The organism is Ectopseudomonas oleovorans (genome assembly GCF_029845265.1).
GTDB classification, from domain to species: Bacteria; Pseudomonadota; Gammaproteobacteria; order Pseudomonadales; family Pseudomonadaceae; genus Aquipseudomonas; species Aquipseudomonas oleovorans.
The window spans coordinates 57,672-107,594 of record NZ_JAOCLK010000012.1; the positions used below are offsets into that span (position 1 = coordinate 57,672).

At 62.6% G+C, this 49,923-nt stretch carries 48 protein-coding genes, 3 tRNA genes, 5 pseudogenes and 1 riboswitch (1 of these 57 cut by a window edge); of the genes and pseudogenes, 23 read left to right on the plus strand and 33 right to left on the minus strand.

Annotation, left to right across the window (positions count from 1 at the left end):
* The 15 genes from N5J71_RS08630 to moaB form a co-directional block, all read right to left on the minus strand.
* Positions 1-407, minus strand: the 5' portion of a protein-coding gene (locus N5J71_RS08630) for an adenosylcobinamide-GDP ribazoletransferase (RefSeq protein WP_279916685.1). It extends 325 nt beyond the left edge of the window; 407 of the gene's 732 nt are visible here — the first part of the coding sequence; it begins with the start codon at positions 405-407; the stop codon falls past the left edge of the window.
* Positions 404-976 (minus strand): alpha-ribazole phosphatase family protein, encoded by a 573-nt coding sequence (cobC, locus tag N5J71_RS08635; protein WP_074858916.1) that lies wholly within the window; start codon positions 974-976, stop codon positions 404-406. The genes N5J71_RS08630 and cobC overlap by 4 nt, the downstream gene beginning before the upstream one ends.
* The gene (gene cobT / locus N5J71_RS08640; RefSeq protein WP_074858913.1) at positions 976-2,031 is read right to left on the minus strand and encodes a nicotinate-nucleotide--dimethylbenzimidazole phosphoribosyltransferase; all 1,056 of its coding nucleotides are present in this window, start codon (positions 2,029-2,031) and stop codon (positions 976-978) included. The genes cobC and cobT overlap by 1 nt, the downstream gene beginning before the upstream one ends.
* On the minus strand, positions 2,028-2,549 hold the full coding sequence (gene cobU / locus N5J71_RS08645; protein WP_108234050.1) for a bifunctional adenosylcobinamide kinase/adenosylcobinamide-phosphate guanylyltransferase: 522 nt from the start codon (positions 2,547-2,549) through the stop codon (positions 2,028-2,030). Before cobU ends, cobT begins: the two co-directional genes overlap by 4 nt.
* 89 nt (positions 2,550-2,638) lie before the next feature.
* On the minus strand, positions 2,639-4,087 hold the full coding sequence (locus N5J71_RS08650; RefSeq protein WP_279916686.1) for a cobyric acid synthase: 1,449 nt from the start codon (positions 4,085-4,087) through the stop codon (positions 2,639-2,641).
* On the minus strand, positions 4,087-5,097 hold the full coding sequence (gene cobD / locus N5J71_RS08655; protein WP_279916688.1) for a threonine-phosphate decarboxylase CobD: 1,011 nt from the start codon (positions 5,095-5,097) through the stop codon (positions 4,087-4,089). Before cobD ends, N5J71_RS08650 begins: the two co-directional genes overlap by 1 nt.
* Positions 5,090-5,998, minus strand: a complete 909-nt coding sequence (gene cbiB, locus N5J71_RS08660; protein WP_116618310.1) for an adenosylcobinamide-phosphate synthase CbiB — start codon at positions 5,996-5,998, stop codon at positions 5,090-5,092. Before cbiB ends, cobD begins: the two co-directional genes overlap by 8 nt.
* Before the next feature lie 3 nt (positions 5,999-6,001).
* Complete coding sequence (bluB, locus tag N5J71_RS08665) at positions 6,002-6,655, minus strand: 5,6-dimethylbenzimidazole synthase (protein ID WP_143509024.1); 654 nt, start codon at positions 6,653-6,655, stop codon at positions 6,002-6,004.
* Positions 6,652-7,944, minus strand: coding sequence for a cobyrinic acid a,c-diamide synthase CobB (locus N5J71_RS08670; RefSeq protein ID WP_279916691.1), 1,293 nt, complete (start codon positions 7,942-7,944; stop codon positions 6,652-6,654). Before N5J71_RS08670 ends, bluB begins: the two co-directional genes overlap by 4 nt.
* A complete protein-coding gene (gene cobO / locus N5J71_RS08675; RefSeq protein WP_279916693.1) occupies positions 7,944-8,555 on the minus strand; it encodes a cob(I)yrinic acid a,c-diamide adenosyltransferase in 612 nt (203 codons plus the stop codon). The genes N5J71_RS08670 and cobO overlap by 1 nt, the downstream gene beginning before the upstream one ends.
* 435 nt (positions 8,556-8,990) lie before the next feature.
* Positions 8,991-9,126: riboswitch (cobalamin riboswitch) on the minus strand.
* A gap of 39 nt (positions 9,127-9,165) precedes the next feature.
* Entirely contained in the window at positions 9,166-9,486 is a 321-nt protein-coding gene (locus N5J71_RS08680; protein WP_279916694.1) for a hypothetical protein, read from the minus strand.
* A gap of 10 nt (positions 9,487-9,496) precedes the next feature.
* Entirely contained in the window at positions 9,497-10,021 is a 525-nt protein-coding gene (locus N5J71_RS08685) for an NlpC/P60 family protein (RefSeq protein ID WP_084340683.1), read from the minus strand.
* Between the two features lie 85 nt (positions 10,022-10,106).
* Positions 10,107-10,739 carry a C40 family peptidase gene (locus N5J71_RS08690; protein ID WP_074858902.1) on the minus strand — a complete coding sequence of 211 codons (633 nt, stop codon included), beginning with the start codon at positions 10,737-10,739 and terminating at the stop codon, positions 10,107-10,109.
* 151 nt (positions 10,740-10,890) lie between these two features.
* Positions 10,891-12,105 (minus strand): molybdopterin molybdotransferase MoeA, encoded by a 1,215-nt coding sequence (locus N5J71_RS08695; protein WP_279916695.1) that lies wholly within the window; start codon positions 12,103-12,105, stop codon positions 10,891-10,893.
* The gene (moaB, locus tag N5J71_RS08700) at positions 12,102-12,641 is read right to left on the minus strand and encodes a molybdenum cofactor biosynthesis protein B (RefSeq protein WP_279916697.1); all 540 of its coding nucleotides are present in this window, start codon (positions 12,639-12,641) and stop codon (positions 12,102-12,104) included. Before moaB ends, N5J71_RS08695 begins: the two co-directional genes overlap by 4 nt.
* 68 nt (positions 12,642-12,709) lie before the next feature.
* Here moaB and mobA point away from each other — a divergent pair, with 68 nt between their 5' ends.
* The 4 genes and pseudogenes from mobA (at position 12,710) to N5J71_RS08720 (ending at position 14,890) form a co-directional block, all read left to right on the plus strand.
* Positions 12,710-13,300, plus strand: coding sequence for a molybdenum cofactor guanylyltransferase MobA (gene mobA / locus N5J71_RS08705; RefSeq protein ID WP_278618239.1), 591 nt, complete (start codon positions 12,710-12,712; stop codon positions 13,298-13,300).
* 86 nt (positions 13,301-13,386) lie between these two features.
* The gene (locus N5J71_RS08710) at positions 13,387-13,608 is read left to right on the plus strand and encodes a YgdI/YgdR family lipoprotein (protein WP_003461730.1); all 222 of its coding nucleotides are present in this window, start codon (positions 13,387-13,389) and stop codon (positions 13,606-13,608) included.
* 129 nt (positions 13,609-13,737) lie between these two features.
* Positions 13,738-13,814, plus strand: a tRNA-Pro gene (locus tag N5J71_RS08715).
* A gap of 505 nt (positions 13,815-14,319) precedes the next feature.
* Positions 14,320-14,890: pseudogene (locus tag N5J71_RS08720) on the plus strand (IS5 family transposase).
* A 352-nt stretch (positions 14,891-15,242) separates the two neighbouring features.
* Here the strand turns inward: N5J71_RS08720 and N5J71_RS08725 are convergent.
* Positions 15,243-15,545, minus strand: coding sequence for a putative quinol monooxygenase (locus tag N5J71_RS08725; RefSeq protein ID WP_007182542.1), 303 nt, complete (start codon positions 15,543-15,545; stop codon positions 15,243-15,245).
* 771 nt (positions 15,546-16,316) lie between these two features.
* Between N5J71_RS08725 and N5J71_RS22510 the strand changes: the two genes are divergently transcribed.
* Positions 16,317-16,625: a helix-turn-helix domain-containing protein gene (locus tag N5J71_RS22510; protein WP_424960563.1), complete on the plus strand. Its 309-nt coding sequence runs from the start codon at positions 16,317-16,319 to the stop codon at positions 16,623-16,625.
* A 193-nt stretch (positions 16,626-16,818) separates the two neighbouring features.
* Here N5J71_RS22510 and N5J71_RS08735 read toward each other — a convergent pair.
* A pseudogene (locus tag N5J71_RS08735) lies at positions 16,819-17,055 on the minus strand (IS66 family transposase); the annotation flags it as partial.
* A gap of 332 nt (positions 17,056-17,387) precedes the next feature.
* Here N5J71_RS08735 and N5J71_RS08740 point away from each other — a divergent pair.
* From N5J71_RS08740 to N5J71_RS08750, 3 genes are all read left to right on the plus strand, one after another.
* Complete coding sequence (locus N5J71_RS08740) at positions 17,388-17,846, plus strand: aldehyde dehydrogenase family protein (protein WP_003461735.1); 459 nt, start codon at positions 17,388-17,390, stop codon at positions 17,844-17,846.
* 62 nt (positions 17,847-17,908) lie between these two features.
* Complete coding sequence (locus N5J71_RS08745) at positions 17,909-19,033, plus strand: alkene reductase (RefSeq protein WP_074860610.1); 1,125 nt, start codon at positions 17,909-17,911, stop codon at positions 19,031-19,033.
* A 66-nt stretch (positions 19,034-19,099) separates the two neighbouring features.
* Positions 19,100-20,086, plus strand: coding sequence for an LLM class oxidoreductase (locus tag N5J71_RS08750; RefSeq protein WP_074860584.1), 987 nt, complete (start codon positions 19,100-19,102; stop codon positions 20,084-20,086).
* Between the two features lie 181 nt (positions 20,087-20,267).
* Here N5J71_RS08750 and N5J71_RS08755 read toward each other — a convergent pair whose 3' ends face one another.
* Entirely contained in the window at positions 20,268-20,504 is a 237-nt protein-coding gene (locus N5J71_RS08755; protein ID WP_003461739.1) for a glutaredoxin family protein, read from the minus strand.
* A 49-nt stretch (positions 20,505-20,553) separates the two neighbouring features.
* Positions 20,554-21,693: a DUF5610 domain-containing protein gene (locus N5J71_RS08760; RefSeq protein ID WP_279916700.1), complete on the minus strand. Its 1,140-nt coding sequence runs from the start codon at positions 21,691-21,693 to the stop codon at positions 20,554-20,556.
* A 319-nt stretch (positions 21,694-22,012) separates the two neighbouring features.
* Between N5J71_RS08760 and N5J71_RS08765 the strand changes: the two genes are divergently transcribed.
* On the plus strand, positions 22,013-23,260 hold the full coding sequence (locus N5J71_RS08765; RefSeq protein ID WP_279916701.1) for an OprD family porin: 1,248 nt from the start codon (positions 22,013-22,015) through the stop codon (positions 23,258-23,260).
* Between the two features lie 245 nt (positions 23,261-23,505).
* Positions 23,506-23,778 (plus strand): Rho-binding antiterminator, encoded by a 273-nt coding sequence (locus tag N5J71_RS08770; RefSeq protein ID WP_003461742.1) that lies wholly within the window; start codon positions 23,506-23,508, stop codon positions 23,776-23,778.
* 54 nt (positions 23,779-23,832) lie between these two features.
* Here the strand turns inward: N5J71_RS08770 and N5J71_RS08775 are convergent, their stop codons facing one another.
* From N5J71_RS08775 to N5J71_RS08805, 7 genes are all read right to left on the minus strand, one after another.
* Positions 23,833-24,372: a DUF2058 domain-containing protein gene (locus tag N5J71_RS08775; RefSeq protein WP_206408385.1), complete on the minus strand. Its 540-nt coding sequence runs from the start codon at positions 24,370-24,372 to the stop codon at positions 23,833-23,835.
* A 302-nt stretch (positions 24,373-24,674) separates the two neighbouring features.
* Entirely contained in the window at positions 24,675-25,502 is an 828-nt protein-coding gene (mazG, locus tag N5J71_RS08780) for a nucleoside triphosphate pyrophosphohydrolase (RefSeq protein WP_279916704.1), read from the minus strand.
* Between the two features lie 93 nt (positions 25,503-25,595).
* Positions 25,596-27,839, minus strand: a complete 2,244-nt coding sequence (gene relA / locus N5J71_RS08785; protein WP_003461747.1) for a GTP diphosphokinase — start codon at positions 27,837-27,839, stop codon at positions 25,596-25,598.
* 277 nt (positions 27,840-28,116) lie between these two features.
* Complete coding sequence (gene rlmD / locus N5J71_RS08790; protein ID WP_279916706.1) at positions 28,117-29,475, minus strand: 23S rRNA (uracil(1939)-C(5))-methyltransferase RlmD; 1,359 nt, start codon at positions 29,473-29,475, stop codon at positions 28,117-28,119.
* A complete protein-coding gene (gene cysM, locus N5J71_RS08795) occupies positions 29,475-30,380 on the minus strand; it encodes a cysteine synthase CysM (RefSeq protein WP_279916707.1) in 906 nt (301 codons plus the stop codon). The genes rlmD and cysM overlap by 1 nt, the downstream gene beginning before the upstream one ends.
* 138 nt (positions 30,381-30,518) lie before the next feature.
* Positions 30,519-31,856 (minus strand): sensor histidine kinase, encoded by a 1,338-nt coding sequence (locus N5J71_RS08800; RefSeq protein WP_279916709.1) that lies wholly within the window; start codon positions 31,854-31,856, stop codon positions 30,519-30,521.
* Positions 31,853-32,563: a response regulator transcription factor gene (locus N5J71_RS08805; RefSeq protein WP_279916711.1), complete on the minus strand. Its 711-nt coding sequence runs from the start codon at positions 32,561-32,563 to the stop codon at positions 31,853-31,855. The genes N5J71_RS08800 and N5J71_RS08805 overlap by 4 nt, the downstream gene beginning before the upstream one ends.
* A gap of 118 nt (positions 32,564-32,681) precedes the next feature.
* Here N5J71_RS08805 and N5J71_RS08810 point away from each other — a divergent pair, with 118 nt between their 5' ends.
* The 4 genes and pseudogenes from N5J71_RS08810 to N5J71_RS08825 all read left to right on the plus strand — a co-directional run bounded on the left by N5J71_RS08810 (position 32,682) and on the right by N5J71_RS08825 (position 36,677).
* Complete coding sequence (locus N5J71_RS08810) at positions 32,682-35,432, plus strand: response regulator (protein WP_108233461.1); 2,751 nt, start codon at positions 32,682-32,684, stop codon at positions 35,430-35,432.
* A 74-nt stretch (positions 35,433-35,506) separates the two neighbouring features.
* Positions 35,507-35,815 (plus strand): annotated as a pseudogene (locus tag N5J71_RS08815) (NAD(P)-dependent oxidoreductase); the annotation flags it as partial.
* Between the two features lie 27 nt (positions 35,816-35,842).
* Positions 35,843-36,274 (plus strand): hypothetical protein, encoded by a 432-nt coding sequence (locus N5J71_RS08820; RefSeq protein ID WP_003461765.1) that lies wholly within the window; start codon positions 35,843-35,845, stop codon positions 36,272-36,274.
* Between the two features lie 4 nt (positions 36,275-36,278).
* Complete coding sequence (locus N5J71_RS08825; RefSeq protein ID WP_003461768.1) at positions 36,279-36,677, plus strand: META domain-containing protein; 399 nt, start codon at positions 36,279-36,281, stop codon at positions 36,675-36,677.
* Positions 36,678-36,874: 197 nt separating this feature from the next.
* On the opposite strand, the gene dinB is transcribed toward N5J71_RS08825, so the two are convergent.
* A complete protein-coding gene (gene dinB / locus N5J71_RS08830) occupies positions 36,875-37,960 on the minus strand; it encodes a DNA polymerase IV (RefSeq protein ID WP_074860608.1) in 1,086 nt (361 codons plus the stop codon).
* Positions 37,961-38,061: 101 nt separating this feature from the next.
* On the opposite strand from dinB, the gene N5J71_RS08835 reads away from it, so the two are divergent.
* A complete protein-coding gene (locus N5J71_RS08835; protein ID WP_241197971.1) occupies positions 38,062-38,610 on the plus strand; it encodes an ABC transporter ATP-binding protein in 549 nt (182 codons plus the stop codon).
* A gap of 34 nt (positions 38,611-38,644) precedes the next feature.
* On the opposite strand, the pseudogene N5J71_RS08840 reads toward N5J71_RS08835, so the two are convergent.
* Positions 38,645-39,127 (minus strand): annotated as a pseudogene (locus tag N5J71_RS08840) (helicase-related protein); the annotation flags it as partial.
* Between the two features lie 166 nt (positions 39,128-39,293).
* Between N5J71_RS08840 and N5J71_RS08845 the strand changes: the two are divergent.
* The 7 genes from N5J71_RS08845 to tsaA all read left to right on the plus strand — a co-directional run bounded on the left by N5J71_RS08845 (position 39,294) and on the right by tsaA (position 43,447).
* A tRNA-Met gene (locus N5J71_RS08845) sits at positions 39,294-39,370 on the plus strand.
* Between the two features lie 116 nt (positions 39,371-39,486).
* A tRNA-Met gene (locus N5J71_RS08850) sits at positions 39,487-39,563 on the plus strand.
* Positions 39,564-39,700: 137 nt separating this feature from the next.
* Positions 39,701-40,249, plus strand: coding sequence for a cytochrome b (locus N5J71_RS08855; protein ID WP_279916714.1), 549 nt, complete (start codon positions 39,701-39,703; stop codon positions 40,247-40,249).
* 97 nt (positions 40,250-40,346) lie between these two features.
* Positions 40,347-41,669 (plus strand): 30S ribosomal protein S12 methylthiotransferase RimO, encoded by a 1,323-nt coding sequence (gene rimO / locus N5J71_RS08860; RefSeq protein ID WP_279916715.1) that lies wholly within the window; start codon positions 40,347-40,349, stop codon positions 41,667-41,669.
* Positions 41,670-41,771: 102 nt separating this feature from the next.
* The gene (locus N5J71_RS08865; RefSeq protein ID WP_279916716.1) at positions 41,772-42,482 is read left to right on the plus strand and encodes an rRNA pseudouridine synthase; all 711 of its coding nucleotides are present in this window, start codon (positions 41,772-41,774) and stop codon (positions 42,480-42,482) included.
* 43 nt (positions 42,483-42,525) lie between these two features.
* Entirely contained in the window at positions 42,526-42,732 is a 207-nt protein-coding gene (locus N5J71_RS08870) for a hypothetical protein (RefSeq protein ID WP_021490093.1), read from the plus strand.
* A gap of 10 nt (positions 42,733-42,742) precedes the next feature.
* Positions 42,743-43,447, plus strand: coding sequence for a tRNA (N6-threonylcarbamoyladenosine(37)-N6)-methyltransferase TrmO (gene tsaA, locus N5J71_RS08875; protein ID WP_039964795.1), 705 nt, complete (start codon positions 42,743-42,745; stop codon positions 43,445-43,447).
* A gap of 48 nt (positions 43,448-43,495) precedes the next feature.
* On the opposite strand, the pseudogene N5J71_RS08880 reads toward tsaA, so the two are convergent.
* Positions 43,496-43,800: pseudogene (locus N5J71_RS08880) on the minus strand (putative quinol monooxygenase).
* 1 nt (position 43,801) lies between these two features.
* Here N5J71_RS08880 and N5J71_RS08885 point away from each other — a divergent pair.
* Positions 43,802-44,263: a VOC family protein gene (locus N5J71_RS08885; RefSeq protein ID WP_279916722.1), complete on the plus strand. Its 462-nt coding sequence runs from the start codon at positions 43,802-43,804 to the stop codon at positions 44,261-44,263.
* Positions 44,264-44,407: 144 nt separating this feature from the next.
* Here the strand turns inward: N5J71_RS08885 and N5J71_RS08890 are convergent, their stop codons facing one another.
* From N5J71_RS08890 to N5J71_RS08905, 4 genes are all read right to left on the minus strand, one after another.
* Entirely contained in the window at positions 44,408-46,360 is a 1,953-nt protein-coding gene (locus N5J71_RS08890; protein WP_206408961.1) for a methyl-accepting chemotaxis protein, read from the minus strand.
* Positions 46,361-46,649: 289 nt separating this feature from the next.
* Complete coding sequence (locus N5J71_RS08895) at positions 46,650-48,110, minus strand: sodium-dependent transporter (RefSeq protein ID WP_003461797.1); 1,461 nt, start codon at positions 48,108-48,110, stop codon at positions 46,650-46,652.
* An 89-nt stretch (positions 48,111-48,199) separates the two neighbouring features.
* Positions 48,200-48,850, minus strand: a complete 651-nt coding sequence (gene maiA / locus N5J71_RS08900; RefSeq protein ID WP_279916718.1) for a maleylacetoacetate isomerase — start codon at positions 48,848-48,850, stop codon at positions 48,200-48,202.
* Between the two features lie 90 nt (positions 48,851-48,940).
* Positions 48,941-49,923 (minus strand): fumarylacetoacetate hydrolase family protein (locus tag N5J71_RS08905; RefSeq protein ID WP_279916719.1); only part of this gene is annotated, 983 nt, incomplete at its 5' end.

Sequence of the window (49,923 nt, forward strand, 5' to 3'; positions counted from 1 at the left end):
TAGATGCCGTGCCCGGCCTGCAGGAGCGTGAACAATGTGGCGAACTTGAGCAGTAACAGCAGCACCAGCACCACCACGGCGATAGGGCCGCTGCGCGGGTCCTTCATGATCGTCAGAGTGCGCTCGCGATCACCGAAACCGCCGACCCAGGCATCAGCCGTATCGGCCAGGCCGTCCAGATGCAGACCGCCGCTCAACCCCACCCACAGCGCCAGAATGATCGCCGCCTGCAATAACGCCGGTGTCTGCCCCAACAGCAGATGGGCGCCCCACAGCAGCAGACCGAGCAGCAGCCCCACTAACGGGTACCAAAGCAGCGAGCGCCCCACCTGCTCGGGGGTCGGCATGCCCGGCAGGCTGACCGGCAGACGAGTGAGGAACTGCAAGGCGATCAGCAACGCGATCATGGCAACTCCGCCAGTTGCCCATCGGCATCCAGGCGCAGACGAAAACGCTGGGCATAGCCGACGTTGACCTGCAGCAGATCCTGACGTGGCAGGCCGCGCGCACGCGCCAATAGCAGGCGCATCACACCGCCGTGAGTGATCAGCAGCAGCCGCTCTCCCGTGTGGCGCTGCTGCAAGCGCCGCAAGGCAGCCAGCACACGCGCCTCGAACTGCAGCAACGGCTCGCCATTAGGCGGCGTGAACGCATAGGGATCGGCCCAGAAGCGACCCAGCGCCTCAGCATCGCTGTCCATCAGCTGGGCAGCAGTGCGCCCTTCCCAATCACCGAAATGCAGCTCTTGCAGATCCGCCTCGAAGTGCAGCGGCAAGGCATTGGCCAGCGCGACTTCCTCGGCAAAACGCGCGCAGCGCTGCAGTGGCGAGCTGATCAGGCGATCCCAGGGGCCGGCGCCCTGCACCGCTGCGCGCAGTTGCGCCCAGCCCTGCTCGGTCAGCGCATCATCCAGGCTGCCACGCAGCCCACCGCCCAGCTCGGTTTCACCGTGACGCAGCAATTCCAGATGCAGCATCAGCTCGGCCTTTCGGCGACGGCCGCTTCGGCGAAGGTCGCCATCTGTCCGTGCAGGGCGCAGGCCAGGCGCAGCAACGGCACGGCCAATGCAGCACCACTGCCTTCACCCAGACGCAAGCCCAGCTCCAGTAGCGGCTCCGCTTCCAGCGCCTGCAGCACACGCACATGACCGGGCTCGGCACCGTGATGGGCAAACAGCAGCCAGTCGCGGCAGCCAGGGTTCAGGCGCACGGCGAGCAAGGCCGCAACGCTGCAGATAAAGCCATCGACCAATACCGCCATGCCTTGCTGCGCGGCGGCCAGGTAGGCGCCGGTGAGTGCAGCGATCTCAAATCCGCCCAGGTGGATCAGCGCCTGCAATGGCCCGTCGATCTGCGCCCGGTGCAGGGCCAACGCGGCATCGATCACCCGCGCCTTGTGCGCCACACCCGCGCCATCCAATCCAGTACCGGGCCCTGCCAGTTCGCTCGCCGGGCAATCCAACAGCCAGCAGGCCAGCGCTGCCGCCGCAGTGGTATTGCCGATGCCCATCTCGCCACCGACGAACAGATCACAACCAACGGCACGCGCGCGTTGGATGCTGTCGCGGCCAGCTTCCAGGCAAATCATCGCCTGGGCCAGGGTCATGGCCGGATCACGGGCGAAGTTCTGCGTACCGGCACCGACCTGCAGATGACGCACGCCTGGCAGCGGCGGCAAGGGTGCGGCAGTACCCAGGTCGATCACCTCGAGCGCCGCATCCAACTGACGCGCGAGCACACTGATCGCCGCACCGCCAGTGACGAAGTTGGCCAGCATCTGCCCCGTCACCGCTTGCGGATAGGCGGAAATGCCCTCGGCCACCACGCCATGGTCACCGGCAAAGATGGCGATCCACAGCTTGTCCAGGCTCGGCCGCTCGCGCCCCTGCAGCGCTGCCAAGTGAATAGCCAGTGCTTCCAAGCGGCCGAGCGAACCCGTGGGTTTGGTCAACTGCTGTTGCCGCGTTTCGGCCTTGGCCCTTGCAACATGATCGAGCGGCTGACACGGCCCTTGCCACCATTGCAGACTCATAACGCATCCCCCTTGAGCACCATGGGCAGCCCGGCCACGGTGAACAGCACACGCTGGCTGCGCTCGGCCAGCGCCTGGTGCAGCCAGCCGGCCTCATCGACATAACGGCGAGTCAGCTCGCCCAGCGGCACCACGCCCAGCCCGGTTTCGTTGCTGACCAACAGGATGCGTCCTGGCAACCCATCCACACAACCGAGCAACAGCTCGCGCTCAGCCTCAAGCCGCGCCGAATCCTCCAGCATCAGTAGATTGGTCAGCCACAGGGTCAGGCAGTCCACCAACAGGCAACGGCCGGGCGCAGCCTGTTCGCGCAGCACACGGGCCAGCGCCAGCGGCTCCTCGACCAACGCCCAGTGCGCCGGGCGACGCGCGCGATGCTGAGCGACGCGCGCATTCATCTCGCCATCGAGCGGCTGGCTGGTGGCAATGTAGGCGACCTCCAACCCGGACTCGTCGGCCAGCTTCTCGGCCAGCCGGCTCTTGCCGGAACGAGCACCGCCGAGGATCAATTCAAGCATGCTTCCATCCACATTCATTCAGCCCTGCGGAAGCGAGCTCTGCTCGCGAACCGTACGGGACATAAAAGCCTCGCGAGCAGAGCTCGCTCCTACAGGCCGCAAAGCGCCTTGAGTTTTTCGGTATCCAGGTGCAATTCCACCTGATCGGCCAGACGGTCGATATCGCGCTCGCGCAGCGCCTGGTAATCCACCGCCTGCACCTCACGCAGCCCGGCCCAGCGCAACAACGCAGCGAACGCCGAGGGTTGCTCGAACAGACCATGCAGATAGGTAGCAAGCACCTGCCCATCGGCGCTGAGGCCACCGTCACTGCGGCCGTCATCGAGTTGCACGGCGCCATTGAGGCCGCCCCCACGACTGACGCCGGCATGAATCTCGTAGCCGCTGACATCAGCCTGCTCCAGGCACAGCCGACCGCGGACGTTACGCAGCTGTTTTTCCGGCTCAAGCAGCGTCTCGAAATCCAGCAGGCCGAGGCCCTCGCTGCTGCCGGCAGCGCCTTCCAGGCCATGCGGGTCGTGAATCTGCCGGCCGAGCATCTGCAGGCCGCCACAAATACCCAGCAGCTTGCCGCCGTATCGCAGGTGGCGGGCAATGGCGGCGTCCCAGCCCTGCTCGCGCAGCCGTGCGAGATCGGCGCGCACACTCTTGGAGCCGGGCAGGATGATCAGATCCGCCGGGGGAATGGCTTGCCCCGGCCCGACGAAGGTCAGCTGCACCTGTGGGTGCAGGCGCAACGGATCGAAATCGGTGTGGTTGCTGATGCGCGGTAATACTGGCACCACCACGCGCAAGGCCTGTTCGTCCTTGGCCTGCTGGCGGGTATCGACGGCGTCTTCGGCTTCCAGGTGGAAATCCATCAGATACGGCAGCACGCCGAGCACCGGCTTGCCGGTACGCTGCTCGAGCCAGTCCAACCCCGGTTTGAGCAACGCAATGTCACCCCGAAAGCGATTGATCACGAAGCCCTGGACACGCGCCTGCTCGCTCGGGCTGAGTAGTTCCAGGGTGCCGACCAGATGGGCGAACACGCCGCCCTTGTCGATATCGGCAATCAGAATCACCGGGCAATCCACCGCTTCGGCGAAGCCCATGTTGGCGATGTCGCCGGCGCGCAGGTTGATCTCGGCGGGCGAGCCGGCGCCTTCGACCAGCACCAGTTCATGGCGCTCCAGCAACCGTGCATGGGATTCCAGTACCGCTGCCATGGCCACCGGCTTGTAGCCGTGATAGGTCAGCGCCTGCATGTTGCCGATGGCGCGACCGTGGATGATCACCTGGGCACCCATGTCGCTGTTGGGCTTGAGCAGCACCGGGTTCATGTCGGTGTGCGGCTCCAGGCCGGCGGCCTGTGCCTGCACCGCCTGCGCGCGGCCGATCTCGCCGCCGTCGGCGGTCACGGCGGAATTGAGTGCCATGTTCTGTGGTTTGAACGGTGCCACGGAAATGCCCTGGCGCCGCGCCCAGCGGCACAGTGCCGTCACCAGCGTGCTCTTGCCGGCGTCGGAGGTGGTGCCCTGCACCATCAAGGTCGGCATCAGGGCGTTTCCTCGAGGTTCGCCAGCATCGGCGCGCACTCAAGCAGCCCCTGCTCCAGACGCAACCAGCCACATTCGTCGGCCGGCAGGCCGAAGCGCAGGCTGTCCAGCTCGGCGAACAGCCGCACCAGAATGCCGCGCCGCGCCAGCAGCTCGGCGCAGGGCACGGCGCGACGGGTGCAGCAGAACTGGAACAGCGATGAGCCACCGGTCGACGGCAAGCCACAGTCACGCAGCAGCGCCTTGAGGCGCTCGCCGTCAGCCAGCAGGCGCTCACGCTGGCGGCGCTGCCCCTCACCATCGACCAACAAGCTGAGCGCCACGCTGCGCGCCGGGCCGCTGACGGCCCAGGGCCCGAGCAGCGCCTCCAGCTCATCCAGCAAGGCCTGTGCGGCCAGGACAAAGCCCAGACGCAGACCGGCCAGGCCGAAGAACTTGCCGAACGAGCGCAGCACGATCAGCCCCGGCATGTCGCTGTAGGCGGCCAGGCTGTGCTCCGGCGTGCAATCGATGAAGGCTTCGTCGACCACCAGCCAGCCGCCGCGCTCGGCCAGTTCATTGTGCCAGTCGAGCAGGCGCGCCGGCTCGATCAGGCGGCCGGTCGGATTGTTCGGGTTGACCACCAGCAACACATCCAGGTGCGGCAGCGCGCGATGCACCGAACCCTCGCTCAGCTTGATCACCCGATGCCCCTCACGTCGCCAGGCGGCAGCGTGCTCGGCATAGGTCGGTGCGAGGATACCCACGCTGCTGTGCGCGCGCAGACGTGGCAGGGCCTGGATCGCCGCCTGCGAGCCTGCTACCGGTAGCAGGCTGACGGCGCCGTAATAATCGCGCGCGGCCTGCTCCAGGCCATCGTCCGTTTCAGGCAGGCGCGCCCAGGCCGAACCAGGGACGGCCGGCAGATCCCAACCGTAGGGTGCAACCCCGGTGGACAGATCCAGCCAGTCCTCCAGCGGGATGCCATAGCGCTGCGACGCTGCGCGCAGACGACCTCCATGTTCAAGCACCCAGCACCTCCCAGACGATCAGGCATAACAGCCACAAGCCAACCCCAGCGATAACCCTGTTCATCGCCCGTTCGATATCCCGCGCCCGCGGCGGTGGGCCTTCGCCCAGTTGTGGGCGTTCATGCACCTCGCCGTGATACTCCGCTGCACCGCCCAGACTAATGGCCAGGCTTCCGGCACCAGCGGCCATAACAGGGCCAGCATTGGGACTGTCCCACAAGGGCGCCTGCCGGCGCCAGCAGCGCAGGGCCAGGGCAGTACGCCCAAGCAGCGCATAGGTCAGCGCCACCAGGCGCGCCGGGATGTAATTGAGCACATCATCGATCTTCGCCGCGGCCCAGCCAAAACGCTCGAAGCGTTCGTTGCGATAGCCCCACATGGCATCGAGCGTGTTGCTCAGACGGTACAAGACGACGCCCGGCGCGCCAGCGACGATGAACCAGAACAAGGCGGCGAACACGGCGTCGGAGCCGTTCTCCAGCACCGATTCGGTGCCAGCACGGGCCACCCCGGTTGCGTCCAGCTCGGCGGTATTACGGCTGACCATCCAGCCGACGCGCTCACGCGCAAGCCGCAGATCACCCAGACGCAGCGCGCGGGCCACCGGCTGCGCATGCTCGTACAGGCTGCGCAGGCCAAGGGCGAAGTACAGAGCGAAGATCTCCACCGCCCAGCCAAGCGAGGTCAGGTGCACCAACAGCCAGGTAAGCAGGGTCAGCGGCAGCACCGCCAGGCACCAGGCCGTTACGCCATGGCTGCGCCAGCCGCCACCGGCCGGGTTGAAGCGCTGCTCCAGGCGCCCTGCCAGGCGACCGAAGGCGACCAGCGGATGCGCGCGCCTGGGCTCGCCCAGCACGGCGTCCAGCGCCACGCCGACGCAGGTGATCAGCGCCAGGCTCATCGTTCACTCACCAGATGATCCCCATCGATTCTCGAACAACAACTCCGATAGCGGTCGGGGCGTGGCCCAACCCTCCTCCACCAGCATCGGCTTTTCGTAAAAGGCCTGAACCGGCCCCAGGCACAGCAGCGCTACCGGCTTGCTACCGGCCGGCATGCCCAACAATGCGGCCACCGCTTCGGGGTCGAACAACGATACCCAACCGAGCCCGAGCCCTTCGGCACGCGCAGCCAGCCACAGATTCTGAATGGCGCAGGCCACCGAGGCCATATCCATTTCCGGCAGGGTGCGTCGTCCAAAGACATGCGCGTCGCGGCCCTCCATCAGCGCCACCGCCAGTAGCTCGGCGCAGTCGCGAATACCTTCGACCTTCAGCCGCATGAACTCGTCACTGCGCTCGCCGAGGGCCTCGGCAGTGCGCACCCGCTCGGCCTCCACCAGCTCATGAATGGACTCACGCAGTTGCGGGTCACTGACGCGCACAAAGCGCCAAGGCTGCATAAGGCCAACGCTCGGCGCGTGGTGGGCGGCTTCGAGCAGCCGCGCCAGGACCTCGGCTGGCACCTCGCCGCCGCTGAAATGACGCATATCGCGGCGCTCGGCGATGGCGCGATACACCGCCGCGCGCTCCTCATGGCTGAAGGCATGCTCGCTCATGGACGTAACAGCGCGGCGGCCGCCTCCGGGTTGGACGGCAGGTAGAAGTGGATATAGCTGGCCGTGAGTCGCCTCAGGCGATAAACCGCCTCAGCCACCGGCTTGCCGTTCGGGCAGCGACCGAGCGCCAGAGGCTGCAAGGGACTTTCCAGCCGCGAGTGATGGTAACTGTGGCCACGTAGCTCGCCTTCGGGCAGCGTCACCTGCTGCAAGGCCAGGGCGGTCAGCCGTGGCTGCAAGGCGGCGCTGCCCGCCAGCAGGCCGAGCATGCGCCCGCTGGCACCTTGCTTGTCGCGCAGTTCATCAAGCAGATAGAGCATGCCGCCACATTCGGCGAGCAAGGGTTTGCCGGCCTGGTGATGAGCACGAATCGCCGCGGCCATGGGCTGGTTGCCCTCCAGCTCGGCCAGGTACAGCTCCGGATAACCGCCCGGCAGATAAAGGCTGTCCACCTGCGGCAGCTCACGATCAGCGAGCGGTGAGAAGTAATGCAGCTCAGCGCCGAGCGCCTGCAACAGATCGAGATTGGCCTGATAGAGAAAGGCGAACGCCGCGTCGCGCGCCACGCCGATGCGTACCCCAGCCAACAGCGGCGCCAGCTCATCGAACTGCGGCGCGGCGAAGCTCACCGCAGGCGGCAGGTCGACGTTGGCACTGGCCGCCAGCGCATCGGCCGCGGCGTCCAGGCGTGCATCCAGATCGGCCAACTCGCCGGCCTGCACCAGCCCCAGATGGCGGCTGGGCAACTCCACCGCGGCGCTACGCGGCAAGGCGCCAAACCAGCGAATGCTCGCTGGCAGCGCATCACGCAGGATATCGCCGTGGCGCGTGCTGGCAACGCGGTTACCGAGCACCCCGGCAAAGGGCAAGTTAGGCTGGAAGGTGGCAAGCCCGTGGGCCAGGGCGCCGAAGGTCTGCGCCATCGCCGCACCGTCGATCACCCCCAGCACCGGCACGCCAAAGTGGCGTGCCAGATCGGCCGCCGAGGGTTTGCCGTCGAACAGGCCCATCACCCCTTCGATCAGGATCAGGTCCGCCTCGCCGGCGGCCTGCCACAGCAGTCGGCGACTTTCCGCCTCACCGACCATGGCCAGATCGAGCTGATACACCGGCGCGCCACTGGCGCGGGCGTGGATCATCGGATCGAGAAAGTCCGGGCCGCATTTGAACACCCGAACCCGCCGCCCCTGACGCGTATGCAGGCGCGCCAGCGCGGCGGTGACGGTGGTCTTACCCTGACCGGAAGCTGGTGCGGCGATCAATAGTGCCGGACAGTGACGTGTGGTCATCAGAATTCGATGCCCTTCTGTGCTTTTACCCCGGACTTGAATGCGTGCTTGACCATGCTCATGTCGGTGACGGTGTCAGCCGCCTCGATCATCCCAGGCAAGGCGCCGCGCCCGGTCACCACCACATGCTGCAACAGCGGCCGGGCTTCGATATCGGCCAGCACCGCGTCCAGTTCGAGGTAGCCATGCTTGAGGGCTATGTTCAGCTCGTCCAGCAGCACCAGGCCGACCGACTCATCACTGAGCAGGCGCTGGGCCACCGCCCAGGCTTGCTGAGCCTTGGCGATATCACGCTGGCGATCCTGGGTTTCCCAGGTGAAGCCTTCGCCCATCACGTGATAGCTGACTTCCTCGGGAAAACGGCGGAAGAAGGTTTCTTCACCGGTGCTGGCCGCACCCTTGATGAACTGCACCACGCCGACCTTGATGCCATGACCCAGGGCGCGCGCGACCATGCCGAAGGCGCTGCTGCTCTTGCCCTTGCCATTGCCGCTGTGCACCAGCAGCAGGCCGTATTCATCCTGGGCCTGGGCGATCTTTTCGTCGATCAGGGCTTTCTTGCGTTGCATGCGCGCCTTGTGGCGGGCATCGCGGTCGGTCGATTCGCTCATGCTGTGCTCCTGTACGTCAGGCACCCGCGCCGCCTGTTCATCGAACAGTACGAACGGCAATGAGGAAGAATCGCGATGATCCGCACGCACTCATCCAGGCGCCAATGGCTGGTCAGGCGAGCGGAAGACGAAAAAACACGAACACCCCGGTCAAACCGGAGCGTTAGCCGGACAGCGCCCTCCGCGATGCCGTGAAACTGCGACAGGCCGGTCTCCGGGCTTGTGAGCGAACCATGGGTTCGACGCCGCGCCTTCCCGTGCATAGCACAGTGGCTTTGCAGACTGCGTGAAAACTACTGCGCTCGGCCATGCGGCGTTAAAAACAGTCTCGTGCGCGAGTCCGATCAAAATGCTCATTTACAGCTCGTAAAGTCGAGCGCGACTCCGACCATTTTTCGCCTGTTTTTGCCTTGCCTGACCTTCGCTCGCTACGTTTTCACACGGTCTGCTTAAGCAGCGTTTGACTCACCTACCGTTGCGGGGGCAGCGCCGGCATTGGAACCGGCTTCCCTGTTTCACCCCTTGGCCGCCACTCACAGCGACTCGGGGCACCTGAAGCAAGGCGCGCAGGGTAGAGGCTGGCAGCCCTGCGCGTCAACGCCAACGCCACTCAATGCCTGGGTGTGAAACCTGGCGGTTTGTTCGCCAGCCACTCGACGAAGGTACGCAGGCGCTCATCTCCCAACAAGGCCTCGCGACTGTTGAAGGTCAGCGCCAGCTCCTTTTCACTGAACAGCCGGTGGATCTGGTTATGACAAGCACGGCAGAGCCACAGCGTGGCGGTAATTCGTTCCTGACGAGGATACCGCCTCTGTACGTAAGCCTTGTCGTGTAGTGACTTGGGAATCAGGTGATGGCGGGTCAAGGCCACAGGCCGTGCACAAAACTCGCAGGCCTCAGGTTGAGGCGGCAGGCGAATGGGGTCGGCCATAAACGAAAGCTCAGGGGTTGCGAGCAAGCTCTGGAGTGATAACACGCTTGGCGTCGAGATAGACACGCTGCCAGTAGACGTTATCGAGGCTGTCCAGACGAACCGTGCCACCACTGGACGGCGCATGCACGAAACGCCCATCCCCCACATAGATACCGGCATGACTGACAGCGCGCCCGCCATTGGTGGCGAAGAACACCAGATCACCACTTTGCAGGGCGTCACGACGAACATCTGGCGTACGCATCGCACTCAGCTCACGAGTAGAACGCGGCAGGCTGATGCCAGCGGCATCACGATAGACATAGCCGATCAGGCCACTGCAGTCGAAACCGCCATCCGGTGTATTACCACCGTAGCGATAGGGTGTTCCAACCAGGCCAAGCGCGCGAAACAGCACATCTTCGGCACCGCCCTGATAGGACGAAGAAGCAATTGGCGGCGTGTAGGCAGGCTGAGGAGAAGGGGCGCGACTGCTACAGGCACTCAGTAGCAGAACAAGAGAAATTACAGCGACACGGGTCGTGACGGGCATAAGCGAGGCGATCCTGAGCCTGAATGCGCCCTACTCTGCCCGAGACACGACGAACGGCGCAACCCTGGGGTTACGCCGTGAAACATCAGGGATGACGCCTGGCTGCGACTTGATCGTCCACTGGCGCCAGCGCCAGTACGCGCTTGGCTTGCAGGTAGCTGCGATTCCAGTAACTGTCATCCAGGCTATCGATGCGCACACCACCGCTGCGGCTGCTGCTGGAGTGGATGAACTGATCATCACCCAGGTAGATGCCGGCATGACTGACGCGACCACGACCACGATCATTGAACAGGATCAGATCACCCGGTTCCAGATCGGCGCGCGCCACCTTCGGCGCATCGAGGTTGATCAGCTCACGCGTGGAACGCGGCAGTTCCAGGCCGACTTCCTCGCGGAACAGGTAGCCGATAAAACCGCTGCAATCAAAACCTGACTGTACCGAGCTACCGCCGTAGCGATAACGGGTACCGATCAGCGAACGCCCGAGATCGAGCAGGCTGTCGGCCAGTTGCGGCATTTCATAGGGTTGATCGTCGATCAGCGCGTTGATCTCATCATCGGCAGGTTCATCCTGCTCGATCATCAGGCGAGTCACAGGTTCGACTGCTGCATCGCTGATCGGTTGCTGCGGTTGCGTCTGCGGCGCATGGCCGGCACAGGCAGCGAGAAAGACTGTGAGTGCAATAGGCACGAGGGGTGCGAAGCGTTTTAGCATGGGCACGACCGTGTCGAGTGAATTTAACAAGTCCGCGACTATGCCTTCTATAACGCTAATTTGCAAATTCTATCGACAGAATTGTGACTCAGTGGTCTCGCCATTTCATCTAAAGCGCCCAACCATCTGCATGGTCGGGCGACTCGGAAACCTAGCCGAGAATCTCGCTGAGCGGAATGAAACGCAGCATATCTCCCTCGGCCAGCGTACTGCCTTCCATGACCTCGGCCAGCCCTTCGGCCCAGGCGGCGCTGCGCAAAACGCCGGAACTCTGATTGGCATAGGGCACCACGCGCCCATGCTCCAGACGCGCGCGCAGGTACTCACGGCGCATACCCGGCTTAGCCCAGGTAAAACCTGCCGGCACCGCGAAGCCCAGTGGTTCGACCCGCTGCACCCCAAGACGACGCAACATGTAAGGACGCGCCAGCAGTCCGAAGGTGACCAGTGTCGAGGCCGGGTTGCCCGGCAAACCTATTACCGGAACGCCCTGATAGTGGCCGAAGGTCAGCGGTTTACCTGGCTTGATCGCCAATTTCCACAGCGCCAGTTCGCCCGCCTCGCGCAGGGCTATGCCGAGAAAATCCGCCTCCCCCACCGAAACGCCACCCGTGGAGAGAATCAGATCGACCTCGCCCAAGGCCCCCAGCGCTTCGCGGGTACGCTGCAGATCATCGGGCAAGATGCCCGCATCCACAACGCTGCAGCCCAGCCGCTGCAACCAGGCAATCAGCAGACGCCGATTGCTGTTGTAGATCTGCCCCGGGCCAAGCGCCTGACCCGGCTCTACCAGTTCGTCGCCAGTAGACAGCACCGCAACGCGCAGACGCCGGCGCACCGAAAGCTGCGCCGCCCCCAAAGACGCCGCCAACCCTAGCTCGATAGGCCCCAGGCGCGTACCGGCTGGCAACACACCTTCGCCGACGCGGGTTTCCTGACCTTGAGCTCGAACGTTCTGGCCAATTTTCAGTGGCTCACGGAAATGCACCCGCCCCGCCTCATCCAGCTCGACGTTCTCCTGCATTTCGACGGTATCGGCACCTGCCGGCAGCGGCGCACCGGTGAAGATGCGCGCACAGGTACCCGGCTCCAGCGACACAGGCGCAGTCCCGGCCTGAATACGCTGACTGACCGGCAGAGGCTGGCCGCTCCAATCAGCCAGGCGCAGCGCATAACCGTCCATGGCGCTGTTGGCCCATGGCGGCAAATCCAGCGCCGCAATCAGTGGCTCGGCCAGCACCCGTCCATCGGCCTCGGCCAGAGCAACCAGCTCGTTCTGCTCGATGGGCGCCGCCTCTGCCAAAGCCAGCAGGCGCTCCAGCGCCGCCTCCATAGGCAACAGTCCGGGATGATCGCAACCACTCATCCGTGCGTCTCGCAGGCGCCCACCTGCTTCAGATGCGGCACGAAGTTGCAGGGACGATGGCGCGCATCCAGTTGCTCACCGAGGATGCCGTCCCAGGCAGTGCGGCAGGCGTTGGTCGAACCCGGCAGGCAGCACACCAGGGTGCTGTTGGCCAGACCGGCCAGCGCACGCGACTGGATGGTGGACGTGCCGATATCGGCCACGGAGATCTGCCGGAACAGCTCACCGAAACCATCAACCTGCTTGTCCAGCAGGCAGGTGACCGCTTCCGGCGTGCTGTCACGCCCGGTGAAACCGGTACCGCCGGTGATCACCACGACCTGTACCTGATCCTCGGCGATCCAGGTCGCTACCTGGGCGCGGATCTTGTACAGATCATCCTTGAGCAGAACGCGAGCGGCCAACTGGTGGCCAGCGGCGGTCAGGCGGTCGACCAGCAGTTGACCCGAGGTGTCGGTCTCCAGCGTGCGCGTGTCGCTGACGGTCAGCACGGCAATGTTCAGCGGCACGAAAACCGCATCGGCCTTATGGTTCATGGCAGGCATCCAATTGGGAGAGAATGGGCGCTGTTATATCACACAGCCTGTCTTCGGAGACCGCCCGCATGCCCGTATCCAACCCACTACCCCCCTGCTCGGTGCTGCTGCTTTCCGGCGGCCGAGGCCAGCGCATGGGTGGCCGTGACAAGGGCTTGCTGGACTGGCGCGGCCGCCCACTGATCGCCTGGCTGCATGACCTGACCAGACCCTTGAGCGACGACCTGATCATCTCCTGCAACCGCAACACCGAGCGCTATGCGCCTTATGCCGACCAACTGGTCGCAGATCATGATCAGGACTTTCAGGGGCCACTGGCGGGTATCCGCGCAGGCATGGCCGCGGCACGCCACGAGCACATGCTGGTGCTGCCCTGTGACGCCCCCCTGGTGGACCGTGCACTGATCGAGTCACTGCTTGCCCACGCGGGGAGCCGGCCGGTGGTGATCCGCCAGGGCAACTACTGGCAGCCACTGTTCTGCCTGTTGCCCACGGGGCTCAGAGACGATCTGGAACACGCCTGGCAATCCGGTGAACGCAGCCCGCAACGCTGGTTCGACAACCTAGCCCCCATCGCCGTCGACTGCACGCTGGAAGATGCCCGCCTGGCCAACCTGAACACACCGGAAACGCTCGCGAACGGCATATCGCCTTGCTGAAGCGAGAAGCCCTGCGCGGAACTCATACGACAGTTTCACGTCTGAGCGAGGGTATAGCACCTCTTTAGCACCCAAGGAGACACACCATGACCAAACGGATAATCCCCGCCCTGCTGATGGCAATCGGCTTCACTGTGCTGGCCGGCTGTTCCACGCCGTCGGTGATCACCCTGAATGACGGGCGTGAAATACAGACGGTAGACAAACCCCAGTTCGATGAAGAATCCGGCTTCTACGAATTCGAGCAACTCGACGGCAAGCGCGCCACGATCAACAAGGATCAGGTGCAGACCGTCAAGGAACTCTGAGGCGAGAGCCCGAGCCACCGCTGAAGGACAGCGGGGCTCGCCCCGGCAGCAGAAAGGGATATCGGCCTGCTGATTTTTTCAGGCTAACCCCTTGTGCAGTAAAAGTTTTTCGGTAGAATACGGCTCATTCGGAGTGTAGCGCAGCTTGGTAGCGCGTCTCGTTCGGGACGAGAAGGTCGCAGGTTCGAATCCTGTCTCTCCGACCAATCCCTTGTTCCTACATGTTCCTACATGCCTCGGAACCCCAGAAAGCCCGGCCTCTAGCGCCGGGCTTTCTGTTTCTGCTTGTCTCATGCCATCCCTAGGGTCTGTTGCCGTTTCGCGCACGGCCGCAACGGAGCCAGTTTTTGCGTGGGCTAGGCGCGAGACGCGAAGTTTGGTCGCCCAAATGAGCCGTCGAGTAACGACGTACCACGCAAAAACTGGCCCGTCCCTTCGGGTTGCGCGGCAAATTGCGCCATGCGTCGTTGCGGGATTTGGCAAGGGAACGACCATTACCTGCATCCCGCGCCTCGCGTGGCGCAATTTGGCGCAGCAACGCGGCTCGCGTCGAAACGGCAACAGACCCTAGCTATCTCTACCGATTTGGTATGCCCGTTGGTATGCTGCCCGATCGTTAGGGGCTGTTGCCGTTTTTTTCACTAACCAACTGATAAGTAAGAGAAAACTCGTACCGCTGAAGCTCTGATCCATCATCGATACGAGTTTACAATGCCCCGATTATTGCTCAGTGATGAGCATTGGTCGAAGCTGCGGGAAATTCTGCTGCGCAAGGCCATCTACAACAATGGAATGGGTGTTCATTGATGGCAGCTATGCCAAGGCCCACCAACACAGTGCAGGCGCTGCCAGTGGCAACGATGAGGCCATAGGAAAAAGTCGAGCTGGCAATACCAGCAAGATTCACCTGGCAGTTGATGCTCATGGACTGCCCATCGAATTTGAAATTACGGGGGCAAATCAATGATTGCACCCAGGCTCCCGCATTGATTGCCAAGCTCCCGGAGGCAGAAACCATTGTCGCGGACAAGGGCTATGACAGCGAGAGAGTTCGGCAGCAGGTTGAGCAACAAGGGGCCAAGGCCGTGATCCCGAGAAAGCGTAACTCCGTGAAAGGCAACGCGGATCTGGACAGAGGTCTTTACCGCAACCGGCACTTGGTGGAGAACGCCTTCGCCCGGCTAAAGCACTACCGGGCAGTGGCATCTCGGTTCGACAAACTCAAGAGAAATTCGAAAGCGTCGTGGCCATGGCCTGTGTCTTTCTCTGGTTACCTATGTGAAACGGCAACAGACCCTAGGTCGTTGATTTTCCAACAAACCGCTTGATGGATCCGCGCTTGCGGACTGCGGACTTTCAATGGGCCGGAAATCTGGCTCGCCCAGAGGCTCTCGGTAACGACACGTTGCAAACAGTCGGTACTTCTCGATAAATACCCGACGAATCGGAACATCTCAGCCAGCACTGATGTTACCCCTGCTTGCTGACGCAGCTTGGAAGTTCTGGCTGCAATATTGCCCCCCAATCGCTGTGGAAGGCAGCTCCCTGGGTAACTGCAATCGAAGGGGGGGGGCGCTGCGTAGGGCCGTGCCCCCCATCCTGCAGAGTGAGCTGATTTGGTCAAGGCCGGGTTGTCATGCAGGCAGTTTGGCTGCAAGCAGTTCGACCTTCTCGATATTGGGCGGAGAACTGAGCAAGGTCGCGGCGTTGGCCATCAAGGCCGCGGCGATCTGGCCGTTCAGATGTGCCTGGCGACCTGCCTCATCGGCAAAGGCATCGAACACACCGAACGTCGAAGGGCCAAACTTCAATGCGAACCAGGCAGTGGTGCCGGACTCGGCGTTGGCGAGCGGCAGCGCACTGGCCAGGAAGTCGGCAAGCGCAGCCTCTTGGCCTGGTTTAGCTTCGAGGCGAACAAACAGGGCGAGCTTGGTCATGCTGTAATCCTTGGGGTAAATGGAAAAATGGGTGAAGGGATCGACGAGACAGCAGCCTAAGTCTTCATGACAGACATCTCTATAGGCAATAATGACAACATTGATATCATTATTGCCATGAAACTCCACATCCTTGTTTGTGATGGCGTGTTTGATCTGGGGCTTGCGGCGCTCACTGACACAGTGGGCTTGGCCAATGCGATGTCGGGCTCGCTGCCACAGGCTCCCGCGCACATAGAGCTCACGCTGGTGGGCGTGCGGCGTCGCATCCGAACTGCGCAAGGCTTGACGGTCCCCGTGGTCACTGCGCGTGGCGTACCGGAACCAGACGTCGTGCTCGTGCCCGCGTTTGGTGACAAAATGCCTGACACGCTCTCGGCTCGGCTCACACGCCCCGACGTGCCCGATGCGGTCGCCGCGCTGCAGCAGTGGTCCACCACTGGCGCGCACCTTGGTGCCGCCTGCTCCGGTAGTTTCTTGCTTGCAGAGAGTGGCCTGCTTGATGGGCATCGTGCGACGACGTCATGGTGGCTGGGGCCGATGTTTCGGCAGCGCTATCCGAACGTCACGCTGGACGAGTCACGCATGATCGTGAACTCGACACGCTTCACCACCGCGGGTGCCGCTTTGGCCCACGTCGACTTGGCCTTGCGCATCATCCGGGGGCGCAGTCCGGCGCTGGCGGCCCTGGTGGCACGCTATCTGCTGGCCGAGACACGCAGTTCGCAAGCCGAGTTCGTGATTCCCGACCACCTTGCGCATGCCGACCCGATGGTCGAGCGCTTCGAGTGCTGGGCCAGAGGTCGGCTCGCGCAGGGGTTCTCGCTGGCGGAGGCTGCCAGCGCCGCAGGCACAGGCGAGCGCACCTTGGCGCGGCGGCTGCAAAGCGTTTTGGGCAAGACACCACTGTCGTATTTCCAGGACCTGCGCGTGGAGCACGCCGTCCATCTCTTGCGCACCGGAAACGCCAGCGTCGATCAGGTCGCCGCACAGGTCGGGTATTCGGATGGGGCGACCCTGCGAGCCCTGTTGCGCCGCAAGCTGGGCCGGGGCGTCAGGGAGTTGCGACGCGGCGGATGACCAGAGGCATGAACGGCTGGAGACCACCGCGAAACTGGCGCAGGCCAAACGGCGCATTTGGACCTGGCAAAACTACTGCCAGCGACGGTGCGCAAGCTCCAGTTTGACCCCGGACAAAGTTTTGCTGGCAATGTCGTGGTTGAGCAAATCAATACCTTGATTGAACAACGCTGTGCCCTGGCGATTCGGCGGCTCACCGCCCCGCCGCCGACAATGACGCAGCCGTCGAGCCCACCGTTTGAACCACCGTGCGGACGCAGGCTCGCCGCAGGTTCGATTCCGCGCAGCCGATTTCAGTGATGCCTTGCTCAAAACCAGCTTTGTTGCCAGCAAAGTCATCGCAGAGCAGCTTGCCATTCCACTGACCAAGAAAATTGCGCGCATGCTCGCCGGCACAGCTGGGACTGAAGTCGTAGACCACGGCCTTCACTCAGCAGCTCGCGCAGGAAGCGAGCGCAGCCTTCATGGCGTCGCTCTGACTGGCTCTGAAGGAGTAGGCGCCATCATTGCAGGCTGGCAAGGCGCTGAAGAAGTCGACCCTGGAACTAGGTGGTGCAGATGCCTTCCCAACTGATCCAGAAGTGAGCTGCAAGTGCGTGGAAATATGCATACGCGTCGGAAAAATATCGACACATTGAAATATATGAATATTGCGAATAACCTTAACGCGTAACCCGCGCTAGAAACCTCAGGAAGCCCCCATGAAAGATTCCAGCGATACCCATCCGAATCACCTTCCCGACAGCAGCTACGGCCTGTTTATTGACAACCAGTGGGTTTCGTTCGGACGAATACGGTGAAACCCTCGACATCATCAACCCCGCCAACGGAAAAATTCTCACCAACATCCCAAACGCCACGGCTGCCGACGTCGACCGCGCGTTGCAGGCCGCACAGCGCGCCTTCGCGGCCTGGCGTACCACCTCACCCGCAGAACGCGCCAATGCATTGTTGAAGATCGCCGACCCGCTGGAAGCCGATGCCGATCGGTTCGCCGTTCTGGAAACCCTTGATGTAGGTAAACCCATTCGTGAAAGTCGCTCCGTCGACATCCCGCTGGCAATTGATCACTTCCGCTACTTCGCCGGCGTAACCCGCAGCCAATCGGATGAGGCGATCATGCTGGATGAGCAAACTCTCAGCATCGCTCTCAGTGAAGCCTACAGCCAGAAGAAGAACATCGACGTCAGCCTCAACGAAGCACCGCTCGGGCTCTTCTGAGCTCATTGATCCATGTTTCTTGACCTATAACATCGAATATTTTAGATATGCAGGTAAACGAAATGACACAATCAGAACTTTTCAAAACCACTCAGCTGGGCCCATACACCCTCAAGAACCGAATCGTTTTGCCACCGCTGACCCGTTCGCGTAGCTCCCAGCCTGGCAACATTCCGAACGATCTCATGGCCACCTATTACCGTCAGCGCAGCGGTGCTGGCTTCATGGTGACCGAGGGCACACAGATCGAACCCCGAGGACAGGGTTATGCCTGGACACCCGGCATTCATAGCCCGGAACAGATACAAGGCTGGCGTAAGGTCACCGACGCTGTTCACGCCGAAGGGGGGGTGATCTTTGCTCAACTTTGGCATGTAGGCCGCGTGTCGCACACATCGCTGCAACCCGGTGGTGAAGCGCCCGTCGCGCCATCAGCCATCCGCGCGGACAACGTCAAGGTGTTCATCGAAACTGGCCCCGGCACGGGTACACTGGCCGACCCTTCGACCCCACGAGCCCTGTCCACCAAGGAGGTAAAGGAACTGGTTGAGCTCTACGCCCAAGCAGCCCGAAATGCTTTGGACGCAGGTTTTGACGGGGTGGAGCTTCACTGCGCGAACGGGTACCTGGTAAACCAGTTCATTTCGGCCCATACCAACCAGCGTGATGATGAATATGGCGGTTCGCTGCAAAATCGTCTTCGTTTCCTGCGCGAAATCACACTCGCCGTTGCTGGTGTGGTCGGCAAGGAGCGCGTTGGCGTTCGCTTCGCTCCGCTGTTCGCGACCACAGACGAAGACCGCGTTTACCTTGGCCTGGTCGAAGAAGATCCTCACCAAACCTACATCGAGGCAGTGAAGATCCTCGAGGAAGTGGGCATTGCCTACCTGTCGCTCGCCGAAGCCGATTGGGACAACGCACCCGAGCTGCCTGAGACGTTCCGGGAAGCTGTTCGTAAGACTTTCAGCGGCAAGATTATCTATGCCGGCAAGTACACCGCTGAACGAGCAAATCGCGTGATAAAAGCTGGCTGGGGCGACCTGATCGCTTTTGGTCGCCCCTTCATTGCGAATCCCGACCTGCCCGCTCGTATCGCCAACAACTGGCCGCTTAACCCAGTTGATCCAAGCAGCATGTACGGCGGTACCGATAAGGGCTACACCGACTACCCGACTTACAAACCCTAAGCGCTCAGAGCCACACCCCATAACTCAGGGGCGTGGCTCAGCGTTTGCTGACCGAGGAGGTTAAACATGTACCAACCGAGCACGATCCCCTACCAAGAGCATAGGGGATTCAAACGGACCTTCAGACAGGGTCATCTAAGCCTTGGGCTGTTCTTTCCCCTGGAGGCTTTCGAGGGTGACACACCGCGCATGCTGGATCAGGTCGCGCTGGCCAAACGTGCAGAGGCACTAGGTTTTTCGGCGCTCTGGTTTCGCGACGTCCCGCTCAGGGACCCAAGCTTCGGTGATGTCGGCCAGGTTTTCGATCCTTGGGTGTATCTGGGCTACATCGCAGCCCATACAACAAAAATCGCACTAGGCACCGCCTCCATCGCCCTTACCTTGCGTAATCCCTTGCACACGGCAAAGGCCGCAGCGAGCATTGATCAGTTGAGCGGAGGTCGTTTGCTCCTGGGAGTTGCCTCTGGCGATCGTCCTGTGGAGTTTCCCGCATTCAGCGTTGATCCGGAAAAGCGTGGCGAGACCTTTCAAGAAAACCTCAATGTGATACGCCAAGCCCATCGAACACACTTCAAGCCCATTCGCTGGAGTCACGGCGAGTTACTGGGGGCTGATCTCGTTCCCAAACCTACGACTCGGGAAATACCGTTATTCGTAACCGGACATAGCCGCCAGTCGCTCGATTGGATCGCGCGTGAAAGCCATGGATGGATCAACTATCCACGTCCGCCAAAAATACAGCGACTGATCGTGGAAGATTGGCGACAGGAAACGGCTAAACAATGTGGCGCTATCTACAAGCCGTTCTTGCAATCGCTGTATATCGACCTGGACGAACACCCATCCACGCCGCCCTCGCCTATCCATCTAGGATTCCGACTGGGACGTAACCACCTTCTGGCCTTGCTGGATACACTTCAGGAAATCGGTGTAGATCACGTCATCCTGAACCTCAAGTATGGTAAACGCCCCGCAGCAGAGGTTATCGAGGAGCTTGGCAAGCATATCGTCCCTAAATTCGGCGGCGCGCAGGTGCCCGATAGTCCAACCTGACAGGACAATAGGATTCCAGTCCAAACCAGCCAGTCATTGCGACTGGCTGGCGCGCAGAGATCATGGCGAAGCCGGACTATAAAAATAAAAAACCCAAGTAAGAACAGTAGGTTGCGAAAGAAGTTCTATTCCTGTCTCTGTCGGCGGGTTTTTATTGCCTTCGATTTGTCGGTAGCGCCTTTCAGCTCAGAAAAGCCACCACCTGCTCGGCATCGAATGGCCAGTTCAGCTCGCTTCCACTGTCGCAGCGGCGCAGCACCGGAATGCGCAAACCGTACTGCTCGACCATCCCTTCGTGCTCGGCGATGTCGATCAACTCGACCAGCAGACCATTCTCGACGAATGGCATGAGCAACGCCTCGGCCACCTCGCAAAGGTGGCAGCCCAGGGTTCCGAAAAGTTGGCATTCAGGCGTCATGAGCGCACCTCACTATCAGCAAGGTGCGCAGTTTAGCACCAGCTGTCGATCAGCTCGCGTCAACGCCCTTGCCCGCTTGGCCAGCGAGCAGCGACTGCAAGCCGTCGAGCAGGCTGCGGTTGAGGCTGTCGGCTTTTTCCAGGCGCGGCAGGTCGAAGCGCTCATCGAGCGAGAAGCCGCCCTTGAGCAACTCTTTGAGCATGCCGCCGGCATCCTGCGCCAGGTCGCCGGCACTGCGCAGCGCATCGAGCAGGCCCTGGGCATATTCCTGCAGCCCGGCATTGACTGCACTGGCGCCTTGCCCAGCCACGGCGCCATAGGCATCGGTGGCCTGACGCACGCTGGTCTGCGTCAGGCGCAGCGACATCGAAGCCAGTTGCTCACCGTCCATATCCACCGCCATGGCACGGTCGAAGACACCTGCCAGATCACCGGCGTAGAACTTGTCGGAGAGATCCTGCACCTGACTGAAAAGCTTCTCCAACGCCTTGATCTCGTCGTCGTCCAGCTCACCCTCGACATCCACCTGCCAGCCACCGATGCGCATGCTGCCAGACTGACTACTGCCCACCACAGTGGTGGACTTACCGTCGCCGGAAGCGGCGAAACTGCTCTGCGACCAGTTGGCCGAAGCCTTTGCCACGGAAATGCGCAGGCGATCACCATCGCGGGTGGTGACGGAGAGGTCGAAGGTCTCCGCCAACGCACTGAAGCGCTCGCTGTAGCCCGCCACAGCAACCGTGTCCCCCGCGCTCGGGACAGCGCTGCCGAAGCGCTTGTCGAGATCGGTGAAACCATCCTGAATGCGCTTGTAGGTGTCATCGATATCGCCAGCCACCTGGCCCTTGAGCACACCCATGCCATCGAGAATCTTGCGCGCCTCGGCGAAGCCTTTCTCCACTCCATCACGCGCCTGGGACAGCAGCTTGTCCAATTTGGTCGGATCAGCGCCAGCCGCCGCCTCGCTCTGCAGGCGCTGCTCGATGAACCCCAGAATCCGCCCCGCCACTTTCTCCGGGGTGTAATCATCACGCGCCCCTGACAGCGAGCCCGGCGGCACGCCGAGTTTCTCGGCGAGGCGATTGGCCAAGGTGGCCTGGGCATCGACGGCATTGCTGCGCGCCGCCAAAGCCTGGCTGGCTTGCGCAGTGCGGGAAGCGGCCGAATTCAGTGAGCTCAGAGGATTCATGACGGGGTACCCAAACAGGTTATCTGCCGAACTTAACGGCCGTTGAAAGGCAAGCTTTAACCTTTATCGACCAACGGTTGTCGACTTTTCTCAGCTCGTTTGCGCTCGAACGAGATTTTCCCGCTCGATGGCCAAACCCAGAAAATCCCTGCTAACCGCGATCTAGAGGCCGCCCTCACCTACGCTCCAGCCACGCTCAAAGCCCCGCGAGACTAAAGTCTTACAGTCGACTCGCTATCGAGATGCTTTATTTCATCGCGCCGTAACTGGTCGGTCACATCGTGGCCGACCTGCCAATAACAACGAGGAGACAACAATAATGAGCAAAACTCCCCTCGCCCGTGCCGTGGCCCTCGCCACGCTGGGCGCCAGCCTGACCCTGCCGAGCCTGGCACAGGCTGACTTCATCGGCGACAGCAAAGCGACGCTGGAACTGCGCAATTTCTATATGAATCGCGACCTGCGCGACACGACGGCTGCCCAGCAGTCCAAACGCGAGGAATGGGCGCAGGGCTTCATCCTCAAGGCCGAGTCCGGCTTTACCGAGGGTACCGTTGGTTTTGGCCTGGACGCTTATGCGGGCCTGGGTCTGAAGCTCGACTCGTCTGACGAACGCGCCGGCACCGGCCTGCTGCCCAACGCTTTCGGCAACGAGGGGCCGGACGAGTATTCCGAACTCAGCGGTGCAGTCAAAGCACGCATCTCCAAAACCGTCGGCAAGGTCGGCGGGCTGATGCCCAAGCTGCCTATCGTTTCTTCCGGCGACTCGCGCCTGCTGCCTCAGGTGTTCACCGGGGGCATGATCACCTCGCAGGAAATCGACGGCCTGACCCTCAATGGCGGTCAACTGCGTGAAGTCAACCAACGCGCGTCCACCGACAGGGTCGATATCACCGCCACCAACGTCGGCGGCGAAAGCGACCGCTACAACTTCGCCGGTGGCGACTACAAGTTCAATGGCGGCAACACCACCGTTGGCGCGTGGTACGGCGAACTGGAAGATATCTACGACCAGAAGCTGTACAACCTGATCCACGTGCAGCCGATCGGCGACTGGAAGCTGGGCGCCAACCTGGCCTACTTCGACTCCCAGGACAACGGCCGCAAACTCGGCGGCAAGCTGGATAACGACCTGACCTCGGTCAACCTCTGGGCGGGTATCGGGGCGCACACCTTCCGCGTGGGTTACCAGAAGGTCGGCGGTGACAACGCCTTCCCCTTCCTGACCGAGACCGATCCCTACATCGTCAACTACATTCAGATTCTCGACTTCACCCGCAAGGATGAGAAATCCTGGCAGGCACGTTATGACGTCAACTTCGCCAGCTACGGCATTCCGGGTCTGACCGCGTTCGTACGCTACGTGACCGGTGACGGCTTCGACGGCATGGGTGGCGCAAGCGGCAAAGAATGGGAACGCGACGTGGATATCAGCTACGTCATCCAACAAGGCCCACTGAAGAACCTTGGCGTGCGCTGGCGTAACGCGATGGTGCGCTCCAACGCGAACATTGGCGATCTGGACGAAAACCGCCTGATCGTCAGCTACACCATTCCGTTGATGTAAGGCGCGTCCGCGAAACGAAAACGCCGTAACACCAGTATCGGGTTGCGGCGTTTTTGGTTTTTATCTAAGCTGGAAAAGCACGGGCTGCCTGACCCCTTCTCGACCAGGGATACGCTCAAAAGCTGTACACCGTCACTCCCGCGAAGGCGGGAGCCCAGATACTGCGGGGTTCTGGTTTCCCGCCTGCGCGGGAATGACGACTACTTCATTCCGGGCTGGCCTGACCAAGACGGAGGACGCCCTCGATGGACAACTACCAACCCTTGGCCTGTGATCTCTACGACTACCTGGAGATCGCCTGCATGCACCGCTATCAACTGGATATCGAACTGGTCGACGGCTCGACCCTACTGGGCCAGGCCCTGACCACCGAAACCACGGCGAGCAAGGAAGAGTTTCTGCTGGTGCGTACTGCCGAGGGCGAGCAGCGCCTGCGTATGGATCGCCTGCTGGCGATCACCCCGCAGGATGCAGGCGCCAGCTTTGGTCGAGTGCTGTTGAGCGGCAACCGCTGCTAATCTCAGGGCGGCGCGGTGCGCACGGCGCACCCTACGGCGTCCTGCGATGCGGTATTACCACATCAGATCATCAGGAATCTGATAAGCCGCGTAAGGATCATCGGCATCTGGCTCTTCGACATGGGTGTTGAGCAGGACGATGCGCGATGCATCGCGCTCCTGAATCTTCAGCGCAGCCTCGCGCGGGATGATCTCGTAACCACCGCCATGACGGACGATGGCCAGCCAGCCGCTGGACAGCTTGTTGCGCACCATGGTGTTGACCGGCAGGCGCTTGACCTTCTTGTCATCGACGAAGTTGTAGTAGTCCTCGCCGTCGAGCTTGGGCAGGCGTGAGCGCTCGATCAGTTGCTTGACCTGCGCCGCACGGGCTTTCTGTTCGGCTTTTTCCTGCTGCTGACGATTCAGCTCCTGATCACGTGCGGCCTTTTCGGCTTGCGCCTGCAGCGCGGCCTGGCGTGTGCTGTCATCCAGTTCGGCCTGGCCTTTCTTGGCCAGACGCTGCTGCTTCTGTTGTTGCTTGCCGGCCTGTTTGGCCTGCTTTTCATTGACCAGACCGGCTTTGAGTAGCTGATCGCGCAGGGAAAGACCCATGACTAAAGATCCCGAACATGATTCAGTTGCGGCAGCGACACAGATTTGCGCTGCCAATCCAAGGCGCCCAGCATAAGGGCTAAGGCGCAGCGGCTCCAGCCCGAAAACCCACCGTAGCCCGATGCAACCCGGGAAAAGCAATTCAGCAGCCAGGCTGCGTTATACCCGTCAGTCAAGCGTCGACGCTGCCAATGCGTAGGAGCGGCGCCCCGCCGCGAACCAGGGCGATGCGCAATTGAAAAGCTTCGCCCCGGGGCGGGACTCCTACGAAAGGCCGCCTTGGCAACCTTATCTGATCGGCATTAGCCAGGAGCCTGTTTTTCCTGCTTCTTCGCCTCGCCCCAGAGCGCGTCCAGCTCCTCCAACGAGCAACTGTCCAGGCGACGACCGGCCTCACGCACGCTTTGCTCAATGAAGCGAAAACGCCGCTCGAACTTGCCATTGGCAGCACGCAACGCGCTTTCAGGATCAACCTTCAGGTGCCGTGCCAGGTTGCTGACGACAAACAGCAGGTCGCCGATCTCTTCGGCCACCGCCTCGGCATCGTTCTCACTCATGGCTTCGAGCACTTCATCCAGCTCTTCGCGCACCTTGTCCACCACCGGCAACGCATCGGGCCAGTCGAAACCGACCTGGGCCGCACGCTTCTGCAGCTTGGCCGCACGTGAGAGTGCAGGCAGCGCAGCCGGCACGTCATCAAGCAAAGAAAGCTGCTCGGGGGCAGCAGCCTTCTCCGCGCGCTCCTGCGCCTTGAGTTCTTCCCAGCGTTGCTTGACCGCAGCCTCCTCCAGCTTCGCCGCATCCGGCACACCGTACAGATCGCCGTCGGGAAACACGTGCGGGTGGCGACGAATCAGCTTGCTGGTGATGCCATCGACCACCCGGGCGAAGTCGAAACGCCCCTCCTCCTGCGCCAGCTGGCTGTAATAGACCACCTGGAACAGCAGGTCGCCCAGCTCACCCGGAAGATGCTCGAAGTCACCACGCTCGATGGCGTCGGCGACCTCGTAAGCCTCCTCCAGGGTGTAGGGCACGATGCTTGCGTAGCTTTGCTTGAGATCCCACGGGCAGCCGTGTTGCGGGTCACGCAGACGCGCCATCAGGTGCAGCAGATCGTCGAGTTTGTACATAAAAACTCCTGGGCTGCACGCTACAAGCGGCAAGCCACAAGAAAGGGCGCAGCGGCGCCTCTGACTTGCTGCTTGTCACCTGAAGCGTGCCGCTTAATTGGCCCGCTGGCGACGCGCCTCGATGATGTTGGGCAACTGGCCGATACGCGCCAGCAGACGCCCGAGCGCATCGAGCCCCGGGATCTCCACGGTGATCGACATGGAGGCGGTGTTGTCCTCCTTGTTCGAGTGGGTGTTGACCGCCAGCACGTTGAGTTTTTCGTTGAGCAGTACCTGGGTGACGTCACGCAGTAGACCGGAACGGTCGTAGGCCTTGATGACGATCTCCACCGGGTAGGTCTGCACCGGCACCGGCCCCCAGCTCACCTGGATCATCCGCTCCGGCTCACGCGCCGTCTGCTGCAATGCCGTCGGGCAGTCCTGACGGTGGATGGTGACGCCGCGGCCGAGGGTGATGTAACCGACGATCGGATCGCCCGGCAGCGGCTGGCAACAGCCGGCCATCTGTGTCAGCAGGTTGCCGACGCCCTGGATCTGAATGTCGCCGCGCTTGCCCGGCTTGAACCCCTGCGCCTTGCGCGGGATCAGTTCCAGCTGCTCGTTGCCGCGCTCAGGCTCAAGCAGCTGCTGCGCCAGGTTGACCGCATGAGCCAGGCGCACATCGCCGGCCCCCAGGGCGGCGAACAGGTCATCAGCAGTTTTCAGGTTGGCCTTCTCGGCCAGCTTGTCGAAGTCCGCACCGACCAGGGCCAGGCGCGCCAGCTCGCGCTCAAGCAACTGCTTGCCAGCGGCGACGTTCTGATCGCGATCCTGTAACTTGAACCAGTGGACGATCTTCGCCCGCGCGCGGCTGGTGGTGACATAGCCCAGGTTGGGGTTGAGCCAGTCGCGACTGGGAGTGCCCTGCTTGCTGGTGATGATTTCCACCTGCTCACCGGTCTGCAGGCTGTAGGTCAGCGGCACGATGCGCCCGTTGATCTTGGCGCCGCGGCAGTTGTGGCCGATCTCGGTGTGCACGCGGTAGGCGAAATCCAGCGGTGTGGCGCCCTTGGGCAGGTCGATGGCGTGGCCGTCGGGGGTGAACACGTAGACCCGATCCGGCTCGATATCCACACGCAGTTGCTCGGCCAGGCCGCCGATATCGCCCAACTCCTCGTGCCACTCGATGACCTGACGCAGCCAGGAGATCTTCTCTTCGTAGTGGTTGGAGCCGGATTTGACGTCGGTGCCCTTATAGCGCCAGTGTGCACAAACCCCCAGCTCGGCCTCTTCGTGCATGGCGTGGGTGCGTATCTGCACCTCCAGCACTTTGCCTTCCGGGCCGAGCACGGCGGTGTGCAGCGAGCGGTAGCCGTTCTCCTTGGGGTTGGCGATGTAGTCGTCGAACTCCTTGGGAATGTGCCGCCACAGGGTGTGCACGATACCCAGGGTGGTGTAGCAGTCGCGCACCTCCGGCACCAGCACCCGTAATGCGCGCACGTCGTAGATCTGGCTGAACTGCAGGCCCTTGCGCTGCATCTTGCGCCAGATCGAATAGATGTGTTTCGCCCGGCCGCTGATATCGGCCTTGATACCGGTGGCTTCCAGCTCCTGGCGCAGATTCGCCATGGCGTCGTTGATGTACTGCTCGCGGTCGAGGCGACGCTCGTGCAGCAGCTTGGCGATCTGCTTGTATTGATCCGGCTCCAGGTAGCGGAAGGACAGGTCTTCCAGCTCCCACTTGATATGGCCGATGCCCAGGCGGTGAGCCAGTGGTGCATAGATGTCGAATACTTCGCGCGCCACACGCTGACGCTTGTCTTCGTCGGCCTCCTTGACCGCACGGATGGCGCAGGTACGCTCGGCCAGCTTGATCAGCGCCACGCGCACGTCGTCGACCATGGCCACAAGCATCTTGCGCAGGTTCTCCACCTGCGTCTGCGAGCCGACCACCACCGATTCACGCGGGTTGATACTGGCGCTGATCGCCGCCATGCGCAGCACACCTTCGATCAGCTTGGCCACCACCGCACCGAAGCGCTGCTGCACGGCGGCCAGGGTGATCTTGCCCTCACGTACGCCGCGATAGATGACCGCGGCAACCAGCGAATCCTGATCGAGTTTGAGATCGGCGAGAATCTCGGCAATGTCGAGACCGGCGCGGAATGTCGAGGCGCCCTCGCTCCAGTGATGCTCGGTTGTGTTGGCCTGTTGCTCGGCGTCACGGGCAAACTCGCAGGCCTCTTGCAATGCCTGGCGATCCAGCGCCGGATCGACACGAGTGACATGATCCAACCAGGCCACGAGATTGATGCTGCCGTCGTCGTTGACCGGCTGATGCGCTCTCACCTGAACCATCGTCTTACCTTCCCTACGGTGCGCCTGAGCGGCACCGAGCAGTCGCCGGCCTTCTCTGAGCCGGTCGGATTAACTGAAAGGGTGCGCGTCCTGCGCATCCCTGCGGTACCGAACGTACCGCTTTGACAGGTCGTTGAAAAACTACCTGCGTTGGCAATACTGCGTTAAAAACGGCCTCAAAATGCTCATTTAGAACACCTAAACTGCGCTTTCTCGGCCGCTTTTGCCTTGTCTTGCCCGCCTCGCCTACGTTTTTCAACGACCTGTTAGACCGAGGCTAGGGCTCGGATTTCTCGAATAGAGCCATCGCCTCGACATGCGCGGTTTGCGCAAACATGTCGAGAATCCCGGCACGGCGCAGGCGATAGCCCTGCCGCAGCAACTCGGCCGCATCACGTGCCAGCGTGGTCGGGTTGCAGGATACATAGACCAGGCGCCGCGCGCCCAGCTCGCTCATCCCACGTACCGCCTCCAGCGCGCCGTCACGCGGCGGATCGAGCAGCACAGCGGCAAACCCCCCACGCGCCCAGGTCTCGTTGACCAGCGGCTTGGACAGGTCGGCGCGATAAAAGTGCACATTGTCCAAGCCATTGTGGCGCGCGTTGTCAGCGGCCCGCTGCACCATCGCGGCGACGCCTTCCACAGCCACCACTTCGGCAGCCTGACGCGCCAGCGGCAGGGCGAAATTGCCCAGACCGCAGAACAGATCCAGTACCCGCTCGCCAGGCTGCACGCCCAACCAGTCTAGCGCCTGAGCGACCATGGCTGCGTTGACCAGACCATTGACCTGGACGAAATCACCCGGCCGATAGTCCAGTTGCAAGTGCCAGCGTTGCAACTCAAAGCCGAGCTCAGCACTCGGCTCATCAGGTAGTGGCAGCCCTTCGCCCTGCAGCCACAGCTGCGCATCATGCTCGCTGCAGAACGCGCGCAGGCGGCTCAGATCCGCCTCGGCGAGCGCTGTCGTATGGCGCAGCAACAATGCTTCGGCAGTACCGCTGAACAGTTCCACGTGCCCGACTGCCTGTGGCTTTTCCAGACTGCGCAGCAAGGCCGGCAAGGCGCTGAAAATGGGCTGCAAGGGCTGTACCAGTACCGGACATTGGTCAATGGCCACGATGTCCTGGCTGGCCTCGGCACGGAAACCGACCTGCAGCTGCCGCGCCTTGGCATCCCAGCGCACGGCAACGCGTGCGCGGCGCCGGTAACCGAGTTCGGGGCCAACCAGCGGCGCAGCCCACTCATCTGGCTGCACGCCGCCCAGGCGTGACAAGTGCTCGGCCAGCGTGCGCTGTTTCAGGGCCAACTGATCGGCATGGGGCATATGCTGCAGGTTGCAGCCGCCGCAGCGGTCAGCATGAATGCAGGGCGCCGCGCGGCGCTCGCTGCTGGCGGCGATGATGCGTTCAGCACGCGCCTCGACGGTCTGGCTGCGGGCACTGAGTACCCGCGCCTCGACCTGCTCGCCGGCCAGGGCGCCACTGACGAACCAGGTGCGCCCGCCTTCGAAGGCAATGCCGCGACCGTCACCCGCCAGGCGTTCGATGGCGAGCTTCTGCTTCTTGCCGACCGGAACCTGCGCCGCACGACTGCCGCCGCTGGGCTGAAAGCGCAGGTTGGAGCTGCGTCTGGCCATCAGTGCGCCGGTTCTTCGTAAACGCCGGTGGACAGGTAACGGTCGCCACGGTCGCAGATGATCGCCACCAGCACCGCGTTCTCCACCTGTTGCGACAGGCGCAGCATGCCGGCCACCGAACCGCCGGACGAAACGCCGCAGAAGATGCCCTCTTCCCGCGCCAGGCGCCGCATGACGTGCTCGGCCTCGGCCTGGCCCATGTCCATCACCTGATCGACCCGTTCGGCCTGATAGATCTTCGGCAGGTATTCCTGCGGCCAGCGGCGAATGCCGGGAATGGCCGAGCCTTCCTGCGGTTGCAGACCGACGATCTGGATCGCCGGGTTCTGCTCCTTGAGATAGCGCGAGGTGCCCATGATGGTGCCGGTGGTGCCCATGGAGCTGATGAAGTGGGTGATGGTTCCGCCGGTCTGGCGCCAGATTTCCGGGCCGGTGCCGTTGTAGTGCGCCTCGGGGTTGTCACCGTTGGCGAACTGATCCAGCACCTTGCCGCGCCCTTCGGCCTGCAGGCGCTCGGCCAGGTCACGGGCGCCTTCCATGCCTTCCTCCTTGCTCACCAGGATCAACTCGGCGCCGTAGGCGGTCATCGCCCACTTGCGTTCGGCGGTGGAGTTGTCCGGCATGATCAGGATCATCTTGTAGCCCTTGATCGCCGCCGCCATCGCCAGGGCAATGCCGGTGTTGCCACTGGTGGCTTCGATCAGGGTATCGCCAGGCTGGATATCGCCACGCAGCTCGGCGCGGTTGATCATCGACAGGGCTGGACGGTCCTTGACCGAACCGGCCGGGTTGTTACCTTCCAGCTTGACCAGCAGGGTGTTGCTGGTGTCGCCGCCAAGGCGTTGCAGACGTACCAGGGGGGTATTGCCGATGCAGTCGGCAATGGTGGGAAATTGCAGGGTCATGGGTCGCTCGAATCCAGACTGACGCGAAGGGGCATCATGATACGCCGAACCCGTCGCTTCATCACGCCATGATCGGTTGCAGGACGTGATCCAGCAACCGCTCCCCGGGGTCATGCGACCTTGGAGCCATGCAATGGGCTACGCACAGGGCAGTCGCAGCTTGAGCCTTAGCCCTGGCCGGGCGTTCTCCGCCCACAGATGACCGCCTTGCGTGGCAATCATGCTGCGCGCGATGGCCAGCCCGAGGCCGAAGCCGTCACCCCCGGGGCGCGCGTCACTGAGCCGGGTAAAAGGCCGGAAGATGTTTTCCAGCTCACTCTCGGCAACGCCGGGCCCCTGGTCTTCGATCCACAACACCCACTGCCCGCCTTCGCGCCGGCCGCTCAGGTGCACCACGCCGTCCGCCGGCGAGTGGCGGATGGCATTGCGCAGGATATTCTCCAGCGCTTGAGCCAGACCGTTGAGATTGCCCAGCACACGGCAGTCGTGGGGCAGCTCGCAGGGCATGCGTTCGATGGCCCAGCCGGTCTCGAAGCCGGCATTCTCCCTGATGACATCCCAGAGCCGACCGACGTCGACCTCCTCCAGCGGCAGGCTGGGGCGTTCGGTATCCAGCCAGACCAGTTCCAGGGCATCGCCAACCAGTTTTTCCATGCCCGCGACCTCGCGCGCCAGACGCTGACGCAGCGCCTCGCCGTCCTGTTCGCTCTCCCCGGCCACGCGCAGACGGGCCAGCGGCGTGCGCAGCTCATGGGACAGATCACGCAGCAGTTGGCGCTGAAAGGCTACGGTGCCGTCCAGGCGCTCAGCCATATGATCGAAGGTTCGCGCCAGCTCACCCAGCTCATCCTTGCGCCCGGTGACCTGCGCGCCGAGCCTGGCGGACAGATCGCCTGCACTGAGGGCCGCAGCCTGACGCCGGAGAATCGCCAGTGGAGCAATCAACAGGCGATACAGCAACAGCGCCACGAGCACAGCCAGCACGGCCGGCAGCACACGCTGCAGCAACGCCTCCCACAGCACGTTGTAGCGGCGCGGGTTCAGGCGCTGCGGCAGCTCCATCACCAAGCGCGCCTCGCCAGCATTGAAGGGGATATAAAAGGTCGGCGTAGCGCCGGGGCGTCCAACGGAAAAATCCAGCTTGCGCACGAAATCCAAACGCTGCGCCTGTTCGGCGCTCAGCGGTCGGGAAGACAGCGACCGCTTGTGCGCATCGACCACCACGGCCCAGATTTGCTCGCGCTCCTGCAATTGCCGGAGAAAGGCATCGACCCCGGATGCACCTTCCTCTTGCCAGGCCGTCTCCGCCTCACGGGCATAGCCCTTGAGCGTCTGCCGGGTGGGTTCGGGCAGATAGGAGGTCGCCTCGATCAGTTCACGCCCCACATCCACATGCAGGCTGACCAGCAACAGACAGAACAGGGCCAGCGCACCAGCCAGGCGCCAGAGCAGCGAGTGCCTGCCCGGCAGACTCATGCGCCGGCCCTGACCAGAACGTAGCCCTTGCCCCACACGGTATCGACGCGCGCAGCCTCGTAACCGACAGCCAGCAGTTTGCGGCGGATGTGGCTGACATGCATATCCAGGCTGCGGTCATGCTGAGCGTAAGCACGGCGCAGCGCCTGCTGATAAAGGAAAGGCTTGCTCAGTGCCTCGTCCTGGTGCCGCCAGAGCAGCTCCAGCACCCGGTATTCGCTGGGCGTCAGGCCGACCCAGTGGCCACGAAAGGCGACATCGCTGCGCCCTTCGTCGAACTGCAGGCCATTGCCCTCCAAACCTGGCTGAGGCTCACGACGCTCATAGGCGACACGGCGCAGAATGGCTTGCACCCGTACGCTCAACTCACCAAGGCTGAAGGGCTTGGGCAGGTAGTCATCGGCACCCTGACTGAAACCGGCGATGCGGTTCTGCTCGTCCCCCAGAGCCGACATCAGCAAGACCGGCACGCTGCGTTGCCGGCGCAGCCGCTGCAGAGCCTCCAGACCACTGATTCCCGGCAGCAGGATATCCATCAGAATCAGATCGAAATCCTCACGTTCAGCCAGTTGCAGGCCTTCGCTGCCGTCATGCCTGAGGGTTACATCGAACCCACAGCCCATCAGGTGCGATTGCAGATGGCAGGCAAGCAGTGGATCGTCTTCGACGGCAAGAATGCGAGCCGGGGTGCGCGTGGAGGTCAGCATGGCCAGGAACCAGAAGGCATAATGAGAACAATTCTACCTATTAAACGACAATCGCTCACCTAAAGATTCCAGCGCGCCGAATCGCTACACTGCCGGCATGTAATTAAGGAGGAAGGTCGTGTTCAAGGATCTCAGCATCAGAGGCCGCGTACTGCTGCTCACTTTGCTGCCCACCAGCTTGCTGGCGCTGGTGCTGGGCGGCTATTTCACCTGGGTACAGCTCTCGGGCCTGCAGACGCAACTGCTGCAACGCGGCGAGATGCTGGTCGAACACCTGGCACCCCTGAGCGCTCCGGCCCTGCACCAACAGGATGTGAGCAAACTCGAGCGCATAGCCCGACAGGCGCTGGAGCACCCGGATGTACGTGCGGTGGCCTTGCTCACGCCCGAACGCACGCCGCTGGCCTATGCCGGCCCGAGCATGCTCAACCTGTCACCGGCCAGCCAACCGACCCTCAACCGCATCAGCGGCCAGGACGCCACGCGCTTTCTGCTACCGATCTATGACCAACATCTGGCGCTGAGCGACGATCAGGCCGATGAAGCCAACTTCCAGTTGCTCGGCTGGGTCGAGCTGGAGCTTTCGCATCAGGGCACCTTGCTCAGCGGCTACCGCAGCCTGTTCGCCAGCCTGCTGCTGATCATCGGCGGTCTGGCCCTGACAGCCATGCTCGCCCTGCGCATGAGCCGCAGCATCATTGCCCCCTTGCACGAAATCAAAGCGGGGGTTGCCCAGCTCAAGGACGGCCACCTGCAAACCCGCCTGCCGCCGCTGGGCAGCCATGAGATGGATGAGCTGGCCGCCGGCATCAACCGCATGGCCGAGGCCCTGCAGAACGCGCAGGAAGAACTGCAGCACAGCATCGAGCTGGCCACCGAGGACGTGCGGCAGAACCTGGAAACCATCGAAATCCAGAACATCGAGCTGGACTTCGCACGCAAGGAGGCGCTGGAAGCCAGCCGTATCAAGTCCGAATTCCTGGCCAACATGAGTCACGAAATTCGCACCCCGCTCAACGGTATTCTCGGCTTCACCAACCTGCTGCAGAAAAGCGAGCTAAGCCCACGTCAGCGCGACTACCTGGCCACCATCGAAAACTCTGCCGACAACCTGCTCGGCATCATCAACGAGGTACTCGACTTCTCCAAGATCGAGGCCGGCAAACTGGTACTGGAGAGCATTCCGTTCAACCTGCGCGACCTGCTGCAGGACACCCTGACCATCCTCGCTCCCGCGGCCCATGAAAAGCGGCTGGAGCTGGTCAGCCTGGTCTACCGCGACACCCCGTTGGCTCTGCGCGGTGACCCGCTGCGCCTGAAGCAGGTACTGACCAACCTGGTCAGCAATGCGATCAAGTTCACCCACGAAGGCACCATCGTCATGCGCGCCATGGTCGAGGACGAAAGAGCCGACAGCGCGCAACTGCGTATCAGCGTGATGGACACCGGCATCGGCCTGTCGGCTGAAGACCTGCGCGCGCTATTTCAGGCCTTCAGCCAGGCTGATAACTCGCTCAGCCGCCAGGCCGGTGGCACCGGCCTCGGCCTGGTAATTTCCAAACGCCTGATCGAGCAGATGGGCGGCGAGATCGGCGTCGACAGCACCCCGGGCGAAGGCTCTGAGTTCTGGATCACCCTGACCCTGCCCAAGGCCCGCGACGACACCGAAGACCTGCCACGTGCCTCTCTACAGGGCCGCCGCGTGGCTGTGCTGGAAAGCCACGAGCTGGCGCGCAAGGCGCTGGCCCACCAACTCGAAGACTGCGGCCTGGAGGTGGAAAGCTTCGCCGATCCCGCCCAACTCTTCGATGCGGTTAACCAGCAGCAGAATCAGGAACGACCGCTGAGCCTGGCTGTGCTTGGCATCACCGCCAGCCAACTACCACCCGACAGCCTCGGCCAGCGTATCGAGGAGCTCGACCGGCTCGGCTGCAAGGCCCTGGTGCTGTGCCCGACCACCGAACTGGGGCTGTTTCACGAACGTCTGCCCGACGCTTACACGCAACTGCAAGCCAAGCCCGCCTGCACGCGCAAACTGCACAAGGCACTGGTCGAGCTGGTCAATCCGCCACGCACGAGCACCGAGCCAGTCGCCATCGGCGACACACACCGGCCACAGATTCTCTGCGTCGACGACAACCCGGCCAACCTGCTGCTGGTACAGACCCTGCTGGATGATCTCGGCGCCCAGGTCACCGCCGTGGACAGCGGCTACGCGGCTATAGAAGCGGTACAGCACGGCAGCTTCGACCTGGTGTTCATGGACGTGCAGATGCCCGGCATGGATGGCCGCGAAGCCACCGAAGCGATTCGCCAGTGGGAAAGCGAACAGGGTCGCAGCGCCACGCCAATCATCGCCCTTACTGCCCACGCGCTGGCCAACGAGAAGCGCGCCCTGCTGCAGAGCGGCATGGACGACTACCTGACCAAGCCAATCAACGAACGCCAACTGGCCCAGGTGGTGCTCAAGTGGACGGGGCTGAATCTGCGCAACCAGCCCAATCAGAGGATTGCACCGGCTGCTGCGCCGCAGTCGCAACCCAAGGTACTCGACGCCGAAGAAGGCCTGCGCCTGGCCGCAGGCAAAGCCGATCTGGCGGCGGACATGCTGAGCATGCTGCTGGCCGGTCTGCCCGGCGACCGCCAGGCCATACGCCAGGCACGCGATGCCGGCGAACGCACCGCCCTGATCGAGCGAGTGCATCGCCTGCACGGCGCCACGCGCTACTGTGGCGTACCGCAACTGCGCCTGGCCTGCCAGCGCAGCGAGACCTTGCTCAAACAGGACGACCCCGAGGCCCAGCGCGCCCTGGACGAACTGGACGCCGCAATCGCGCGCCTGACCGAAGCGGCGGCACAAAGCGCCTGAGGAACTGCCATGCGTATCTGCCTGTTCAGCAGCAAGGGCTACGACCGTGTGTCGTTCCTGGCCGCCAACGACACCTCAACACCGGCCGCGGCGCGCTGGTCGACGCGCCGGCACTGATCAAGGCGCTGAAAAGCAGCCAGCTCGGCTACCTGGGCCTGGACGTCTACGAAGAAGAGTCGGAACTGTTCTTCAAGGATCATTCCGACCTGCCGCTGCAGGACGATACTCTGGCCCGCCTGCTGAGCTTTCCCAACGTCATCGTCACCGCGCACCAGGCTTTTCTCACCCACGAAGCACTCGATGCCATCGCCCGCACGACACTGGACAACATCGCGGCCTGGCTCACCGGGCAGCCAAGCAATGAGGTCAAGGCCGGTGCGTGATAGCATGCCGGCTGATCCGGAGGACCCATGGCCGAACACGATTTCCGTTATTCCCTGCTCAACCCGCAACACACCCTCACCGAATGCCGCGCACTGGCGCCGGGCCGCTACCAGGTCACCGGCAACGGCGGTTCGATCCAGGCCAATGACGTGCTGCTGGTCACCCTCAAGGGCAGTCGCGACCTGCACATGCGCCTGGAAGTGGAGAAGGTTCGCCACCTGATCAACCCGCCCGGCCAATGGCTGGCCGTGTGCAAGGGCCCGCAGTTCAAGGAGCTGGCCATCCATAACTGGCAGGTGAACTGCGACAGCTGCGGCAAACAGCTGGATTTCGAATTCGCCGTCGATGCCGCGCTCGGCAAAGCCGCGCAAGCACCAGCCGCTGAAGCTCGTATCGCCGAGCTTGGCTGGCGCAACGACGCTGGCCGACACCTATGCCGTACCTGCCAGGAGGCCTGACACCATGTACCGCGCCCTGCCCCTCGCCCTGCTCACCGCCACCTTGGTCGGCTGTGCCAGCGACGCACCGCAGCTGGAAACCGAACGCAGCTACCGCGTGGAATGGATCGGTGAACGGCCGTTGATCGACCGCAGCCACCTGACCATTACCTTCGCTGCCGACGGCCGCGCCCATGGCAATGCCGGCTGCAACCACTGGTTCGCCGGCTATACGCTCAAGGGTCAGGCGCTCAGCTTCGACCCAGCCGGCAGCACCCGCAAGCTGTGCGCCCCCGCCCTCATGGAGCAGGAACAACGCTTCCTCGCGGCGTTGGAGGAAGTGCAGCGCTGGGACTTCAACGCCATCGGCCAGCTGCAACTGTGGCCGGCCAGCGGCAAGCCAATTCGCCTCTGGGCAGAATGACACGACGCTCGCCCTGCAGGACGCACACTGTCCTGTAGGAGCGGCGCCCCGCCGCGAACACCGGCGCTATCGGATCGCAAGGCTTCGCCCCGAGGCGGGGCTCCTACAAACAGCCGCTTTGCAGGTACTTGCATGCGTAGCACGGATGCAATCCGGGTTCAGGCTCAAGAACACCCCGGATTTCATCCGTATATGGGCTACGCAAACAGCTCCAATTGCTCCTGTCGCCCGCGCAGATCATGCAGCCTGACGCCCACCCCGAGCAGGCGCACCGGCTTGTCACCACGGGCGAAAGCGTTGCTCAGCAATAGCCGGTAACTGTCCAGGTCGCGACTGGCGCCCGCCTGCTCCAGGGTGGTCTGGGTGAAATCATGAAACTTCACTTTGACGAAAGGCTTGTCCGGTCGATAGCTGGCGTCCAGACGCTGCAGGCGGCCGTTCATCTCCTCGAGCAGTGCCGGCAGTTTCTCCAGGCAGCTCTGCAGATCCGGCAGATCCTGATCGTAGGTGTGCTCCACGCTCAACGACTGGCGACGGCTGTCCACCTTCACTGCGCGCTCATCGATACCATGCGCCAGGCGCCACAAGCGCTCACCGAAACTGCCGAATTCGCGCACCAGCGCCAGCTTGTTCCAGTCGCGCAGATCCAGACAGGTGCGAATGCCTAAGCGCGCCAGCTTGTCCGCCGTGACCTTGCCGACGCCATGCAGCTTGTTCACCGGCAACTGCGCCACGAAATCGTCGACCTGATCCGGGGTAATCACGAACAACCCGTTGGGTTTGCGCCAGTCGCTGGCGATCTTGGCCAGGAACTTGTTCGGCGCGACGCCAGCCGACACGGTGATGTGCAGCTCCTGCACCACACGACGGCGAATTTCCTGGGCGATGCGCGTGGCGCTGCCGGCAAAATGCGCCGAGTCGCTGACATCCAGATAGGCCTCGTCCAACGACAGCGGCTCGATCAGGTCGGTGAACTGACGAAAGATGCCGTGAATGTCACGCGAGACCGAGCGGTACACCTCGAAGCGCGGTTTGACGATCAACAGATCCGGGCACAGCTTCAGCGCATGCCGCGACGCCATCGCCGAACGCACGCCATAGGCGCGCGCCTCATAATTGCAGGTAGCGATCACCCCACGTCGGTCCGCCGAACCGCCGACTGCCAGCGGGCGATTGGCCAGGCTCGGGTCGTCACGCATCTCGATGGCGGCGTAGAAGCAGTCGCAGTCGACGTGGATGATCTTTCTTTGGCGGGTAAGCGGTTGATTATTCAATGGTTTCATTAGGGTTTGCGGATTTGATACCCGCTCTGATACCCGCTTTTTCGTTCACTGCGAAATAGCAGGTAACCGACTATCAACCGACCCCAATATAGGTGCCGACTATGTTCGGTTCTCTTAATTATACCCTCACGACCACCAGCTCTCCAGATTCGCATCTCTACACGCACCTCGCGCCGTTCAGGTTGTACACCGCTGATTTGATCGTCAAACCAAACTGCGCGCGTGCCAATCCGATGCTGCGGATCGTCTTGCCGCCCACGGTGCTGGAAAACGTGTTGATGCCGCTCATGCTGACTACTGGAAAACCTATAACGGAACAGCGTCGGCGGGCCATCGATCTGTTGTCGCGTGTGGGCCTGCAAGGCATGGAAAAACGCAAGCCAGATCAGCTCTCCGGCGGGCAGCAGCAGCGAGTTGCGGTCGCCCGAGCACTGATAACCCGTCCTGCCTTGTTGCTGGTCGACGAGCCAACCGGCAACCTCGACAGCAAATCGGCCGCAGAGGTCTTTCAGTTGTTCCGTCAGTTCAACCGCGAGTTCGGCTGCGCTGTGCTGCTGGTCACCCACGACTTGCGCCTGTCTGATCAGTGTGATCGTGTCATCTCTCTCGCAGATGGCTACATAGAGATCGATATGGCTCGGCAGGGGTGAATTGTTCGATTAAGCATCAGAGCCTGTGTCCCAATCAAAGCCCCATCGATTGCATCATCTCACTTTCACTAACCGCCTCTGGTGTCACTACCGCGTCTTTAAGCATCAGCTTTCCGCGCAATAAGCGGTCAAGGTGCACATCGAATGAATCAAACTGGGGGTGGATGACGGCAGGCAGATGGATGAACACGGGCTTGGTTTGGCCGATCCGGTAAACCCGATCAGACGCTTGCGCTTCTTTAGCCGGGTTCCAATGACGCTCTAAATGCACCACATGGTTGGCCCCAATCACCGTCAAACCGACACCAGCGGCTACTGGCGACATGATCAGGATGTTGAAGCCACTTTTCGCTTCAAACTCGGCAATTAGCTTCTTGCGCGTCATATCCTCGGCGCGAGTCGCCACAGCCTGGGTGTCACCATTGATCACCGCTACATTCAGGTCATAGATCTGATCCAGCCAGAGCTTGAGGACTCGTTGCAGGCGCTTTGTCATCATGAACAGGATGACCTTATCAAACATGGATTATCTTGCGCACAACACCCTCGGAAGCCTCGTCCAGCCTGGCCTGGAGCCAGGAAGTCTAACAGTTGTTTGACGCTAAGCACCTGAGTTGAAAACACTTTTCTTGAAAATAGCGGTTGACAGCCCAGCTTCTGGCTGTAGAATGCCGACCCACAGACGCGGGATGGAGCAGTCTGGTAGCTCGTCGGGCTCATAACCCGAAGGTCGTAGGTTCAAATCCTGCTCCCGCAACCAGCTTCACGAAAAGGCCACTCAATCGAGTGGCCTTTTTGCTTTGACGGAAAATTAATTTTTTCGATCAAAAGAAACAAATCGATTGACAACATATTAAGTAAGCGTAGAATGGCCGACGCGGGATGGAGCAGTCTGGTAGCTCGTCGGGCTCATAACCCGAAGGTCGTAGGTTCAAATCCTGCTCCCGCAACCACCTTCAGATAAAGGCCACTCAATCGAGTGGCCTTTATCGTTTCCGAGCGTTGATCTTCCTCAGTTCTCCTTAAGCCAAGCGCTCCTATGCTTGACGTACCTGCCGCAGATGCAGGACATCGACCGAGGAAAGCTTGTATGAATTGGAAGAACACCCCACCCCGCTATGGAAGCCTCTCCATCGGCCTGCACTGGCTGATGCTGATCCTGATCGCGGCGGTTTACGCCTGTATCGAACTCAAGGGCAATTTCCCCAAGGGTAGCGATACCCGCGAACTGCTCAAGCAATGGCACTTCATGCTCGGCCTGAGCGTCTTCGCACTGGTCTGGCTGCGCCTGCTGGCCCGCGCACTCAGCCCTACCCCAGCCATAGAGCCGCCGCTGCCGACCTGGCAAGCCCTGCCTGCCAAACTGATGCACCTGGCACTCTATGCACTGATGATTGGCGCGCCGCTGGCCGGCTGGCTGATCCTCAGCGCCGCTGGCAAGCCCATCCCCTTCTTCGGCCTGGAGCTGCCCGCGATGATCGGCCCGGACAAGGAACTGGCCGGACAGATCAAGGAACTGCACGAGCTGGCCGGCACCGCCGGTTATTGGCTGATCGGCCTGCACGCCATTGCCGGCCTGTACCACCATTACGTGGCGCGCGATAACACCCTGACGCGCATGTTGCCGGGGCGTAATTGAGGTGAAGGCGCCTCTGGTCAAGCGCACGAAGCGCCGCTAGAATTGCGCACTTTTTGATCAGAGGCGCCACTCAGGCGCCCGTTAGAGGTTAGCCCGCATGTCCACCGCCACCCCGAAAGTCGGATTCGTCAGCCTTGGCTGCCCGAAAGCAACCGTCGACTCCGAACGCATCCTGACCCAACTGCGTATGGAAGGTTACGAGATCGTACCGACCTACCAGGATGCCGACGTGGTGGTGGTCAATACCTGTGGCTTCATCGACAGTGCCAAGGCCGAGTCGCTGGACGCCATCGGTGAGGCGCTGGCGGAGAACGGCAAGGTGATCGTCACCGGCTGCATGGGCGTGGCCGAAGACAGCATCCGCAACGTGCACCCCAGCGTGCTGGCGGTGACCGGTCCACAGCAGTACGAGCAGGTGGTCAATGCCGTACACGAAGTCATCCCGCCGAAAACCGAGCACAATCCGCTGATCGACCTGGTGCCGCCACAAGGCATCAAGCTGACCCCGCGTCACTACGCCTACCTGAAGATTTCCGAAGGCTGCAACCATACCTGCAGCTTCTGCATCATCCCGTCCATGCGCGGCAAGCTGGTCAGCCGTCCGGTGGGCGACGTGCTCAGCGAAGCCGAGCGCCTGGTCAAGGCCGGCGTCAAGGAGCTGCTGGTAATCAGTCAGGACACCAGCGCCTACGGCGTCGACATGAAGTACAAGCTGGACTTCTGGAACGGCCAGCCGGTGAAGACGCGCATGCTCGAGCTGTGCGAAGCGCTATCGTCGATGGGCGTGTGGGTGCGCCTGCACTACGTCTACCCCTACCCCAACGTCGACGACGTGATCCCGCTGATGGCCGCCGGCAAGCTGTTGCCGTACCTGGACATCCCTTTCCAGCACGCCAGCCCGAAAGTGCTCAAGTCGATGAAGCGCCCGGCCTTCGAAGACAAGACCCTGGCGCGTATCAAGAAGTGGCGCGAGATCTGCCCGGAGCTGACCATTCGCTCCACCTTCATCGTCGGTTTCCCCGGCGAGACCGAGGAAGACTTCCAGTACCTGCTGGACTGGCTGACCGAAGCGCAGCTCGACCGCGTCGGCTGCTTCCAGTACTCGCCTGTAGAAGGCGCACCGGCCAATGACCTGGGCCTGGAAGTAGTGCCTGACGACGTCAAGCAGGAGCGCTGGGAGCGCTTCATGGCGCACCAGCAGGCCATCAGTTCTGCACGTCTGCAGGCCAAGATCGGCCTGGAGATGGACGTACTGATCGACGAAGTGGACGGCGAAGGCGCCGTGGCCCGCTCCTGGGCCGACGCCCCGGAGATCGATGGCAGCGTGTTCATCGACTCCCCCGACGTCAAGCCGGGCGACAAGGTACGCGTGCGCATCGTCGACGCCGACGAGTACGACATGTGGGGCGAGCTGGTCTGACCGACCTATCTCCTGAAAAGCCCCGCAGCATGCGGGGCTTTTTCTTTCCCGGCACCACAGCTTCTTGCCGGTACAATGACCTTCTTTTTGTCGAGCCCAGTCATGAGCGAAGCCACCCGTCTGTCCAAACGCGTCATCGAGCTGTTCGGTTGCTCGCGCCGTGAAGCCGATCTTTACATCGCAGGGGGCTGGGTGACGGTGGACGGCCAGGTGGTCGAAGCGCCGCAATTCAAGGTCGAGGATCAGCGCGTCGAGTTGCACCCCGATGCCAGCCTTAATCCCGTGGAGCCCGTCACCCTGCTGGTGCATGGCTCGACTGGCTGCAACGCCGCACAGTTGCAGCACCTGCTGGTACATGAACGCCACTGGGAACAAGACCCGCACACCCAGCGCGTCCTGCATGGCCACTTCCTGCGCCAGGAGCAGAGCCTGCCGCTGCAGACCGGTGCCAGTGGCCTGATAGTGCTCAGTCAGGACTGGCGCACGCAACGCAAGCTGCGCGAGGATGCCGCCAAACTGGAGCAGGAATACCTGGTCGAAGTAGCCGGCGAAGTGCCCGCCAGCGCACTGGAACGCCTGAAGAAAGGCTGGCTGCACAAGGGCACGCAGTTCCCGCCGTGCAAGGCCAGCTGGCAGAGCGAACAGCGCCTGCGCTTCGCGCTGAAGAATCCGGCCCCTGACCTGCTGCGGCAGATATGTACGGCGCTGGGCCTGAAGGTTCTGGGCATGAAGCGCATCCGCATCGGCGGCGTGCCCATGACCAAGTTGCCGGTCGGGCAATGGCGCTATCTGGGCGATAAGGAACGCTTCTGAGGTCGTGTTAGGCTGTGTCCGTCACGCTCTGGAGACCACCATCATGCGTACCCTACTCCTCACCGCACTGCTCGCCCTGAGCCTGCCCGGCCTCGCCGCGCCGGCACCATTCTTTCTCTGGCAGAGCAAGATCGATGGCCACCTGACCTGCGCTCAGGTCAGCCCTGGTGAAGGCTGGATTCGTTTCACCGGCCCATTCCGCGATGCCGGCTGCCGCGTGGCACACGACGCCCCCGTCAACAGACGCTAAGCAGGACGCCATGCAGCATCTGGTTTCTCCGGTCGGTATCGTTCGCTCCTGCTTCAAGGAAAAGTTCGCCATTCCTCGCCAGCCGCACCTGGCGCCCGCCGCGCGCGGCGTGCTGGAACTGCTGCCGCCCTTCGATCAGGGCGAAGCCGTGCAGGGCCTGGAACAGGTCAGCCATGTCTGGTTGCTGTTTCTCTTTCACCAGGCGCTGGAAGACAAGCCGCGCCTGAAAGTGCGCCCACCACGCCTGGGCGGTAACCAGGCGGTAGGCGTGTTCAGCACCCGCGCCACCCATCGCCCCAACGGCATCGGCCAGTCCGTGGTACGCCTGGAACGAGTGGAACCAGGCCGCCTGCACCTGTCCGGCATCGACCTGCTCGATGGCACGCCGGTGCTGGATATCAAGCCCTACGTGCCCTACGCCGACGCCGTGGCCGATGCCCGCAACGACATGGCCGACGCGCCACCACCCCTGATCGCGGTGGATTGGCAGAATGACGCCCTACGCCTGGCGCACCAGCACGCGCAACGCCTGAACGAGCCGCTGGTGGAGCTGATCGAGCAGTGCCTGGCGCAGGATCCGCGCCCGGCCTACCAGCAGCCGCAGCCGGAGCGCCGCTATGGTGCGCGCTTCTGGGATCTGGACGTGCACTGGCACTACCCCGAGCCAGGGCTTATCCGGGTGCTGGATATGCAGATAGCACAGAGCACGGCCTGACCGAGCCAAGCCTTCGCAGCGGCCAGTGGTGCAACGGGCAGCCTCACTTCAGCGCGATGGATTGAGCGCCAGCATATCGGCTTCGATAGTCTCCTGACGCTCGATCAGTGGTTCCACCAGCAGCCGGCATGCGCGGTTCGCGTATGCGCCTCGAAAGCCGCCTCGTCGACGTACACCTCGTTCAGCCACACCTGGTCGGGATCACTGCGATCACGCATCACGTCGAAGGTCAGGCAGCCCGGTTCATCGCGTAGCGAAGCGGCGGCGTTGACGTGCACGGCATCCATGAACGCCGCGAAACTGCCGGGCTTGAGTTGGGTCTTGAGCAATAGCCCGCACACGGCAATCCCCATTATGTTTTATATTTTAATAATAATTGTATACATATTTGAGTGTAAAAAAATTGAGCGCCCATCGCGCCTCAATGGCCTGCGCCATCTGGTCCTGCTGGTACCCAACCTGGAAGCGTGCGAGCGTTTCTACGTGGACGTGCTGGGCATGCAGTTGCTGCACCGCGCCAACGAGGACCTGGTCTACCTGACCTGCGGCAACGACAACCTGTCGCTCGGCCGCGCTTATGCCGAGAGCCACGGTGTGGCGCTGGTGGATCATTACGGCTTCATCGTCGACAGCGTCGAGGAACTGGACGCCTGGTACCAGTACCTCAAGGCACAAGGGGTGACGCTGCTGGATCGGCCCTTCGACCATGGCGACGGCGCGCGCAGCTTTCATCTGCTGGAGCCAGCGGGCAACAAGGTCCAGCCGCTCTATCATCCTGCGATCTCGGGCCAGCGCTTCAGTCCGGCCCGAACCTGAACATGTGGGAGCGAGCTTTGTAGGGCGTACTCGCGAAGCAGTACGCCGTTAGGACTTTTGCCGCGCCGAAGACGGCGGACTGTTCGCTGACGCTCCTGAGTCCGCCCTACGCCCGCCCGCGCCCGATGTCCCGGTTCGTCCGAATCAGGTGCGGAACTGGCGCACCAACTCCTGCAGCTCGACGCCCAAACGCGCCAGCTCGGCACTGGAGGCTGCAGTCTGTTCCGTGGCGGTAGCGCTCTGCTCGCCGATATCGCGCACACGGGTGACGCTCTCGTTGATCGCCTCGGCCACAGCGCTCTGCTCCTCGGCAGCGGCGGCGATCTGCTGGTTCATCTGCTCGATGGTACTCACCGCCTGGGTGATGCGCCCCAGCGCGTCTCCAGCCTCGCCCGCCAGTTCGACGGTGCGCCGGGTCAGGTCGCGGCTGCTGTCCATCTGCTGCACGGCGCCCTTGGCCATGCGCTGCAGGCCGGCGATCAGGCTCTCGATCTCTTCGGTGCTGTCCTGGGCACGCTTGGCCAGCGCGCGTACTTCATCGGCGACCACGGCAAAACCACGGCCCTGCTCACCTGCACGCGCCGCCTCGATAGCGGCGTTGAGCGCCAGCAGGTTGGTCTGCTCGGCGACGTTGCGAATCACTTCCAGCACACTGCCGATACGCGCGCTTTCCTGATTCAGGTCGGCGATGGCCTTGGCGGACTGCTCCACTTCGCTGGCCAGACTGTCGATCTGATCCACCGCCTGCTGCACCACGCGATTACCCTGCTGCGCTTCCAGATCCGCATCACGCGCCGCTAGCGAGGCCTGCTCGGCGTTCTGTGCCACTTCCTGCACGGTCGCAGCCATCTGGTGCATGGCGGTGGCGGTCTGCTCGGTTTCCAGTTTCTGCGCCTGCACCCCGGCGCTGGTCTGCGCGGTGACCGCCGACAATTGCTCGGCAGCCGCCGCGATCTGCCCGACACCCCCACCAATGCGTCCGACCAGGGTGCGCAGGCTGAGGGTCATGTCCTGCATGGCGGCCAGCAACTGGCCCACTTCGTCGCGGCGATCCTGCGGGATGTTCTGGCTGAGATCGCCTGCGGCGATGCGTTGGGCGAATGTCACGGTCTGGCGCAGCGGTACGACGATCAAGCGGGTGATCAGCAACGCCGCGCACAGGCCCAGCACCACTGCGGCCGCACCCATGATGCCGAGCATCACCAGCGAGCGCTGGCTGTCGTCGAGCATGCTCTGCTCGGCCGCCGCCTGGGCCGCTTCGGCCAGGTTCACCACCGAGCGCGCACGTTCGATCATGGCCTTCTCAGTGGCCAGATTCTGCTCGCGCAGTTGCTGGTAATAGTGGAAGGAACGCTGGTAGAAGGTCAGCGCCTGCAGCGCGGTGTCAATGGCGCCTTTCTGGTCGTCGTTGAGCCATACCATCAGGCTGCGAGCCACGGTTTGCAGGTCTTCGCTGACGTATTCCCATTCCTCCAGCGCCTCAGCCGAACCGTCGATGATGTACAGGCTTTCATGGTCACGCAGATCGAGCATGCGTTTGCTCAGACCGGATGCGGCTTCCGCCAGGGTCAGCGGATCACTGCCGCGCAGGCGGTCGCCCTGCAGACGCAGTTCACGTACCGCGTCGTACATGTCCAGCTCGATCACCTCGAACTGGTCGCGCGCCTCGTCAGCGGCCCTGCGCATGTCCTGCCGCGCTTCGCGCGCCTTGTTCTGCTGCTCGACATAGTTGTCGAACTGCTTGAGGTACTCGGCCACGGCCTGCTGCATGGTCTGATTGCGCGAGCTGGCGCCAGAACTGTCCTGGGCGAGCTTTTCCAGCAGTGTCTGCACCTTGAGCAAACTGGCCCGCACGAGCTCGGCACTCTGCGGGGTCTGCTCGATGGCGAAGCTGCGCTCCAGGCTACGCGCCTGAAGAATCTCCTGGTTGACCTGTGCCAGCTGGCCGACCTGGGCATGTCCTTGCAGCACTGCCTGTACAGCGAGAAAGCCGCTGCCGGTCATGGCTGCAGTGAACAGCAATACCAGACCGAAGCCGATGAATAACTTCTTGCCGACGGCAAGGTTGGCGAATAGGCGTGCGGCAGGTTCAAACATAGGGGACAACTCCAGGTTCTTCTTATAAAGCCACGTCTCATGAACGCGGCCTGGTCGGAAGGCAACGCAACTGCTGTGCCAAATCGAACCCCATATATCGGCAGCAAAGGCGCCCAGCTTGAGTACTGGCAATTCGCCAAGTGGTTTTGTTAAGCATAGCCCCTGAAAAGCAGGCATCTGGCCATGCTCGGCAACTATCCGCTTATTGGCGCCGATTTACTGGCGATTTTTCGCCGACAAAAAAGGCGCAGCCCCTCACGGAGCTGCGCCTCGGTCTGTGATCAACGACTCAGCGGCCAGTCAGTACCGGCATCACTCGTGGCCGCAGCAATTCGCCGGCCACAGCCAGCAGACCGATGGCACCGGCAATCCAGTACCACTGCGCGATTGGGTCGAACAGCAGCCAGCCCAGTGCATGCAGGAACACCACCATGATCAGCACCGGGCTGACGTAGCGCACCATGAACAACCAGAGCGCGTAGCCGGCCGGCGGCAGGCCCAGCTCGTCACGCATGATTTCGCCGCGCAGCGCGTAGCCGGCGAGCACCACCATGAAGATACCGCCCAGCGGCATCATCCAGCGCGAAGTGAGGTAGTCCAGCCAGTCGAAGAAGTTCTTGCCCAGCGGCGTCCAGCCCGCCAGCAGGTTGAACGACAGCATCGCCAGCAGGCTGATCACCAGCAGCACAGCACCGGAGCCGGCAGCAGCCTTGATCCGGCTAACGCCATGTTTCTCGTTGAGGTAGGCCACCAGTGCCTCGATCATCGAGATGGCCGAGGTCAACGCGGCGACCGACACCATGGCAAAGAACAGCACGCCAAACACGGTGCCGAACGGCATCTGCTGGAAGGCCAGCGGCAGGCTCATGAAGATCAGCCCAGGCCCGGCGCTGGGGCTCATGCCGTTGGCGAAGATGATCGGGAAGATCGCCAGCCCCGCCAGCAGCGCCACGCAGGTATCACAGACCACCACCATGAAGGTGGTGCGGGTAATCGACTGGCCGTCGGGAATGTAGGAGCCGTAGGTCAGAATCGCCCCGGAGGCCAGGCTCAGGGTGAAGAAGGCATGCCCCAGCGCCGCCAGCAGCGCCTCGCCGGTGATTTTCGAGGCATCGAAATGGAACAGGAAATCGAAACCGGCCTTGAAACTACCGCTGGTAAAGGCATAGCCGACCAACACCAGCAGCATTACCGCCAGGCCCGGCATCATCCAGCGAAAGGCTTTTTCGACTCCAGCCTGCACGCCTTTGCCGACGATCCACAGGGTCAGCAGCGCCACCAGCACGCTCCAGCCGCCCAATTGCCAGGGATTGGCGTTATGCGCCTCGAACACACCACCGAGCTGCTCGACGCTGGTGGCAGCCAGCGATCCGTCGAGCATCTTCCAGGTGTAAGCGAAGGCCCAGCCGGCGACGACCACGTAGAAACACAGGATCATGAAGCCGGCGAGCATGGCCATGCCGCCCACCGCTTTCCACAACGGGTTGCCATTGTTCTCGCGCACCACGCGGCCAATGGCGTCGATGGGGCTGCCACGGCCACGGCGGCCAATGGCGATCTCGGTCATCATCACCGGAATGCCGATGGCCAGGATGCACGCCAGGTACATCAGCACGAAGGCACCACCACCGTATTCGCCGGTGATGTAGGGGAATTTCCAGATATTGCCCAGCCCGACGGCCGAGCCGGTTGCAGCGAGGAGGAAACCCCAGCGCGAGAGCCAGAGGTTCTTCGGTTTTTCACGGGTCATGCGTCACCTGTTTGTTTTTATCTGTGACGGAATCGGACCCGCCACGCTTGTGGCGCAGCGGAATGCAAGGCTTGGTGAAGCCGGGGATGTCACTGGGCGTCGGCTTGTACCTCCGGTGTGGCCAGTTGGAAGGCCTCCAGGGGTTCACAGCGCGCCGCCATGGCGACAATGCGTGGGTACGCGGCAAGGTCACAGTTAAAACGCCGCGCATTATACAGCTGCGGAATCAGGCAGGCTTCCAGATATCCAGGCCGCTCGCCGAGCGACAGGCGCCCGTCGAACGCGGCCAGGCCCTCCTCCACGGCGGCCAGACCGAGTGCGACCCAGTGCCGGTACCAGGTGCTTTTCGCCTCATCGGCGACGCCCAGTTCGCTGGACAGGTACTGCAGCACGCGCAGGTTGTTCAGCGGATGCACATCGCAGGCGATATGCAGCGCCAGCGCCCGCACCTGCGCACGCTCGGCCGGGTCGGCCGGCAGCAGCGCCGGCACCGGGAAGATCTCTTCGAGGTATTCGATGATCGCCAGCGACTGGGCGATGCGCACGCCGCCGTTCTCCTCGTCCACCAGCAGCGGCAGCAACTGCTGCGGGTTCAGCGCGCGGTAGTCGGCGCCGTGCTGCTGGCCGCCATCCTTGACCAGGTGCACCGGCACCTGCTGGTAAGCCAGGCCCTTGAGGTTCAGGGCGATACGCACGCGGTAGGCGGCGCTGGAGCGCCAGTAGCCGTAGAGTTTCAGCATCTCGACGCGTCCTGTAGGAGCCAGCTTGCTGGCGATCCGCTCTGCGCCAAGGCATCGCCGGCAAGCCGGCTCCTACCAATGAGACTGGCATCAGTGCTCATAGCGTTCCACCACCTGGTCGATGGCGCCGAAAATGCTCTGCCCGGCGGCGTCGAACATCTCGATGCGCACCCGGTCGCCGAATTTGAGAAACGGCGTCTTCGCCTCGCCCGATTCGACGATTTCCAGCATGCGCTTTTCCGCCAGGCAGCTGGATCCGGCGCTGCGGTCGTAGTTGGACACGGTGCCCGAACCGATGATGGTACCGGCGCCCAGCGGACGGGTCTTGGCGGCGTGGGCGACCAGGGTCGGGAAGTTGAAGGTCATGTCCACGCCGGCATCCGGCTGGCCGAACAGCGCGCCGTTGATATGCGAGACCAGCGGCCGATGCACCTTGCCGTCCTTCCAGCTTTCGCCCAGCTCGTCCGGGGTGATGGCCACCGGAGAAAAGCTCGACGACGGCTTGCTCTGGTAGAAACCGAAGCCCTTGGCCAGCTCGCCGGGGATCAGGTTGCGCAGCGACACGTCGTTGACCAGCATCAGCAGGCGGATATGGCCGGCCGCTTCGGCCGGCGTGGCGCCCATCGGCACGTCGTCGGTGATCACCGCCAGCTCCGCTTCCAGGTCGATGCCCCAGGCTTCGTCGGCCAGGCGGATCGGGCTGTGCGGTGGGATGAAAGCATCGGCACCACCCTGGTACATCAGCGGGTCGTGCCAGAAGGATTCCGGCATCTCGGCGCCACGCGCCTTGCGCACCAGTTCGACATGATTGACGTAGGCGCTGCCATCGGCCCAATGGTAGGCACGCGGCAGCGGGCTGTGACAGGCGGCCTGATCGAAGGCGAAGGCGCCCTCTTCCAAGCCGTCGTTGAGACGCTGATAGACCGCCTCCAGCTTGGGCCGGGCGACAGCCCAGTCGTCCAGCGCGGCCTGCAGGGTGATGGCGATCTGCGGCGCGAGCACGGCGCGGGTCAGATCGCGGGAAACGACGATCAGCACGCCATCGCGGCCTTGGTTCAGTGATGCGAGTTTCA

What these genes read in the sequence shown, in the direction of transcription:
- cobC (WP_074858916.1), bottom strand. Translation starts at nt 976, where the DNA reads ATGCTGCATCTGGAATTGCTGCGTCACGGTGAAACCGAGCTGGGCGGT.
- cobT (WP_074858913.1), bottom strand. Translation starts at nt 2,031, where the DNA reads ATGAGTCTGCAATGGTGGCAAGGGCCGTGTCAGCCGCTCGATCATGTT.
- cobU (WP_108234050.1), bottom strand. Translation starts at nt 2,549, where the DNA reads ATGCTTGAATTGATCCTCGGCGGTGCTCGTTCCGGCAAGAGCCGGCTG.
- N5J71_RS08650 (WP_279916686.1), bottom strand. Translation starts at nt 4,087, where the DNA reads ATGCCGACCTTGATGGTGCAGGGCACCACCTCCGACGCCGGCAAGAGC.
- cbiB (WP_116618310.1), bottom strand. Translation starts at nt 5,998, where the DNA reads ATGAGCCTGGCGCTGATCACCTGCGTCGGCGTGGCGCTGGACGCCGTG.
- bluB (WP_143509024.1), bottom strand. Translation starts at nt 6,655, where the DNA reads ATGAGCGAGCATGCCTTCAGCCATGAGGAGCGCGCGGCGGTGTATCGC.
- N5J71_RS08670 (WP_279916691.1), bottom strand. Translation starts at nt 7,944, where the DNA reads ATGACCACACGTCACTGTCCGGCACTATTGATCGCCGCACCAGCTTCC.
- cobO (WP_279916693.1), bottom strand. Translation starts at nt 8,555, where the DNA reads ATGAGCGAATCGACCGACCGCGATGCCCGCCACAAGGCGCGCATGCAA.
- N5J71_RS08680 (WP_279916694.1), bottom strand. Translation starts at nt 9,486, where the DNA reads ATGGCCGACCCCATTCGCCTGCCGCCTCAACCTGAGGCCTGCGAGTTT.
- N5J71_RS08685 (WP_084340683.1), bottom strand. Translation starts at nt 10,021, where the DNA reads ATGCCCGTCACGACCCGTGTCGCTGTAATTTCTCTTGTTCTGCTACTG.
- N5J71_RS08690 (WP_074858902.1), bottom strand. Translation starts at nt 10,739, where the DNA reads ATGCTAAAACGCTTCGCACCCCTCGTGCCTATTGCACTCACAGTCTTT.
- N5J71_RS08695 (WP_279916695.1), bottom strand. Translation starts at nt 12,105, where the DNA reads ATGAGTGGTTGCGATCATCCCGGACTGTTGCCTATGGAGGCGGCGCTG.
- moaB (WP_279916697.1), bottom strand. Translation starts at nt 12,641, where the DNA reads ATGAACCATAAGGCCGATGCGGTTTTCGTGCCGCTGAACATTGCCGTG.
- mobA (WP_278618239.1), top strand. Translation starts at nt 12,710, where the DNA reads ATGCCCGTATCCAACCCACTACCCCCCTGCTCGGTGCTGCTGCTTTCC.
- N5J71_RS08710 (WP_003461730.1), top strand. Translation starts at nt 13,387, where the DNA reads ATGACCAAACGGATAATCCCCGCCCTGCTGATGGCAATCGGCTTCACT.
- N5J71_RS08725 (WP_007182542.1), bottom strand. Translation starts at nt 15,545, where the DNA reads ATGACCAAGCTCGCCCTGTTTGTTCGCCTCGAAGCTAAACCAGGCCAA.
- N5J71_RS22510 (WP_424960563.1), top strand. Translation starts at nt 16,317, where the DNA reads ATGGTCGAGCGCTTCGAGTGCTGGGCCAGAGGTCGGCTCGCGCAGGGG.
- N5J71_RS08745 (WP_074860610.1), top strand. Translation starts at nt 17,909, where the DNA reads ATGACACAATCAGAACTTTTCAAAACCACTCAGCTGGGCCCATACACC.
- N5J71_RS08750 (WP_074860584.1), top strand. Translation starts at nt 19,100, where the DNA reads ATGTACCAACCGAGCACGATCCCCTACCAAGAGCATAGGGGATTCAAA.
- N5J71_RS08755 (WP_003461739.1), bottom strand. Translation starts at nt 20,504, where the DNA reads ATGACGCCTGAATGCCAACTTTTCGGAACCCTGGGCTGCCACCTTTGC.
- N5J71_RS08760 (WP_279916700.1), bottom strand. Translation starts at nt 21,693, where the DNA reads ATGAATCCTCTGAGCTCACTGAATTCGGCCGCTTCCCGCACTGCGCAA.
- N5J71_RS08765 (WP_279916701.1), top strand. Translation starts at nt 22,013, where the DNA reads ATGAGCAAAACTCCCCTCGCCCGTGCCGTGGCCCTCGCCACGCTGGGC.
- N5J71_RS08770 (WP_003461742.1), top strand. Translation starts at nt 23,506, where the DNA reads ATGGACAACTACCAACCCTTGGCCTGTGATCTCTACGACTACCTGGAG.
- N5J71_RS08775 (WP_206408385.1), bottom strand. Translation starts at nt 24,372, where the DNA reads ATGGGTCTTTCCCTGCGCGATCAGCTACTCAAAGCCGGTCTGGTCAAT.
- mazG (WP_279916704.1), bottom strand. Translation starts at nt 25,502, where the DNA reads ATGTACAAACTCGACGATCTGCTGCACCTGATGGCGCGTCTGCGTGAC.
- relA (WP_003461747.1), bottom strand. Translation starts at nt 27,839, where the DNA reads ATGGTTCAGGTGAGAGCGCATCAGCCGGTCAACGACGACGGCAGCATC.
- rlmD (WP_279916706.1), bottom strand. Translation starts at nt 29,475, where the DNA reads ATGGCCAGACGCAGCTCCAACCTGCGCTTTCAGCCCAGCGGCGGCAGT.
- cysM (WP_279916707.1), bottom strand. Translation starts at nt 30,380, where the DNA reads ATGACCCTGCAATTTCCCACCATTGCCGACTGCATCGGCAATACCCCC.
- N5J71_RS08800 (WP_279916709.1), bottom strand. Translation starts at nt 31,856, where the DNA reads ATGAGTCTGCCGGGCAGGCACTCGCTGCTCTGGCGCCTGGCTGGTGCG.
- N5J71_RS08805 (WP_279916711.1), bottom strand. Translation starts at nt 32,563, where the DNA reads ATGCTGACCTCCACGCGCACCCCGGCTCGCATTCTTGCCGTCGAAGAC.
- N5J71_RS08820 (WP_003461765.1), top strand. Translation starts at nt 35,843, where the DNA reads ATGGCCGAACACGATTTCCGTTATTCCCTGCTCAACCCGCAACACACC.
- N5J71_RS08825 (WP_003461768.1), top strand. Translation starts at nt 36,279, where the DNA reads ATGTACCGCGCCCTGCCCCTCGCCCTGCTCACCGCCACCTTGGTCGGC.
- dinB (WP_074860608.1), bottom strand. Translation starts at nt 37,960, where the DNA reads ATGAAACCATTGAATAATCAACCGCTTACCCGCCAAAGAAAGATCATC.
- N5J71_RS08835 (WP_241197971.1), top strand. Translation starts at nt 38,062, where the DNA reads ATGTTCGGTTCTCTTAATTATACCCTCACGACCACCAGCTCTCCAGAT.
- N5J71_RS08855 (WP_279916714.1), top strand. Translation starts at nt 39,701, where the DNA reads ATGAATTGGAAGAACACCCCACCCCGCTATGGAAGCCTCTCCATCGGC.
- rimO (WP_279916715.1), top strand. Translation starts at nt 40,347, where the DNA reads ATGTCCACCGCCACCCCGAAAGTCGGATTCGTCAGCCTTGGCTGCCCG.
- N5J71_RS08865 (WP_279916716.1), top strand. Translation starts at nt 41,772, where the DNA reads ATGAGCGAAGCCACCCGTCTGTCCAAACGCGTCATCGAGCTGTTCGGT.
- N5J71_RS08870 (WP_021490093.1), top strand. Translation starts at nt 42,526, where the DNA reads ATGCGTACCCTACTCCTCACCGCACTGCTCGCCCTGAGCCTGCCCGGC.
- tsaA (WP_039964795.1), top strand. Translation starts at nt 42,743, where the DNA reads ATGCAGCATCTGGTTTCTCCGGTCGGTATCGTTCGCTCCTGCTTCAAG.
- N5J71_RS08885 (WP_279916722.1), top strand. Translation starts at nt 43,802, where the DNA reads ATGTTTTATATTTTAATAATAATTGTATACATATTTGAGTGTAAAAAA.
- N5J71_RS08890 (WP_206408961.1), bottom strand. Translation starts at nt 46,360, where the DNA reads ATGTTTGAACCTGCCGCACGCCTATTCGCCAACCTTGCCGTCGGCAAG.
- N5J71_RS08895 (WP_003461797.1), bottom strand. Translation starts at nt 48,110, where the DNA reads ATGACCCGTGAAAAACCGAAGAACCTCTGGCTCTCGCGCTGGGGTTTC.
- maiA (WP_279916718.1), bottom strand. Translation starts at nt 48,850, where the DNA reads ATGCTGAAACTCTACGGCTACTGGCGCTCCAGCGCCGCCTACCGCGTG.